This window comes from Streptomyces sp. CG 926, assembly GCF_003148825.1.
In the GTDB taxonomy this organism is placed as follows: domain Bacteria; phylum Actinomycetota; class Actinomycetes; order Streptomycetales; family Streptomycetaceae; genus Streptomyces.
Window position 1 is genome coordinate 337890 of record NZ_QGGZ01000003.1, and the last position, 54176, is coordinate 392065.

At 72.2% G+C, this 54176-nt stretch carries 58 protein-coding genes (2 of these 58 cut by a window edge); 32 read left to right on the top strand and 26 right to left on the bottom strand.

Features of this window, described 5'->3' with window-relative positions; translation table 11 throughout:
* The 3 genes from BCL76_RS10150 to BCL76_RS10160 form a co-directional block, all read right to left on the bottom strand.
* Positions 1 to 354 carry the 5' portion of a 5-carboxymethyl-2-hydroxymuconate Delta-isomerase gene (locus tag BCL76_RS10150; protein WP_109779155.1) on the bottom strand. Its footprint begins 12 nt before the window's first position, so only the first 354 of its 366 coding nucleotides appear in the window; its start codon is at positions 352 to 354; the stop codon falls past the left edge of the window.
* Positions 355 to 468: 114 nt separating this feature from the next.
* On the bottom strand, positions 469 to 948 hold the full coding sequence (locus BCL76_RS10155) for a hypothetical protein (protein WP_109779156.1): 480 nt from the start codon (positions 946 to 948) through the stop codon (positions 469 to 471).
* Positions 945 to 1499 carry an RNA polymerase sigma factor gene (locus BCL76_RS10160; protein ID WP_109779157.1) on the bottom strand — a complete coding sequence of 185 codons (555 nt, stop codon included), beginning with the start codon at positions 1497 to 1499 and terminating at the stop codon, positions 945 to 947. The genes BCL76_RS10155 and BCL76_RS10160 overlap by 4 nt, the downstream gene beginning before the upstream one ends.
* Positions 1500 to 1912: 413 nt before the next feature.
* On the opposite strand from BCL76_RS10160, the gene BCL76_RS10165 reads away from it, so the two are divergent.
* Entirely contained in the window at positions 1913 to 2116 is a 204-nt protein-coding gene (locus BCL76_RS10165) for a cold-shock protein (protein WP_030011983.1), read from the top strand.
* A 176-nt stretch (positions 2117 to 2292) separates the two neighbouring features.
* The gene (locus BCL76_RS10170; RefSeq protein WP_109779158.1) at positions 2293 to 2664 is read left to right on the top strand and encodes a hypothetical protein; all 372 of its coding nucleotides are present in this window, start codon (positions 2293 to 2295) and stop codon (positions 2662 to 2664) included.
* 118 nt (positions 2665 to 2782) lie between these two features.
* Here BCL76_RS10170 and BCL76_RS10175 read toward each other — a convergent pair whose 3' ends face one another.
* Entirely contained in the window at positions 2783 to 3823 is a 1041-nt protein-coding gene (locus tag BCL76_RS10175) for an alpha/beta hydrolase family protein (RefSeq protein ID WP_109779159.1), read from the bottom strand.
* Positions 3824 to 3994: 171 nt separating this feature from the next.
* Between BCL76_RS10175 and BCL76_RS10180 the strand changes: the two genes are divergently transcribed.
* From BCL76_RS10180 to pucL, 4 genes are all read left to right on the top strand, one after another.
* Complete coding sequence (locus tag BCL76_RS10180; RefSeq protein WP_109779160.1) at positions 3995 to 4621, top strand: GNAT family N-acetyltransferase; 627 nt, start codon at positions 3995 to 3997, stop codon at positions 4619 to 4621.
* Positions 4618 to 5445, top strand: a complete 828-nt coding sequence (locus BCL76_RS10185) for a PaaX family transcriptional regulator C-terminal domain-containing protein (RefSeq protein WP_109779161.1) — start codon at positions 4618 to 4620, stop codon at positions 5443 to 5445. Before BCL76_RS10180 ends, BCL76_RS10185 begins: the two co-directional genes overlap by 4 nt.
* A 79-nt stretch (positions 5446 to 5524) precedes the next feature.
* The gene (locus BCL76_RS10190) at positions 5525 to 6874 is read left to right on the top strand and encodes an aspartate aminotransferase family protein (RefSeq protein ID WP_109779162.1); all 1350 of its coding nucleotides are present in this window, start codon (positions 5525 to 5527) and stop codon (positions 6872 to 6874) included.
* A gap of 283 nt (positions 6875 to 7157) precedes the next feature.
* Positions 7158 to 8075 (top strand): factor-independent urate hydroxylase, encoded by a 918-nt coding sequence (gene pucL / locus BCL76_RS10195; RefSeq protein ID WP_109779163.1) that lies wholly within the window; start codon positions 7158 to 7160, stop codon positions 8073 to 8075.
* A 77-nt stretch (positions 8076 to 8152) separates the two neighbouring features.
* Here pucL and BCL76_RS10200 read toward each other — a convergent pair whose 3' ends face one another.
* Entirely contained in the window at positions 8153 to 8626 is a 474-nt protein-coding gene (locus BCL76_RS10200) for a histidine phosphatase family protein (RefSeq protein ID WP_109779164.1), read from the bottom strand.
* Between the two features lie 187 nt (positions 8627 to 8813).
* Between BCL76_RS10200 and BCL76_RS10205 the strand changes: the two genes are divergently transcribed.
* From BCL76_RS10205 to BCL76_RS10230, 6 genes are all read left to right on the top strand, one after another.
* The gene (locus BCL76_RS10205) at positions 8814 to 9029 is read left to right on the top strand and encodes a CbtB domain-containing protein (RefSeq protein ID WP_109779165.1); all 216 of its coding nucleotides are present in this window, start codon (positions 8814 to 8816) and stop codon (positions 9027 to 9029) included.
* A gap of 45 nt (positions 9030 to 9074) precedes the next feature.
* Positions 9075 to 9839, top strand: coding sequence for a CbtA family protein (locus BCL76_RS10210; protein ID WP_109779166.1), 765 nt, complete (start codon positions 9075 to 9077; stop codon positions 9837 to 9839).
* 21 nt (positions 9840 to 9860) lie between these two features.
* The gene (locus BCL76_RS10215) at positions 9861 to 10109 is read left to right on the top strand and encodes a hypothetical protein (protein WP_030714370.1); all 249 of its coding nucleotides are present in this window, start codon (positions 9861 to 9863) and stop codon (positions 10107 to 10109) included.
* A gap of 230 nt (positions 10110 to 10339) precedes the next feature.
* Positions 10340 to 10939 carry a class F sortase gene (locus BCL76_RS10220; protein WP_109779167.1) on the top strand — a complete coding sequence of 200 codons (600 nt, stop codon included), beginning with the start codon at positions 10340 to 10342 and terminating at the stop codon, positions 10937 to 10939.
* Positions 10940 to 11051: 112 nt separating this feature from the next.
* Positions 11052 to 11480, top strand: a complete 429-nt coding sequence (locus BCL76_RS10225; RefSeq protein WP_146228351.1) for a hypothetical protein — start codon at positions 11052 to 11054, stop codon at positions 11478 to 11480.
* A 58-nt stretch (positions 11481 to 11538) separates the two neighbouring features.
* A complete protein-coding gene (locus BCL76_RS10230) occupies positions 11539 to 11745 on the top strand; it encodes a hypothetical protein (protein WP_109779169.1) in 207 nt (68 codons plus the stop codon).
* Positions 11746 to 11824: 79 nt separating this feature from the next.
* On the opposite strand, the gene BCL76_RS10235 is transcribed toward BCL76_RS10230, so the two are convergent.
* The 3 genes from BCL76_RS10235 to BCL76_RS10245 all read right to left on the bottom strand — a co-directional run bounded on the left by BCL76_RS10235 (position 11825) and on the right by BCL76_RS10245 (position 13231).
* Complete coding sequence (locus tag BCL76_RS10235; RefSeq protein ID WP_109779170.1) at positions 11825 to 12229, bottom strand: hypothetical protein; 405 nt, start codon at positions 12227 to 12229, stop codon at positions 11825 to 11827.
* A 65-nt stretch (positions 12230 to 12294) separates the two neighbouring features.
* Positions 12295 to 12693, bottom strand: a complete 399-nt coding sequence (locus tag BCL76_RS10240; protein ID WP_109779171.1) for a RidA family protein — start codon at positions 12691 to 12693, stop codon at positions 12295 to 12297.
* A 64-nt stretch (positions 12694 to 12757) separates the two neighbouring features.
* Positions 12758 to 13231: an RrF2 family transcriptional regulator gene (locus BCL76_RS10245; protein ID WP_109779455.1), complete on the bottom strand. Its 474-nt coding sequence runs from the start codon at positions 13229 to 13231 to the stop codon at positions 12758 to 12760.
* 125 nt (positions 13232 to 13356) lie between these two features.
* Between BCL76_RS10245 and BCL76_RS10250 the strand changes: the two genes are divergently transcribed.
* The 4 genes from BCL76_RS10250 (at position 13357) to BCL76_RS10265 (ending at position 18327) form a co-directional block, all read left to right on the top strand.
* Positions 13357 to 14184, top strand: a complete 828-nt coding sequence (locus BCL76_RS10250) for a hypothetical protein (RefSeq protein WP_109779172.1) — start codon at positions 13357 to 13359, stop codon at positions 14182 to 14184.
* An 82-nt stretch (positions 14185 to 14266) separates the two neighbouring features.
* A complete protein-coding gene (locus tag BCL76_RS10255; RefSeq protein WP_181382499.1) occupies positions 14267 to 16264 on the top strand; it encodes an FUSC family protein in 1998 nt (665 codons plus the stop codon).
* A gap of 84 nt (positions 16265 to 16348) precedes the next feature.
* Positions 16349 to 17050 carry a hypothetical protein gene (locus BCL76_RS10260; protein WP_109779173.1) on the top strand — a complete coding sequence of 234 codons (702 nt, stop codon included), beginning with the start codon at positions 16349 to 16351 and terminating at the stop codon, positions 17048 to 17050.
* Positions 17038 to 18327 (top strand): sensor histidine kinase, encoded by a 1290-nt coding sequence (locus BCL76_RS10265; protein ID WP_109779174.1) that lies wholly within the window; start codon positions 17038 to 17040, stop codon positions 18325 to 18327. The genes BCL76_RS10260 and BCL76_RS10265 overlap by 13 nt, the downstream gene beginning before the upstream one ends.
* A gap of 81 nt (positions 18328 to 18408) precedes the next feature.
* On the opposite strand, the gene BCL76_RS10270 is transcribed toward BCL76_RS10265, so the two are convergent.
* Entirely contained in the window at positions 18409 to 20496 is a 2088-nt protein-coding gene (locus BCL76_RS10270) for a PhoX family protein (RefSeq protein ID WP_109779175.1), read from the bottom strand.
* 423 nt (positions 20497 to 20919) lie between these two features.
* On the opposite strand from BCL76_RS10270, the gene BCL76_RS38890 reads away from it, so the two are divergent.
* Complete coding sequence (locus tag BCL76_RS38890) at positions 20920 to 22317, top strand: VWA domain-containing protein (protein ID WP_309136818.1); 1398 nt, start codon at positions 20920 to 20922, stop codon at positions 22315 to 22317.
* A gap of 76 nt (positions 22318 to 22393) precedes the next feature.
* Here BCL76_RS38890 and aspS read toward each other — a convergent pair whose 3' ends face one another.
* A complete protein-coding gene (gene aspS / locus BCL76_RS10280) occupies positions 22394 to 24217 on the bottom strand; it encodes an aspartate--tRNA ligase (RefSeq protein WP_109779176.1) in 1824 nt (607 codons plus the stop codon).
* A 181-nt stretch (positions 24218 to 24398) separates the two neighbouring features.
* On the opposite strand from aspS, the gene BCL76_RS10285 reads away from it, so the two are divergent.
* A complete protein-coding gene (locus BCL76_RS10285) occupies positions 24399 to 26657 on the top strand; it encodes a SpoIIE family protein phosphatase (RefSeq protein WP_109779177.1) in 2259 nt (752 codons plus the stop codon).
* Positions 26658 to 26733: 76 nt separating this feature from the next.
* Positions 26734 to 27798, top strand: coding sequence for an AI-2E family transporter (locus tag BCL76_RS10290; RefSeq protein WP_109779178.1), 1065 nt, complete (start codon positions 26734 to 26736; stop codon positions 27796 to 27798).
* A gap of 40 nt (positions 27799 to 27838) precedes the next feature.
* On the opposite strand, the gene BCL76_RS10295 is transcribed toward BCL76_RS10290, so the two are convergent.
* The 6 genes from BCL76_RS10295 to BCL76_RS10320 all read right to left on the bottom strand — a co-directional run bounded on the left by BCL76_RS10295 (position 27839) and on the right by BCL76_RS10320 (position 32098).
* Entirely contained in the window at positions 27839 to 28834 is a 996-nt protein-coding gene (locus tag BCL76_RS10295) for a pirin family protein (protein WP_109779179.1), read from the bottom strand.
* A gap of 117 nt (positions 28835 to 28951) precedes the next feature.
* Entirely contained in the window at positions 28952 to 29329 is a 378-nt protein-coding gene (locus BCL76_RS10300; RefSeq protein WP_109779180.1) for a hypothetical protein, read from the bottom strand.
* A gap of 170 nt (positions 29330 to 29499) precedes the next feature.
* Positions 29500 to 30459, bottom strand: a complete 960-nt coding sequence (locus tag BCL76_RS10305) for an ArsR/SmtB family transcription factor (protein ID WP_146228352.1) — start codon at positions 30457 to 30459, stop codon at positions 29500 to 29502.
* A 74-nt stretch (positions 30460 to 30533) separates the two neighbouring features.
* On the bottom strand, positions 30534 to 30992 hold the full coding sequence (locus BCL76_RS10310; RefSeq protein ID WP_033215170.1) for an SseB family protein: 459 nt from the start codon (positions 30990 to 30992) through the stop codon (positions 30534 to 30536).
* Positions 30993 to 31062: 70 nt separating this feature from the next.
* Positions 31063 to 31266, bottom strand: a complete 204-nt coding sequence (locus tag BCL76_RS10315) for a DUF397 domain-containing protein (RefSeq protein ID WP_181382501.1) — start codon at positions 31264 to 31266, stop codon at positions 31063 to 31065.
* Positions 31247 to 32098 carry a helix-turn-helix domain-containing protein gene (locus BCL76_RS10320; protein ID WP_109779182.1) on the bottom strand — a complete coding sequence of 284 codons (852 nt, stop codon included), beginning with the start codon at positions 32096 to 32098 and terminating at the stop codon, positions 31247 to 31249. Before BCL76_RS10320 ends, BCL76_RS10315 begins: the two co-directional genes overlap by 20 nt.
* Before the next feature lie 116 nt (positions 32099 to 32214).
* Between BCL76_RS10320 and BCL76_RS10325 the strand changes: the two genes are divergently transcribed.
* The 5 genes from BCL76_RS10325 to BCL76_RS10345 all read left to right on the top strand — a co-directional run bounded on the left by BCL76_RS10325 (position 32215) and on the right by BCL76_RS10345 (position 37014).
* Complete coding sequence (locus BCL76_RS10325; protein ID WP_109779183.1) at positions 32215 to 32421, top strand: hypothetical protein; 207 nt, start codon at positions 32215 to 32217, stop codon at positions 32419 to 32421.
* Positions 32418 to 32795 carry an ATP-binding protein gene (locus tag BCL76_RS10330; RefSeq protein WP_109779184.1) on the top strand — a complete coding sequence of 126 codons (378 nt, stop codon included), beginning with the start codon at positions 32418 to 32420 and terminating at the stop codon, positions 32793 to 32795. The genes BCL76_RS10325 and BCL76_RS10330 overlap by 4 nt, the downstream gene beginning before the upstream one ends.
* Positions 32796 to 32912: 117 nt before the next feature.
* A complete protein-coding gene (locus BCL76_RS10335) occupies positions 32913 to 34739 on the top strand; it encodes an acyl-CoA dehydrogenase (protein ID WP_109779185.1) in 1827 nt (608 codons plus the stop codon).
* Between the two features lie 153 nt (positions 34740 to 34892).
* Positions 34893 to 35621 (top strand): hypothetical protein, encoded by a 729-nt coding sequence (locus BCL76_RS10340; protein WP_109779186.1) that lies wholly within the window; start codon positions 34893 to 34895, stop codon positions 35619 to 35621.
* Between the two features lie 100 nt (positions 35622 to 35721).
* Positions 35722 to 37014 (top strand): M18 family aminopeptidase, encoded by a 1293-nt coding sequence (locus BCL76_RS10345; RefSeq protein WP_109779187.1) that lies wholly within the window; start codon positions 35722 to 35724, stop codon positions 37012 to 37014.
* A 26-nt stretch (positions 37015 to 37040) separates the two neighbouring features.
* Here BCL76_RS10345 and BCL76_RS10350 read toward each other — a convergent pair whose 3' ends face one another.
* Positions 37041 to 38891: an NHL domain-containing thioredoxin family protein gene (locus BCL76_RS10350; protein WP_109779188.1), complete on the bottom strand. Its 1851-nt coding sequence runs from the start codon at positions 38889 to 38891 to the stop codon at positions 37041 to 37043.
* A gap of 122 nt (positions 38892 to 39013) precedes the next feature.
* On the opposite strand from BCL76_RS10350, the gene BCL76_RS10355 reads away from it, so the two are divergent.
* Entirely contained in the window at positions 39014 to 39586 is a 573-nt protein-coding gene (locus BCL76_RS10355) for a Uma2 family endonuclease (RefSeq protein WP_109779189.1), read from the top strand.
* A gap of 53 nt (positions 39587 to 39639) precedes the next feature.
* On the top strand, positions 39640 to 40263 hold the full coding sequence (locus tag BCL76_RS10360) for an MSMEG_1061 family FMN-dependent PPOX-type flavoprotein (RefSeq protein WP_109779190.1): 624 nt from the start codon (positions 39640 to 39642) through the stop codon (positions 40261 to 40263).
* On the opposite strand, the gene BCL76_RS10365 is transcribed toward BCL76_RS10360, so the two are convergent.
* Together BCL76_RS10365 and BCL76_RS10370 are read right to left on the bottom strand one after the other, a co-directional pair.
* A complete protein-coding gene (locus BCL76_RS10365) occupies positions 40254 to 40781 on the bottom strand; it encodes a DUF4240 domain-containing protein (RefSeq protein WP_109779191.1) in 528 nt (175 codons plus the stop codon). The genes BCL76_RS10360 and BCL76_RS10365 overlap by 10 nt on opposite strands.
* Positions 40782 to 40809: 28 nt before the next feature.
* Entirely contained in the window at positions 40810 to 41622 is an 813-nt protein-coding gene (locus tag BCL76_RS10370) for a hypothetical protein (RefSeq protein ID WP_109779192.1), read from the bottom strand.
* A gap of 32 nt (positions 41623 to 41654) precedes the next feature.
* On the opposite strand from BCL76_RS10370, the gene BCL76_RS10375 reads away from it, so the two are divergent.
* Positions 41655 to 42176 carry an LURP-one-related/scramblase family protein gene (locus BCL76_RS10375; RefSeq protein ID WP_109779193.1) on the top strand — a complete coding sequence of 174 codons (522 nt, stop codon included), beginning with the start codon at positions 41655 to 41657 and terminating at the stop codon, positions 42174 to 42176.
* Here BCL76_RS10375 and BCL76_RS10380 read toward each other — a convergent pair.
* Together BCL76_RS10380 and BCL76_RS10385 are read right to left on the bottom strand one after the other, a co-directional pair.
* Positions 42148 to 42459, bottom strand: a complete 312-nt coding sequence (locus BCL76_RS10380; protein ID WP_258309505.1) for a hypothetical protein — start codon at positions 42457 to 42459, stop codon at positions 42148 to 42150. The genes BCL76_RS10375 and BCL76_RS10380 overlap by 29 nt on opposite strands.
* A gap of 108 nt (positions 42460 to 42567) precedes the next feature.
* A complete protein-coding gene (locus BCL76_RS10385) occupies positions 42568 to 43347 on the bottom strand; it encodes a carbon-nitrogen family hydrolase (protein ID WP_109779194.1) in 780 nt (259 codons plus the stop codon).
* Between the two features lie 149 nt (positions 43348 to 43496).
* On the opposite strand from BCL76_RS10385, the gene BCL76_RS10390 reads away from it, so the two are divergent.
* On the top strand, positions 43497 to 44327 hold the full coding sequence (locus BCL76_RS10390; protein ID WP_109779195.1) for a maleylpyruvate isomerase family mycothiol-dependent enzyme: 831 nt from the start codon (positions 43497 to 43499) through the stop codon (positions 44325 to 44327).
* A 17-nt stretch (positions 44328 to 44344) separates the two neighbouring features.
* Here BCL76_RS10390 and BCL76_RS10395 read toward each other — a convergent pair whose 3' ends face one another.
* Together BCL76_RS10395 and BCL76_RS10400 are read right to left on the bottom strand one after the other, a co-directional pair.
* Complete coding sequence (locus tag BCL76_RS10395; protein WP_375137901.1) at positions 44345 to 45778, bottom strand: MFS transporter; 1434 nt, start codon at positions 45776 to 45778, stop codon at positions 44345 to 44347.
* The gene (locus BCL76_RS10400; protein WP_109779461.1) at positions 45775 to 46425 is read right to left on the bottom strand and encodes a GntR family transcriptional regulator; all 651 of its coding nucleotides are present in this window, start codon (positions 46423 to 46425) and stop codon (positions 45775 to 45777) included. The genes BCL76_RS10395 and BCL76_RS10400 overlap by 4 nt, the downstream gene beginning before the upstream one ends.
* A gap of 172 nt (positions 46426 to 46597) precedes the next feature.
* Here BCL76_RS10400 and BCL76_RS10405 point away from each other — a divergent pair, with 172 nt between their 5' ends.
* A complete protein-coding gene (locus BCL76_RS10405) occupies positions 46598 to 47779 on the top strand; it encodes a DUF418 domain-containing protein (protein ID WP_109779462.1) in 1182 nt (393 codons plus the stop codon).
* Here the strand turns inward: BCL76_RS10405 and BCL76_RS10410 are convergent.
* The 3 genes from BCL76_RS10410 to BCL76_RS10420 form a co-directional block, all read right to left on the bottom strand.
* Entirely contained in the window at positions 47763 to 48116 is a 354-nt protein-coding gene (locus tag BCL76_RS10410; protein WP_109779196.1) for a protease inhibitor I42 family protein, read from the bottom strand. The genes BCL76_RS10405 and BCL76_RS10410 overlap by 17 nt on opposite strands.
* A gap of 15 nt (positions 48117 to 48131) precedes the next feature.
* The gene (locus tag BCL76_RS10415) at positions 48132 to 50027 is read right to left on the bottom strand and encodes a C1 family peptidase (RefSeq protein WP_109779197.1); all 1896 of its coding nucleotides are present in this window, start codon (positions 50025 to 50027) and stop codon (positions 48132 to 48134) included.
* Between the two features lie 168 nt (positions 50028 to 50195).
* Entirely contained in the window at positions 50196 to 51305 is a 1110-nt protein-coding gene (locus tag BCL76_RS10420) for an FAD-dependent monooxygenase (protein WP_109779198.1), read from the bottom strand.
* A gap of 166 nt (positions 51306 to 51471) precedes the next feature.
* On the opposite strand from BCL76_RS10420, the gene BCL76_RS10425 reads away from it, so the two are divergent.
* From BCL76_RS10425 to BCL76_RS10435, 3 genes are all read left to right on the top strand, one after another.
* Positions 51472 to 52467: a TetR/AcrR family transcriptional regulator C-terminal domain-containing protein gene (locus BCL76_RS10425; RefSeq protein WP_109779199.1), complete on the top strand. Its 996-nt coding sequence runs from the start codon at positions 51472 to 51474 to the stop codon at positions 52465 to 52467.
* Positions 52468 to 52510: 43 nt separating this feature from the next.
* Positions 52511 to 53716 carry a DUF1266 domain-containing protein gene (locus BCL76_RS10430; RefSeq protein WP_109779200.1) on the top strand — a complete coding sequence of 402 codons (1206 nt, stop codon included), beginning with the start codon at positions 52511 to 52513 and terminating at the stop codon, positions 53714 to 53716.
* A 94-nt stretch (positions 53717 to 53810) separates the two neighbouring features.
* Positions 53811 to 54176, top strand: the 5' portion of a protein-coding gene (locus BCL76_RS10435) for a PPOX class F420-dependent oxidoreductase (RefSeq protein WP_109779201.1). 45 nt of this gene lie beyond the right edge of the window; 366 of the gene's 411 nt are visible here — the first part of the coding sequence; its start codon is at positions 53811 to 53813; its stop codon lies off the right edge, out of view.

Genomic DNA, 54176 nt, shown 5'->3' on the forward strand with positions numbered 1-54176 from the left:
CATGCTCTTGGTGTAGGCCTCGCCCAGGTCCCGTACGTCCACCGAGGCGTGGACCTCCAGGCCGGTGGCCTTAGCCGTGTGCCGCTCCACCAGCTCCAGCACCGCACGGGTCAGGCGTGACTTGGTCTGCGCCGTGCGCCCGCGCGCGATGGCCAGCTCGACGTGGACGACCACCGCCCGGGCGTCGGTGCCCTCCCCGACGACGGACTCCTCCAGCCGGTGGAAGCGGGTCTTGCAGTTGCCGACCGCGGTGTCGAGGATCTCGACCTCCAGCGCGTGCAGTTCGAGCGCGAACGCCCGCCGGTCGAAGGCACCGGTCAGCGAATCCGAGTAGTCGACGACTGCGTGGGGCACGGGGCCACTCCCTGCTCTACGGATTCGGGGCGAGGGGCCCCGGTCCCGCGCCGGTCGGCGGGTACCCGAGCGACGGTAACCGAGCCCGCCCCGCCAGGAGTGCTGTCCCGGCCATCACCCGCCCGGCCCCTCCAACTGGTCGGTGAGTCGCCCCAGCGCCCTGGCGCCCAGCGGAGCCATCAGCGGGCGCAGCACCGGTTCGGCCAGCCGGATGCCCGGCAGGCGCAGGCCGCCGAAGAAGGCGAGCCGGGTGCGCTCCCCCTCCGCCACGGCCGCCATGCCACCGACCACGAACCGGCTCTGCATCAGGCACCAGCCCGGCCGCAGCACGACGTCGAACCGCGCCCGCATGCCCAGCGGGCTGCGGGCCCTGGCTTCCAGGCGATCCCCGGCGGCTGCCGTCACGGTGAAGGAGCGGATGTCGCCGATCATGAGGGGCATCTGGTGCTCCAGGTCGCGGGCGAGCCCCCAGACCCGGTCGAAGGGGGCGTCGACCAGATGCTCCGCGAAGCTGGTGCCGGGGGTGCTGCGGGCGATCACCCGCAGCCTGCGTACGGCGTCGAGTTCGGCGACGACCGGCCAGGAGTCGTTCAACGTCCCCACGCCTTCCGGAAGTTGCGGCGGGCCCGGAAGAGTCGGGTCCGCACGGTGGGTTCGGGCACCCCGAGGAGGGCGCTGACGGAGTGCTCGTCCAGCCCTTCGAGATCGCGCAGGACCAGGACGGCCCGGTGTGCCGGGGAGAGCCGCTCCAACACGTCGCGCACATCGGCGGCGAGCTGCGGATCGTCGCGCGCCGGCACGTCGTCGAGCGGGTCCGGTACGGACCGGGCCGCCGTACGGGCGACCCGTACGGCCTCCCGTACGGCGATGACCCGCGCCCAGCCGAACAGGGCGGCCGGTTCACGGAGTCGGCCGATGCTCCGGAAGATCACGATCAGCGCCTCCTGGGTGGCGTCCGGACCGTCCTGCAGGGCGATCGGGCCGCACAGCCGCCCGACGTACGGGGTCAGCAGGTCCAGCAGCTCCTGGACGGCCAGGCCGTCGCCGCGCTGGGCCGCCCGGACGAGCGGGGCCAGGTCGGCCCGCCCCTCCGTACGCGCGACGCCCTCCGCGCCCCCCACGCCCTCCACGCCCGTCGCACTCATCGGGCCTCCTCCTTCTTGACGGGCTCTCAGGGAGGAGGAGGGCGCGGACCGCCCGAACATTCCCGTGACGTGCGCCACACCCGGGCGGGAGCCGTTCCCCCCGAAACGCCGGGGAGAAAAACACTCCGTCGCTCATATGATTTTCTGCTTCGAATTTCCGCTCCGCAGGCATGGAATCAGAAGCGTGGGCGCGCCGAAATTTCCCGGGCTGTCGACACCCGCTGTGCTACGGTGACGTTCGTTGCAGTTGTGGTTCCCAAAAACTTACAAGTGCTCTCACCGGATTTTCGGTGGGCGCACTTTTCATTTCCGGTGCATGCAGTGAAATCTACTCGTTCCGGTCGGGGCAATCATCACGGCGACACCGGTCCCGCACAGTGCGGATCCGGGCACTGCCCCAAAGGAGAATTCATATGGCATCTGGCACCGTGAAGTGGTTCAACGCGGAAAAGGGCTTCGGCTTCATCGAGCAGGAGGGTGGCGGCGCCGACGTCTTCGCCCACTACTCGAACATCGCCTCTTCCGGCTTCCGTGAGCTTCAGGAAGGCCAGAAGGTTACCTTCGACGTCACGCAGGGCCAGAAGGGCCCGCAGGCCGAGAACATCGTTCCCGCCTGACGCTCCTCGCCTGACGTCCGAGGTCCACGCCGACGCCCGCGTCGGCGCGCAGACGCGGCCGAGGCCCGCACCCTGGGGTGCGGGCCTCGGCCGTCCGCATGTCCCGGAGCGCGCCGAACAGGCCACTCCCCGGAAGCACGGCCGATGCGCGAGCGCGCTTGCTAGAGTCCGTGCCCATGTCGATCCCTGACGACCTGCTCCTCGATCTCGCCACCATGGTCGAGTCGGAGCAGACCAATCAGATGTCCCTGACCGTCGTGGTCCACGGCGCCGTCATCACAGGCCGCCTCGCCCCCGAGAGCGTGTGGCGTCAGCGGGTGGCCGAGGTCCTACGGGACTCCGACCAGCTGGCCCCGTTCGCCGAGATCTTCAGCTCTCCCGGACGCGGCGACAGACAGCAGGCCGAAGCACCCTCACACCTTCATTTCCACGTGGCACGCATCCTCCAGGGCACCCTGGGTATCCCCGAGACCGGCGGAATGTACCGGATCGCGGTCAAGGACGTCAGCGCCTGGACCGTCGGGGACTTCAGCTACTCCGACAAATAACCCACCGGCCCCACACGACGGCGGACGGCCGCCCGCACATTCACCCGCGGGCGCCGTCCAAGACGATCCGGTTCCGACGATCCGGTCCCGGACAACACCGTGGCAATACCGCCGGACCTCACCGCACAATGTCGCCGCGGCCGAGTTCTTCCAGGAAGCGCCGCTGATCGGCCAGCAGGCCGGGCGGGAAGAGGGAGCGCGGGGCGAACACCGCCGTCAGGGTCAGCCGCCAGAAGGAGCGCTCGACCTCGGTGCGCAGCAGGGCGTGGGTCGCTCCGGGATAGCGGCGGACCGTGAGGGTGCCGGGCGCGAGGATGCTCCGGTGGAGCGCCTCGGTCTCGGCGCCGTCCACGTTCAGGTCGTCGGCGCCGGAGATCAGCAGCACCGGGACGGGCGGCATCGCCCGCAGGTCCGCGGTCACGTCCGCGGTGTGGTTGCGCATGATGAACGTCCAGCGCTCCGCCGTGAGTTCCCGATCGGCGCCCGGACTCGCCCGGTACTCCTCGTACGTCGCCCCGCGCCGCAGCAGCGCCAAGGTGGCCTCCCGGGTGCGCAGGGCGGCCGCCGTCCGCTCGGCGTCGGCCCCGGCCGCGCGCAGTTCGGCGCGCAGGTTGTACTCCCCCTGGCGCTCCCAGTTCACGGCGGTGCCGACCGCGATGACGAAGCGCACCCCGGGGGCGGGGGCCCGCGCCACCACCTTGGGCATGACCCAACCGGCCTGACTGGCGCCCCACAGGCCGATGCGGGCGGGGTCGATCTCGGGTCGGGTACGGGCCGCCCAGGTGAGGGCGTCGACGTTCTCGCGGGCCCGGTCGTCCATGGTCTGGCCGAGCCAGTCGGCGGGTTTGTCGAGGGAGAGCGAGGCGTATCCGGCCCGGGCGAAAGCCTCCCAGTAGGGGCGGTAGAAGCCGTCGTGGGTGGCGTCGACCTCGCCGTCGCCGTGCACGAGGACGACGAGCGGGAAGGGGCCGGGGCCCCGGCCGGTGGGGGTGGCGAGAACGCCGGGGAGATCGTGACCGGCGGCGGGTACGGTGACGCGCTCCTCGTGGAGGCCGTAGTCGTGCTGCCACAGGACGACTCCGGTGAGCAGGAGGGCGGCGGCGAGGGCCAGGAGGAAGGCGGTCAGGAGGGCCCGGCGGAGTCTGCGGGGCCGACGCATACGGGGCCTACGAGGCGGGCGGGTCGGGCGGGTTGGGCGGGGTGCAGGGCTCTCGGTCATCTGCGGCTCCGGGTTCCTCGGCTCGTTCACTCGTCCACCCGTTCATTCGTTCATTTATTCGCTCATCTCAGAAACGATCGTATCGCCGATGAACGTATTAGGCTTGTGCGTATGACGACGGAGAGCGTGGAGGTACGGCGCGGACTGCCCGAAGGGGCCGCCGCGCGCGTCGCCGAGCTGTACTGGGAGGCCTTCGGGGGAAAGCTGGGCCTCGCGCTCGGCCCCCCGGAGGCGGGCCGCCGGTTCATCGCCGGGCACCTGCACGCGGACCGCGCGGTCACCGCACTGTCCGGCGGCGAGGACCGCGAGGGCGGCTCGGACGGCCGGGTGGTCGGCGTGGCGGGCTACCAGCTGGCCGGGCGCGGCCTGATCGGCGGCGACGCGGCCGCGGTCAGGGCCGCGTACGGGCCCGTCCGGGGCCTGTACCGGGTGTTCCTGCTGGCCCTGCTGGAGCGCACCCCGGCCCGCGGCGAGCTGGTCATGGACGGCATCGCCGTGGACCCCGCCGAGCGGAGCCGGGGCATCGGCGGGCTGCTGCTGCGGGAGGTCGAGGCGATCGCCGTCGAGCAGCGGTGCCGGCGGATCCGGCTGGACGTGGTCGCGGAGAACCCGCGGGCCCGGGAGCTGTACGAGCGGCACGGGTTCCGGGCGGTCCAGGTGCGGCGCACGCCCTGGCTTCGGGACCTGCTGGGATTCGGGGGCGTGACGACGATGCACAAGGAGGTGGCCGCGCGATGAGCGTGATCCCCACGCGGATGGTGGTGCACGCGCTGGTCCGGGAGGACGGGACGGTCGCGGGCGACGAGCTGTACGAGGTCGCCGCGCTGCTCGGGATGACCGACCAGCAGGTCCGGCTGTGCGTGAAGCGACTGGTGACCGAAGGCCGGTTCACGGTGGAGGGGCGCGGCCGGCGGGCCGTGCTGCGCCTGGCGGGCGCGGCGCCGGGGGGTGGGCCGGCGCTCGTACCGGAGGTGGAGTTCGTCCGGCACTCCTACCGGCAGGACCGGGGGCTGGAGCCGTGGGACGGGCTCTGGCACGCCTTCGCCTTCGCCGTACCGGAATCCGCTCGGGCCGCGCGGGACTCGCTGCGGGACGCGCTGACCGGGCTGGGGGCGGCGCCGGTCCAGGGCGGGCTGTACGTCACGCCGAACGCGATCGGCCCCTACGTGCAGGCGCACGCGGCGGATCTGGGCCTCTCGGAGGCACTGACCTGCCTGGCCACCCGGGACCTCACGGTGGGCGGCAGCTGCGACCCGCGGGCCCTGGCACAACGGCTCTGGCCGCTGCCGGAGATCGCGGAGCGGTACGGGGAGCTCCGCGCGCTCGCGGAGCGGCCCGTCGAGCCCGGACCGGCCGCCGGACTGGCACACGCCGTGGCCCTGGCCGCGGCCTTCTCGGCCGCGATGCTCCCCGATCCGCTGCTGCCGCCGGAGCTGCTGCCGCAGCCCTGGCCGGGCACCACGGCCCGGGCGGCGGCGTCGCAGGCCTGGGCCCGGCTGGAGGCCGCCGCACCGACCCCGGGACCCCGGCTGTTCCGGCTGTACGGCGAGGCCGTGGCCTGACCCGGCCCGGCCTGCCTCGGCACCGTGCCGTCCGGCCGACCCCCGCCCCGTCCACATCATGGACAACTACCCTCGTTTCATGAACGCAGAAGCCGCCGCCCTCGCCGCCGTGAAAGACGCTGACCGGAAGCACGTCTTCCACTCCTGGTCGGCGCAGGAGCTCATCGATCCGCTCGCCGTGGCCGGCGCGGAGGGCTCGTACTTCTGGGACTACCAGGGCAACCGCTTCCTCGACTTCTCCAGCGCCCTCGTCTACACGAACATCGGGTACCAGCACCCGAAGGTCACCGCGGCCATCCAGGAGCAGGCGGCCAAGCTCTGCACCGTCGCGCCGGGCTTCGCCGTCGACGTGCGCTCCGAGGCGGCCCGACTGATCGCCGAGCGCACCCCCGGCGACCTCGACAAGATCTTCTTCACCAACGCGGGCGCCGAGGCCGTGGAGAACGCCGTCCGCATGGCCCGGCTGCACACCGGCCGGCCCAAGGTGCTGTCCGCGTACCGCTCGTACCACGGCGCCACCTCCACCGCGATCAACCTGACGGGCGACGCGCGCCGCTTCGGCAACGACTCCGCGACCGCCGGCGTCGTGCACTTCTGGGGGCCGTTCGCCTACCGCTCGCCCTTCTACGCGGCCACCGAGGCCGAGGAGTGCGAGCGGGCCCTGCGCCACCTGGAGGACACGATCGTCTTCGAGGGGCCGCAGTCCATCGCCGCGATCATCCTGGAGACCGTCGGCGGCGCCCCGGGCGTGCTCGTCCACCCGGACGGCTACCTGGCCGGCGTCCGCGCGCTGTGCGACCGCTTCGGCATCGTCTTCGTCCTGGACGAGATCATGGTCGGCTTCGGGCGCACCGGTAAGTGGTTCGCCTCCGAGCACTGGGACGTGACCCCCGACCTGATCTGCTTCGCCAAGGGCGTGACCAGCGGATACCTCCCGCTCGGCGGGGTCGCCATCTCGGCCGCCATCGCCGAGACCTTCGCCCGCAAGCCCTACCCGGGCGGGCTGACGTACTCCGGGCACGTGCTGGCCTGCGCGGCCGCCGTGGCGACGATCGGCGTCATGGAGGAGGAGGGCATCGTCGAGCAGTCCGCCCGCACCGGCGCCGAGCTGCTGGGCCCCGGCCTGCGCGCGCTCGCCGAGCGGCACCCCTCGGTCGGCGAGGTCCGCGGGCTCGGCACCTTCTGGGCCCTGGAACTCGTACGGAGCAAGGAGACCCGCGAACCGCTGGTCCCGTACAACGCCTCCGGTGCGGAGAACGCCCCGATGGCCGAGTTCGCGGCCGCCTGCAAGAAGGGCGGGCTCTGGCCGCTCGTCGCCGGCAACCGCATCCACATCGCGCCGCCGTGCAACATCTCGCCCGCGGACGTGGCCAAGGGGCTGGAGATTCTCGACGAGGCCCTCTCGGTGGCGGATGCGCACACCGCCTGACCTGCGGTTCTGTGGGGTCGCCCAAGGCGTGGGTGCTGGTGTTCGGAGGATTTGTACGGGGATCAACCCCCCGTACACATGCTGCAATCCGTGCAGGCCGTTAAGACACACAACAGGCCAAGCACCTACGAACCGGGATGCACGTCAGGCCCGGGGCGGTCCCTCGGTGAGGGGCCGAACGGCGGGGAGCGGGACGTCCTTGACTCGGGCGGGCGCTGGACGCCGGGCGTACGGGATCCAGACGACCGGACTCCGTGTTCCCGAGTACCCGAAGGAAGACAGCATGAGCAAGCACGTCCTGGCCCAGAACCAGTACGGCAAGGCCGAGAACCGCATCGTGAAGGTCACCCGCAAGGGCGGCGACGGTTCCTGGCACGAGATCCGCGACCTCAACGTCTCGGTCGCGCTCCGTGGTGAATTCCGCGATGTCCACCTCACCGGCGACAACGCCAACTGCCTGCCGACCGACACCACCAAGAACACGGTGTACGCCTTCGGCAAGGAGCACGGCATCGACTCCCCCGAGGCCTTCGGCATCCTCCTCGCCAAGCACTTCGTCTCCTCGCAGCAGCCGATCCGCGAGGCCCAGATCCGCATCGAGGAATACGTGTGGGACCGCATCCCGGTCCCCACGCGCAAGGAGCAGCACTCCTTCGTCCGCAAGGGCCAGGAGGTGCGCACCGCGCAGATCACCTACAGCGAGACGACCGGCCTGCAGGTCATCTCGGGGCTGAAGGACCTGACGGTGATGAACTCGACCAACTCCGAGTTCCACGGCTACATCAAGGACAAGTACACGACCCTGCAGGAGGCGTACGACCGCATCCTGGCGACCAAGGTCACCGCGCGCTGGGCGCACTCGGCGCTGGCCGCCGACGACGCCGGGTACGACTGGGACCAGGCGTACAAGAAGGTCCGCAAGAACATGCTGGAAGCCTTCGCGGAGACGTACTCGTACTCGCTGCAGCAGACCCTGAACCAGATGGCCGAGCGCGTGCTCGACACCTGCCCCAAGGTCAACGAGGTGCGCCTCAACCTCCCCAACAAGCACCACTTCCTCGTCGACCTGGAGCCCTTCGGCCTCAAGAACGACAACGAGGTCTACTTCGCCGCGGACCGGCCGTACGGCCTGATCGAGGGCACGATCCACCGCGACGGCGTGCAGCCGGTGATCTCGACGTCCGACTGGATCGTCGCGTAACGCACCTGTCGACTTCCGTTCGGCCCGGACCGCGTCGCGGGGTCCGGGCCGAATCGTTTCACCTACGGCTGCTCGACCTACGACGGCTCGACCTGCGGATGCTCGTCCTGCGGCTGCCCCACCAGGAGGTTCCAGCGCCCCGCCCGCCCGGTGAGGGTGGTCACCGACTCCGGCCGGACGTCGAGCCGCCAGAACGCCACCGCGGGCAGCTCCAGGGCGTGCACCACGGCCGCCCGTACGACGGCCTGCTCGACCACCATCCGGTGCGTGCCCTCGGCCAGGCCCGCCAGCTCCGCCCCGACGCGGGCGATCAGCGTGTCCACGGACTCCCCGCCCGGCGGCGCGTACGCCGGATCCGTCAGCCACGCGCGCACGGCCGCCGGATCCCGGCCCGCCACCTCGTCCAGCGTCAGCCCGGCCCACTCACCCGTGGCCGCGCCGCGCAGCCCCTCGTGCCCCGGGCACGGCCGCGCGTGACCGAAGCGGCCCTGACGGGCGGCCGCGTCCAGCGGGAAACTGACCAGTCGAACTCGTACCAACGGGGTGCTCATAAGGCGAGCGTAAGCGCGGTACGGTCACAAATGGTTCAATTGACCTACGACGGAACGACGGAAGCCCGGTGAGAATCCGGCACGGTCGCGCCACTGTGAAACCTCCTCCAGGGGAGGAAAGTCAGACCCGCCACCGTCGTAGCGAGCACCACTGACCGGGACGCGTGTTCCCTCTGGAGGTTCTGCCATGGCCCACTCCGCCGTGCCCACGACGAACTCACCCGTCATCGCCCCCCTCTCACTCTCCGCGCTGGCCCCCTGGGCCGTGTTCGTCGGCATCCTCATGCTCGTCCTGCTGTACTTCGTCGGCGCCGAGCAGGGCGCCACCTCGGTCTTCGAGGGGGAGACCATCCACGAATGGCTGCACGACGGCCGCCACCTGCTCGGCTTCCCCTGCCACTGATTCCCCTGCCATCGAACGACGTCTCAGCAAGGGAACCGACGCACCATGACGTCCACTTCTCCGGGTGGGGTCTCCCCCCGCACCCTGCTCGTCCGCGGCATGCTCGCCGGCCTCCTGGCCGGCGTGGCCGCTTTCCTCGTCGCCTACCTCCTCGGTGAGTCCGAGGTGGACGCGGCGATCGCCATCGAAGAAGCCGCCGCCGGTCACGACCACGGCGAGGACGCGCCGGTCGGCCGGGCCCTCCAGGCCACCGCCGGCCTCGGCACCGGCGTCCTGCTCTACGCGGTCGCGCTCGGCGGCATCGCCGCGCTGGTCTACTGCTTCGCCCTCGGCCGCATCGGCCGCTTCGGCCCGCGCGCCACGGCCGCCCTGGTCACCGGGGCCCTGTACGTCACCGTGACACTGGTGCCGTTCTTCAAGTACCCCGCCAATCCCCCCGCCGTGGGCGATCCCGGGACCGTCGCCCGACGGACCGCCCTCTACCTCCTGATGATCGCGCTGAGCGTGCTGCTGGCGGCCGGCGCGCTGATCCTCGGCCGGCGGCTCGCGCCGAGGCTCGGCAACGGGAACGCGTCGATCGTCGCCGGCGCGGCCTTCGTCCTGCTCATCGGCCTCTCGTACGCCCTGCTGCCCGGCATCGACGAGGTGCCGGCGGCCTTCCCGGCCACGCTGATCTGGGAGTTCCGCCTGGCGTCCCTGGCCATCCAGACGGCACTGTGGACGACTTTCGGCCTGGCTTTCGGTTTTCTAGCCGAACGGGCCCTTGTGCCCGCCTCCGCACCCAAGGAGGCTGTGCAGCCGACCAGTTGAGCACGAGGGGGCCGGTAGTACATGGCGACGGCGATCAGGGAATGGCGGGGCTGGACGGGCGCCGCCCCGTTCTGGCTCAACTCGTTCCTGCTGCTCCTGGCCCCCTGCTGCGCCGTCACGCTCTTCGGTCAGATCGGGATCATCGCCGCGCTGGCCGCGCTCGGCGGCCTGGCCCGCCACCTCTGGTACGGCGACTACGGCCACCCGGCCATGCACCTGGCCGGCGCGCTGATGGGGGCGGGCACGGCCGCCGTCGTCATGTGCGGCTAGCAGGCCGGGGCGGGCCGGGAACGTCCGGACCTCACCCGTTCGGGCGCATGGGCGCCACCCCGGGGATCGGGCGGGTGGACCCTTCGCGAACTGCGAAGACTCACCGATCGGGCGACGACACGCCCGTGACGTGATGTCAGTCCACCGTGTTGCACGGGGTGCCGATGGGCAGAGGAAGTGTCCACTGCTCACATGACCCCGGCCGCCCGAGCCGGACAGGAGGGAATCCCATGCCCCGCGCCAAGTGGGCCGTCGCCGCGCTGACGGTGGTTGTGTTGTCCACCGGTATCGCGGTGTTGCAACGGACCGAGGGGGCCCGGCCGGCGGCCGTGACCACCGACGACGCGCTGCCCTCGCGGGCGTTGGGCCTGTCCGGCCACCGCCGGCTGGTACGGGAGCTGGAACAGTCCGGCGAGCACACCCCCGGCACGGGAGCCCGGTCCCCGCGGACCGCCCCCGGGCCGCTGCGGGAGGTCACCGGGCCGCTGCGGGCCGCGCGGCCGCTGCGGTTGCGGATCCCCAGCCTGGGCGTGGACGTACCGCTGAACGGCGACCGGGAGCAGTTCGCGTGGGACACCGGGGGACCGGCACCCGGTGCGGCCGGGACCGCGGTGGTGACCGTGGAAGGGCTTCGCCTCGGCGAGTTGCGGCGGGGTCGGACCATCGAGATCCCCCGCGCGGACAGCCGTACGGCCGTGTTCACCGTCGTACGGACCTCACCCGGCAGGAGCTCCGGCCACGAAGGCCCGCCCGGCCGGGCCCAACTGCGGCTGGTCGGCGGCGAGACCGCCGTGCTGGCCCGGCTGACCGGGCAGCGCCGTACCCGCTGAGCCCCCCGGTCCGGGGTGTTCTGTCAGCCGTGAGGGGTGTCTTCGTCCCCCGGTCGGGGGCTTCTCGGTGTCCGTCCGGGAGTCCCCCGGCGTGGCGGGGCACACCCCTGCCATGAGCGGGAGGCACCACGCGCGTTCGGCACCGGCCAGGGCTCTGACCGTGGTCTGTGTCGTGCTGCTGTGCGTCTTCGGCGCCGGACCCGCCGGCGCCGCGGCCGCCGAGTTCCGCCCCGCCTCCACCGCTCCCGCCGCGCCCGCCGCGCCCGGTGTGCCGGTCGCGCCCACCGCGCCTGCCGCGCCGGGCGCCCCCGCCGAGTCCCCCGAGCCCGGCGAGGGCCCCTCCGATCCGGCCCCGGCCCCCGATCCCGAGGCCCGGGCGGCCGTACGGACGATCACGCGTGGGCTGCTCGGCGTACGGCGGGCACCGCCGGCGGTGTTTCACGTGGAACCGCTCGCCGCTCCGGCGTGCGGGCCTGTCCGGGACGCGGCCGAACCGGCCCTTTCCCGGCGGACGGTGCGGAGTGTGGTGCTGCGCTGCTGAGCGGACCGAGGTCCGGACGCAGCCCCCACACCCCCCTGAGCACCCGTGAGGTTCCGCCATGCCCATCGACCCGTACGCCGCACTGAACGCCATGCTCCGCGCCGAGGTCACCCGGTTCTCCCCGCCGGTCCGGCAGACCGAGCCGGCCGCGTCCGCGAAGACCGTGGCCACCGCCACCGCCACCGCCGCGGCCCCAGCGACGGCCACGACCGTCGAGGCGGAGAGCGAACCGCAGCGGACCGCCCCCGCGGATTCGGCCGCGTAGGAACCGCGCGCGGGCGCGCGGCGGAGCGCCGGTCGCCCTGGCCCCTCGGCCCGGGAACCGGCGCTCGCCGCCCGTCCGCTCAGTCCTCGTGCGTGTAGTAGCGGTAGAACGCCGCCAGACCGACGCCCGCCGCGACGGCGAGGCCCACCACGACGGCCTTGAGGATCGACTGGTCGGTGAGGCTGTGCAGATAGCCCGCCGCGATGCCGCCGAAGGCGCCGTAGGCGGCGGCGTGGACCTCACGCATCATCCGGGGACCGACCCTGGCCAGGCCGAACATGACCGCTGCGAAGATCACGCCGCACAGGATCCCGTAGAAGACGTTGCCCGCGGTCACCGGCCCCGCCTGGCGCTCGATGAAGGCGGCCCAGAATCCGTACACGAGTCCGAGGAGCACGGGGCCCACGAACGCGCTCTTGTGCAGGTGGGCCGTGTTCGCCGTCTGCCGGTGCCGCCCGAAGGCGGAAGGTGCCGCATGTGCCATGACGGGCTCCTCTCTCCATCATCCAGGGCACACCCGCGACCCCCGACCGGCAAGTGGATCAGCGGTCAGGGCGTGCGCACGGCCACCGCGTCGATCTCGAAGAGCATGTCGGGCAGGGCGAGCGCGGCGACGCCGATCAGGGTCTGGGCGGGCAGTTCGGTCCCCCAGGTGGCGTGCAGCTGCCCCAGGAGGATCTCCAGCTTCCGCTGGTCGTGGCCGACGATGTAGGTGCCGATCCGGACCACGTCACCGGGACCGAGGCCGACGGCGGCGAGGGCCGTACGGAGGTTGGCGAAGGCTCGCTCGACCTGGTCGGCGAAGTCCTCGGAGACGACGTGGCCGTGCTCGTCGGAGCCGTACTGGCCGGCTATGAACACCTGCTCGCCGGGTGCGCAGACGATGTGGCTGTAGCCGTAGTCGGTCGGGGTGTGGAGTCCTGCCGGGTTGATGATGCTGCGCGTCATACCGAGCTCCCTTTGGTCCGTGTCCGTGTCCGTGTCCGTGTCCGTATCCGTGGGCGCGGTGCGGCTACCGCGTGGCGAGCCAGGCGCGGAGCCGCTCGGGGGCCTCGGGGGCCTGCCGTTCGGCCTGCTGCCGGATCTCGTCGAGGTTCTGGGCCGCCAGTGCCCTACGCCAGGCCAGTTCGGCCCGGGTCATGGCGTGCGCGATGGCGCAGTCGGCCGGGTAGCCGGACGCGGCGCCGGCGCCGGGACCCTGCTGCCGGATCTCCGTGCACCGGAAGGCGTCCTCGGCCCCCTCCACGGCGACGACCACGTCCATGAGCGAGATGGCGTCGAGCGGGCGGGCCAGCCGGAACCCGCCCCGGGGGCCGGGGGTGGAGGTGACGATGCCCGCCCGGGCCAGCGCCTGGAGCTGCTTGTTGAGGTAGGCCGCCGGCAGGTCGTGCCACGCGGCGAGCCGCGCCGCCGACACGGCCCGGTCCGGACCGCTCCAGGCCAGGTTGACGCAGCTGTGCAGCGCCCACTCGACGCCCTCGCTCATCTTCATAATCTGGATATTAGATGTCCAGGATTATCGGCGCAAGGATGCCACGCCGACCGAAGGCCCACCACCCGCCCGCAGCAACACCGCTCGCGCGCGGCCCCGCGTCCGCATTCCCTGGTGACGTGCGCACCATCCTGTCGACGGTACTCATCGTGCTCGTGGCCCTTCTGGTGCCCGCGAGCGCCGTCGCGTACTGGGCCGACCGCGAGCTGGGCGACGCCGACCGGTACACCGCCGCCATGTCCCCCCTCGCCGAGAACCCCAAGGTGCAGGAGGTCGTCGTCACACAGGTCTCACGCGCCCTCGCCGGGCAGATCGACGCGGGCCCCTTCCAGATCGGCCTGGACACCCTGCTCGGCGAGGCCCTGCACTCCTTCGCCGGCACCTCCGCCTACCGGACCGCCTGGGACGCGGCCAACCGCGCCGCCCACGCCGCGTTCCTCGACGCCCTCACCACCGGCCGCGGCGACGCCCTCACCATCGACCTCGCTCCCGTCATCGCCCAGGTCAGGGGCGACCTCGTCGCCGACGAGGTGCCCTTCGCCGACCGCATCCCGGTGACCCACCTGACCGTGAAGGTCATGGAGTACGACAACCTCGCCGATCTCCGGAAGGGCTTGCACATGCTCGAAGTCGCGGGCGTCTGGCTCCCCGTACTGACCCTGCTCCTGGCCGCGGCGGCCATCGCCGTCGCCGTCCACCGGCGGCGCGCCGTCCTGGCCACCGGAGCGGGACTGGCCGTCGGGGCCGGGCTGCTGTGGCTCGCGGTGGAGGTGTGCCGCCGGCTCACCCTCGACGATCTGCCCGCCGACATCGACCGACCCGCCGCCGGGGCGGTGTACGACGCGCTCACCGCGTACCTGCGCACCACCGCCTGGGTGGTGCTGGTGATCGGGCTCGCCGCCGCGCTCGCCGCCTGGGTGATGGGCCGACTACGCCCCACCCCATAAGCTCGGAAGGTACCAACACACACAGAACCATGCAGAAGATCCCAGAAGAACCGAATCGCGAGCGGCGGGCACGGAAGCGGGAATGAGCACCGAACGCACCGAACACATATCGTCGCGGAGAGCCCGGCACCTTCCGCTGGCTCCGCCCGCCTGGCTGCTGGGCGGTCTGAAGCCCAGTACCGCACCGATCCCGTGGGCCGCCGTGGCCCGGGCCTCAGTCGCGATGTCCGTCCCGCTCGCGGTCGGTTTCGCCCTCGACGAGCCCGAATACGGCGCGCTCGCCTCCATGGGCGCCCTCGCCGGAGTCCTCGGCGACACCGCCGACGCCTACCGGATGCGCGTCCTGACCATCGCCGTCCCCCAGCTCGTCGGCGCCGTCGGAGTGGCGCTGGGCACCCTGGTCTACGGGCACGGCTGGCTGGCCGTAGCAGCGCTCACCCTCATCGCCCTCGTCTCCGGGATGATCTCCTCCATCGGCACGGTCGCCTCCGTGTCCGGACTGCTGCTCCTGCTCAACGCCGTGATCGGCGCCGGGCTGCCGCTGCCCGAGCCCTGGTGGACGGCCCCGCTGCTGCTGACCGCGGGCGGGCTGTTCGTCCTCGCGCTGACCCTGCTGGGCTGGCCGCTGCGCCGACGGCAGCCGGAGCGCACCGCCGTGGCCGACACCTACCGGGCCTTGGCCGACGCCCTGGAGGCCGCCGGCGGCCCCGGCGCCCGCTACGACGAACGCCGTCAGGAGGTCACCCAGGCCATCAACCACGCCTACGACCTCGTGCTCGGCCGCCGGGCCCGGGTGCACGGGCGCAGCCCCTCCCTGGTGCGCCTGCTGGCCCAGCTCAACGTGGTGATCCCGCTGGTGGAGGCCGCGCCCGCCGCGCACCTGCGCGGCCGGCCGCTGCCCCCCGAGATCCCGGCGGCCGTACGGGAACTGGCCGACGCCGTCGAGGAGGGCCGCACCACGGCCCCCGAACTGGAACTGCCCGCCGCGCACACCCCGGCCGAGCGGGCCGTCGACGCGGCCCTGCGGCACGCGGCGAAGATCGTGCACATCGCCGAACCCGACCTGCACAACGTGGACGACCGGCTCGGCCGGCCCGCCGCGCTGCGAGTGCGGGCCCGGCGCGCGGTCCGCGACATGATGCTGTCCCGGGCCTCCTGGCGGTACGGGCTGCGGCTCGCGCTGTGCATCGGGATCGCGCAGTCCCTCGTATCGGTGATCGAGGTCGAGCGCTCCTACTGGATCGCGCTGACCGTCACCTTCGTCCTCAAGCCCGACTTCGGCTCGGTCTTCTCCCGGGCCGTGCTGCGCGCGCTCGGCACCGCGGGTGGGCTGGTCGTCGCGGCCGCAGTGCTCTCCGAGGTGCCGCGCGGCTGGTGGGACGTCCCGGTGATGGTGGTGCTCGCCGGGCTGATCCCCGCCTTCTCCGCCAAGGGGTACGCCTTCCAGACCGCCGCGATCACCCCGGTGATCCTGCTCCTCTCGGACCTGCTCAACCACCAGGGCTTCGACCTGATCCGGCCCCGGCTGGTGGACAGCCTGATCGGCTGCGCCATCACCCTCGTCTTCGGGTACCTGCTGTGGCCCGAGAGCTGGCACACCCGGATCGGCGACCGGCTCGCCGACACCGTGGACGACGCCGCCCGCTACGTGGAACGGGCCTTCGCGCCGGTCGCCGACGAGGCCGCGTTCGCCGTGGCCCGCACCGCCCGCCTCCAGGCCCGGCGGCGCATCTACCGGGACCTGTCGGGCGTACGCAGCGAGTTCCAGCGGGCGCTGACCGAGCCGCCGCCGACCGGGCCGCGGGCCGCCGCCTGGTGGCCGCTGGTGGTCGCCGTCGAGCGGATCGTGGACGCGACCACCGCCGCGCGTGTCCGCGTCAACCACGGCGCGACCCCGCCCCCCGCCGGTGAGGTCGAGTCGATCGCGCGCCGGCTGCACGACCTGGCCGACCGGGTGCGCAGCAGCACCGTCCCGGTACGCGTCGAGAACGCGGAGCCGGAGGGCGCGGGAACGAGCGTGCTGGCCCCCGTCCACCAGGAGATCGCGGCGGCCCTGGCCATCGCCCGGCCGGAGTCCTGACCGCCGCGGGCCCACCCGGGCCCGGCGTCCCCCGAATGGGTCGCCTCCCGGGCCGGACGGGGGCGCAGGGGGCAGCATCGGAGCATGCGCCGCGCCCCCGCCGTGATGGTCCTCGCCGTACTCCTGGCGGGGTGCGCCGATGTGGAGGGACTGCAGAGCGACGGCGATCTCGGCACGGTGCACGCCCCCAAGAGCCTGTGGAAGGACATCCGCCCCGAGCCGCCCGCCCCGGATCAGAAGCCGGGCACGGCCGCCGTGGTCCCCGGGCTTCCGAAGGTGACGGATCTGAGCATGCGCGGGGTGGACGCGCTGTCCGTCGTACGCGCCGACGTCACCTCCGCCGCCGAGCAGGACGGCGGTACCGGCCGGCTCGTCGACCCACGCGCCGGCCGGCGACTCGCCCTCTGCACACAGGCTGTGGACGGCGGCCCCGACTGCCCGGTGCGCCCCGCGGTCCTGCACGACCTGACGGGCAACGGCCGGGAGGAGCTCATCACCGCCCTGGACATCGACGACCGGGTCAGCGAGCTGCGCGTCTACACCGTCCAGGACGACGGGAGCATCGCCCGGATCCTGTCCCGGCGCGGGGTGCTGGAGGGCGTCGAGGTGGCCGCCGAGCACCTGGCGGTCCGCGAGCCCACGACGAATCCCGCCTACGTGTCCGTCTCCGACTACGTCTGGGACCCGAAGGCCGGGATCATGAACCTGTCCCAGCTCACCCTCGACGACTGCCCGGCACTGACGCAGAACCCGGTGGGCGAGGCGGGGTCGCGATGCGCGCGCTGAGCAGCCTGCGCTGGAAGATCGCGCTGACCACCACCATGGTGTGCTGCATGGTCGCCGCCGCGCTCGGCATCCTCGTGCACAACGTGGTCGCGCGGCAGATGGTCGGCGAGGTCCGCAAGGCCGCCGCCACCGAGCTGGCCCACGCCCTGGGCCACTACGAGTACGGCACCGCGCACGGCGACGTGAACGCCGTGCTCGACCCGCCCGACCTTCCCCGGCGGCTGCGCGAGCTCGTCGCGAGCGGCCAGACCGGCAGCATCGTCGGAGTGCAGGGGGGAAAGCCCGTCATGTGGGCGGCCGGGCCCGCGGACGGCCAGGCTCTCGCGGTCTGGCTGCCCTTCGGGAGCACCCGCGAGCGGCTGCGGGACATGGACACCGCCATCCTCGCCTCCGCGGCCCTCGCGGCCGGGCTGGTGGCACTGGCGGGCCTGTTCCTCGCCGACCGGATCAGCCGGCGGCTGGCGACCACGGCCGCCGTGGCCCGCCGGATCACCGCCGGGGACCTGGACGCCCGGGTGAACTTCCCGCACGAGGGGGACGATCAGGGCCCGCGCGGCTCCCGCGACGAGGTACGGGACGTGGCGCACGCGCTGGACTCGATGGCCAGCTCCCTCCAGGGCCGGTTGGAGGCGGAGAAGCGCTTCACGGCGGACGTCGCGCACGAGCTGCGGACCCCGCTCACCGGTTCGCTGGCCGCCGCGGCGCTGCTGCCCGAGGGCCGACCCAAGGAGATGATCAACAACCGGTTGAGGGCCCTGCACCTGCTGACGGAGGACCTGCTGGAGATCTCCCGGCTGGACTCGGGCGTCGAGCGGGCCGACCTCGCCCGGGTGGAGCTCGGCCGGGCGGTGGAGCGGGCCGTCGCCGCGGCCGCCGCGGGGAGCGGGGCCGCCCCGGAAGGCGGGCCGGCCGTGTCGGTACGGGTGGTGCGGGACACCGTGGTGGTCACCGACCGGCGGCGCCTCGACCGGATCCTGGCCAACCTGCTGGTCAACGCCGGCAAACACGGCAGCCCGCCGGTCGAGGTGACGGTGGAGGGCCCGATGGTGGTGGTCCGCGACCACGGACCCGGCTACCCGCCCGAGCTGATCGAGCGGGGTCCCCAGCGCTTCCGTACCGGGGACCCGGGCCGCGGCCGCGGTCACGGACTGGGGCTCACCATCGTGATGGGGCAGGCGGCCGTGCTGGAGATCGTGGTGGGCTTCGCCAACGCCCCCGACGGAGGCGCCGTGACGACGCTCCACCTCCCCGTCGGCAGGACGCCGGAAGGGAATTGAGCGCATTGCACGGTTTGAGCGGCTTGGATGCCCGAGGGGCGTGTTTCACGTGAAACACGCCCCTCGGGTCAACTGGTCCGGTCAGACGCCGATGTTGCGGCCGTCCTTGCGCCACACGGACACGACCGCCGGGCGGACGATCTTGCCGGGACCGTCGGGCCACACCGACTGCGGCTTCTCGACGGACGCGCCGTCGATCTCACCCGGGTGCTGGACGGAGACCAGGACGCGCTTGTCCTGGATGAGCGGGCCGCAGGTCTCGGCGCCGCGCGGAACGGTCAGGAACTGCTTGAGCTCACCGCGGCGCTCACCGGCCGTCGCGACACCGAACAGGCCGTCGTGGGAGCCGAGCTGGTTGCCGTCCGTGGAGATCCACAGGTTGCCGTGCGGGTCGAAGGCCACGTTGTCCGGGCAGGAGATCGGGCTGACCTTGTCCTTCGGGAAGCCCGCGAAGTAGGTGGCCGGGTCGTTCGGGTCACCGGCGACCAGGAAGAGCCGCCAGGCGAACCCGTCGCCCGCCGGGTCGTCGAAGTTCTCGGCGAGCTCCAGGATCTGGCCGTGCTTGTTCAGGTTGCGCGGGTTCGCCTCGGTGGCGCCTTCCTTGCCCGGCTTACCCCGGTCGGTGTTGTTGGTCAGCGCGATGTAGACGCGACCGGTGCGCGGGGAGGGCTCGACGTCCTCGGGGCGGTCCATCTTGGTGGCGCCCACCTTGTCGGCGGCCAGGCGCGTGAAGACGTACACCTCCTCGGCGGTCATGCCCTCGACGTGCGAGACGTTGCCGGTGGCCAGCTTGATCCACACGCCGGAACCGTCGAACTCACCGTCGGTGGGGAGCTTGCCGGTGCCGTCGAGCTCGGCGGCCGGGGAGTCACCGGTGAGCTTGGCGACGTAGAGGGTGCCCTCGTCGAGCAGCGTGAGGTTGTGCTCCTTCGCGGCGCGCGAATTGCCCTTCTTCATCTGCTTCGACGAGACGAACTTGTAGAAGTAGTCGAAGCGCTCGTCGTCGCCCATGTAGACGACCGGACGGCCGTCCTCGGTCAGACGGGGCTGCGCGGCCTCGTGCTTGAAGCGGCCGAGCGCGGTGCGCTTGCGCGGGACCGAGTTCGGGTCGTACGGGTCCAGCTCGACGACCCAGCCGAAGCGGTGCGACTCGTTGGGCTCCTGCGCCACGTCGAAGCGCTTGTCGAACCGCTCCCACTTGCGCTCGGTGGCGCCGGTGGTCATGCCGTAGCGCTTCAGGCGGGCGGCCTGGGCGGGGTCGGTGACCTGGCCGGCGTTGGCGAAGTACTGGTTGAAGTTCTCCTCGCCGTGCAGGGTGGTGCCCCACGGGGTGGTGCCACCGGCGCAGTTGTTGAGCGTGCCGAGCACCTTGGTGCCGGTGGGGTCGACGGAGGTCTTCAGGAGCGCGCTACCGGCGGCGGGGCCGGTCAGGCGGAACTCGCTCGTGGTGTGCAGGCGCCGGTTGAGCTGGTGGCGGCTGATCGCGGTCAGCTTGCCGCTGCGGTGGTCCTCCTGGACGGCGACCACGGACAGGCCGTGCGCGGCCCAGGCGATCTCGACCTGCTCGCGGGTCGGGTTGTTCGCGTCGTACGCCTTGAACATGAGGTTCTCGTCCGTGTACTCGTGGTTGGCCACGAGCAGCTGCTGGCGCTCGTAGTCGCCGCCGAGCGGGAGGAGGCTCAGGAAGTCGTTGTTGTAGCCGAACTGACCGGCCTGCGCGGCGGCCGTCTGCTTGTCGGGGTTGAAGCCCGGGGCGCCCTTGACGATCGGGTCGCCCCAGCGGATCACCAGGTTCTGGTCGTGGCCCTCGGGGACGGTGACCTTGTCGTCGGTGTTCGGCGCGACGGCCTTGAAGCGCAGACCACGGGCGGCCTCGCCGCCCTTGCCCGCGCCGGCCGCGGCGGCATCGGCGGAGGGGGTGGCGTTGGCGGTCTGCCCCGAGCCGCCGAACGCGACGGCGGACCCGGCGGCGGTGGCGACCGTCACGACGGCGGCGGAACGCAGCATCGCGCGGCGGGAGTAGGCGCGGGCTATGACATCGCCGACGTACTCGTTGTCGCTGGTGTTCGGCACCTCGTGGAAGCAGGCGTCGCCACAGCGGTAACGACAGGTGAGAGCGGACCGGCCGCTCCCATGCGGGTTGCCGATGAACGGCAGAAGCTTGCGCACGAGTGTCCTCCGAGTAGCTGCGTGGGCGCCGACAACCTGTCGGTACGATCCAGCCGAGACGGTAGGCCCGGGTTGCGCCGAAGCGGCGGCGCGGGGATGAACGGTCGGTGAACCCGGCACGTCGGAGCGGCAGTTCACTCAGCGTGTACGGGTGATTGGGAGCCGGACGCCACGAAAGGCGCCCCTGCCGAAGATCCAGCCGGGCGGCCGATAACCTTACGTGTCCACTCTGGGCAGGGATCATCCGCGCAGCACGGACAAATGACGCACGCACACATGCGAAAGGCCTGGCCCATGGGTATTCGGAGCTTGTTGCGCAAGGTATTCGGACGGTCCGCGGACTCCGTTCCGGAAACTACGGACACCCCTTCGGCCGCTGTCCCGAACCAGGCGGAACGGACCCCTCTGGACGTCGCCGCCGAAATGGTGGCGGCGTCCTTCGACAACCCGACGGTTCCGCCGCAGTCCAGCCCGCGTGACCGCGAACCGGGCACGGTCCTCACGGCCCCCGCCACGGCGGCGGACCCGACGGTGCCGGAAGCCCGCCGTGCGCCTGCGGCGAAGCCCGGCGGAGAAACCCCCGCACCCCCGGCGGAGCCCACGCCGGCTGCCGAACCGGCCGCCGAACCGGCTGCCGAGCCGGTCGCCGCCGAGGCCGAGGCCGCCCCTGAGGCGGAGCCGGTCGCCGTCGAGGCGCAGGACGCTCCCGCCGCGGAGCCGGCTGAGGCCGAGGCTCCGCAGGCACAGGACGAGGTCGAGGCTCCGGCTGCCGCCGAGGTGGAGGCCGAGCCGGTCGCAGCCGAAGCCGCCGCCCCCGAGGCGGAGCCGGCCGAGGTCGAGGCCGAGACCGCCCCTGAGGCGGAGCCGGTCGCCGCCGAGGTCGAAGCCGAGCCGGTCGCCGCCGAGGTGGAGGCCGAGCCGGCTGCCGCCGAGGTCGAAGCCGAGCCCGTCGCCGCCGAGGTGGAGGCCGAGCCGGTCGCCGCCGAGGTCGAAGCCGAGCCCGTCGCCGCCGAGGTGGAGGCCGAGCCGGTCGCCGCCGAGGTCGAAGCCGAGCCGGTCGCCGCCGCGCCGGAGCCGGCCGAGGTCGTCGCCGAAGCAGAGCAGCCCGAGGTCGAAGCCGAGCCCGTCGCCGTCGAGGTCGAGCCGGTTGCCGGGGCGGAGGCGCCGGCCAACGGGGCCGCCGTCGTGCGGCGGCGGGCGCCCGAGGTCGCGGGGGCGTACAAGGCCGCCGGGCAGGTGCTGCGGAGCAAGGGGAAGGCCGGGGCGCGGGCCAAGGTCTACCTCGTGCTGGACCGTTCCGGGTCGATGCGCGGGTTCTACAAGGACGGCAGCGCCCAGTACCTCGCCGACCACGCCCTGGCCCTCGCCGCGCACCTGGACGACGCGGCGACCGTGCACACCGTGTTCTTCTCCACGGAGGTGGACGGCACCGCCGACCTGGCCCTCGACGGCTATGACGCCGCCTGGGTCGAGGCCCGCCACGCCGAGCTCGGCCGGATGGGCCGCACCAGCTACCACGTGGCCGTCGAGGCCGTCCTGGAGCGCTACCAGAAGGACGGCGGCGAGGGCCCGGCCCTGGTCGTCTTCCAGACCGACGGCGCCCCCGACAACCGTCAGCCCGCCCGGCAGGCCCTGGCCGACGCCGCCACCGCCGCCCCCGGCGTGCACTGGCAGTTCGTCGCCTTCGGCGACCACGACGCCAAGGCCTTCGACTTCCTGCGCAAGCTGGACGCCGAGAACGCCGGCTTCTTCCACGCCGGCCCGGCCCCCACCGAACTCACCTCCGCCGCCCTGGTCAAGGGCATCCTGGAGCAGTTCTAGTACCGATACGACGAAGGCGGCGCCCCCCTCCGGCAAGGAGGGGGGCGCCGCCTTCGTCTTATCGGTGGGCCGGACGTCAGCCCCGCGGGGACCCGGCGTCCGGGGTGACCGCGTCGGAGACCGGCCGCTCCGCCGCCTTCGTCTCGACCGGCTTGCGCAGCGCGATGTTCAGCTCACGCAGACGGGCCTCCTCCAGCACCGTCGGCGCGCCCATCATCAGGTCCTGCGCGTTGCCGTTCAGCGGGAAGGCGATGGTCTCGCGGATGTTCGGCTCGTCGGCCAGCAGCATCACGATGCGGTCCACGCCCGGGGCGATGCCACCGTGCGGCGGGGCGCCCAGGCGGAACGCGCGCAGCATGCCCGCGAACTCGCGCTCGACGGTCTCGGCCTCGTAACCGGCGATCTCGAAGGCCTTCAGCATGACCTCGGGCTCGTGGTTGCGGATGGCGCCGGAGGACAGCTCGATGCCGTTGCAGACGATGTCGTACTGCCAGGCCAGGATGTCCAGCGGGTCCTTCTCCTCCAGGTCCTTCATCCCGCCCTGCGGCATGGAGAAGGGGTTGTGGGAGAAGTCGATCTTGCCGGTCTCCTCGTCCTTCTCGTACATCGGGAAGTCGACGATCCAGCAGAACCGGAAGACGTTCTCCTCGAAGTGGCCGGCGCGCTTGGCCGCCTCGACGCGGACGCCGGACATGATCTTGGAGACCTCGTCGAACTCGCCCGCTCCGAAGAACACGGCGTGGCCGGGGACCAGGCCCAGGCGCTCGGTGAGGACCTTGACGTTCTCCTCGGTGAGGAACTTGGCGATCGGGCCGGTCAGGGCACCGTCCTCGCCCACCCGCACCCAGGCCAGGCCCTTGGCGCCCAGCGAGATCGCGTACTCGCCGAGGCCGTCGAAGAACTTGCGCGGCTGCGCGGCGGTGTCCGGAACGGCCAGGGCACGCACGTGCTTGCCGGCGAACGCCTTGAACTCCGAGCCCTCGAACACGTCGGTGATGTCGACGAGCTCCAGCTTGGCGCGCAGGTCGGGCTTGTCGTTGCCGTACTTCAGCATCGACTCGCGGAACGGGATCCGCGGGAACGGCGAGGTGACCTCGCGGCCGCCTCCGAACTCGGTGAAGAGCTCGGTCATCAGGCGCTCGATCGGCTGGAAGACGTCCTCCTGCTCGACGAAGGACATCTCCACGTCGAGCTGGTAGAACTCGCCCGGCGAACGGTCGGCGCGGGCGTCCTCGTCGCGGAAGCACGGCGCGATCTGGAAGTACCGGTCGAAGCCGGAGATCATCAGCAGCTGCTTGAACTGCTGCGGCGCCTGCGGCAGGGCGTAGAACTTGCCCGGGTTCAGGCGGGACGGCACGACGAAGTCACGGGCGCCCTCGGGGGAGGTCGCGGTGAGGATCGGCGTCGCCATCTCGTTGAAGCCGAGGGCCACCATCTTCGAGCGGATCGACGCGATGACGGCCGAGCGCAGCATGATGTTGCGGTGCATGCGCTCGCGGCGCAGGTCGAGGAAGCGGTACTCCAGGCGCCGCTCCTCGTTCACCCCGTCGTCGGTGTTGATCGTGAACGGCAGCGGGGCGGCCGCGCCGAGGACCTCGACCGCGGAGACCTCGATCTCGATCTCGCCGGTCGGCAGCTCCGGGTTGACGTTGTCGGCGCCACGGGAGACGACCTTGCCGTCGATGCGGACGACGGTCTCCTTGGTGACGCTGCTCAGCGCCTCGTTCGCCGCGGTGCCGGGCCGGGCGACCAGCTGCGTGATGCCGTAGTGGTCGCGCAGATCGATGAAGAGGATGCCGCCCAGGTCTCGACGGTTGTGCAGCCAGCCGCTCAGTCGGACGTCGGCGGCGACGTCAGAGGCGCGGAGCTCGCCGCAGGTGTGGGACCTGTACCGATGCATCAGTCATCCAGTTCTACGCGATACCAGGGTGGATTCAACCGTCCCAAGGTTACCGTCCGGGAAGGAGGCGGGTCGGGCACTCCCTCCAGCCTGCGCAAACACGTCCGTGGGCCACGGGCGGACGCGTCCCGGTACGTGGGCGAACAGGCACGTACCGGATATGACCTGTAAAGATGGCCGAGTGCGCACCGAGGACGTTCTGGCCGCCATCGCGACCGGCCTGTGGCGATGGGACAACGCCTCCGGGACGGTCACCCTCGACGGCGAGGCCGCCCGGCTCCTCGGGCTGCCCGCCGAACCGGTGGTGCTGCCGGAGGTCGCCGTACGGTCCCGCTTCCACCCGGTGGACTGGAACGAGATCAACGGGATCGTGAACCTGGCGGTCGCCGAGGGCACCCTCGCGGAGGCCCGGCTGCGGATCATGGACGTGGACGGCCGGGTGCTGCGGACCGTACGCAGCCGCTCCAAACCCGTGGAGAACCGGGCGGCCGACGGGACCACGGACTACGAGCTGATCGGCACCATCCAGGAGATCGCCGAGCCGCAGCCCGGCACCACGGCCGCCCACACGCCCATCACGGGCGACTGGCGGCGTTCCCGCGAGGCCTTCCTGCTGGACGCGGGGCGCGCGCTGGCGGAGGCGCGGTCCACGGCCGAGGTACTGCGCGTCGCCGCCTCGCTCTCCATGCCCGGTTTCAGCCCGGACGGGCTGGCCGTCTTCGGCGTGGCCGGGGACCGGCTGTCGATCATCGGGCACCACGGGCACGACCCGGGGGACGAGGGCCCGTTCTCCGACATGCCGCTGGAGACGAACTACCCGGCCGCGGAGGTCGTCCGTACCGGCCGGGCGATCTATCTGCCCACCCCCGAGGACTACAAGCGGCGCTTCCCGGCCGCCTGGCCGCTCGCCCAGCGCTTCGACCGGTACTCCTGGGCCTTCCTGCCGCTGATCGTGGCCGGGCGGACCATGGGCGCCTGGATGGCCGCGTTCAAGCACCCGGCGTCCTTCTCGCCCGACGAACGGTCCGTCCTGACGACGGTGGCCCGGATGCTGGCCCAGGCACTCCAGCGCGCCGTGGTGGCCGAGTCCGAGCGCGAGCTCACCACCGGCCTGCAGCGGTCGATGATGCCGCAGCTGGGCCCGGAGATCCCCGGCATGCGGATCGCGGCCCGCTACGTGCCGACGGGTGGCGGGCTCCAGGTCGGCGGCGACTGGTACGACATGATCCCGCTGCCGTCGGGCAGGTTCGCGCTGGTCATCGGCGACGTCCAGGGCCACGACGTGCGGGCGGCCGGCCTGATGGGTCAGCTGCGGATCGCCGTACGGGCGTACGCGTCCGAGGGCCACCGGCCGGACGCGGTGCTCTCGCGCGCCTCCCGCTTCCTGGCCGGACTGTGCTCCTCGCCCGAGTCCGACCCGTACGCGGACGACGGCGGCCAGGGCTCCGACTCCGACGCCTACTTCCAGAGCCCGCGGTTCGCGACATGCCTGTACGTGGAGTGCGATCCGCGGACCGGCATGCTGGAGGTGGCCCGGGCCGGCCATCCCGATCCCGCGATCCGGATGGCCGACGGCACCGTCCTGATGCGCCCCACCGCGGGCGGGCTGCCGCTGGGCATCGACCCCGAATCCGACTACCCGACCACCCGGTTCACCCTGGAGCCCGGCGAGACGATGATGCTCTGCACCGACGGACTCATCGAGACCGGCGGGCACGACCTGGACACCGGCTGGGCGCGGCTCCGGGCGGTCCTGGAGTCCGACGCGCACGAGAACCCGTACGAGCCCGCCTACGACGCGCGGGTGGCGGGAGCGGGAGCGGGCGCCGACGCGGTCGGGCATCTCGCGCCCCCGCACCTCGAACGGCTGGCCGACCTGCTGGTCCAGGCCGTGCACGGGCCGTCCTCGCACCACACCACCGGCCCGCTCGCCGACCGCCGCGAGGACGACATAGCGGTGGTGCTGCTGTGCCGCGAGAGCGCGGAGCGCCCCTCGGGCACCTCGCTGCCGCACCCGGCCCGTCCCGTGCGCCGCACCGTGCTGACCGTGGCCCAGGTGGAGCCCGAACGGATCGCGGGCGTGCGGCAGCAGATCCGCGAGCTGCTGCACGACTGGGCCGACCCCGACCAGGTCGACTCGGCGGTGCTGATGGTCTCCGAGATGGTGACGAACGTGCTGACGCACACCGACGGCGACGCCCTGCTGGTCGCGGAGGCGATGGGCGAGCTGGGCGCGCGCCGGCTGCGCGTCGAGGTCGCGGACGGCAGCGACGAACTCCCGCACAAGCGGCAGCCGGGGGAGATGTCCTCCAGCGGGCGCGGGGTGCTGCTGATGGAGATGCTGGCCGACGCGTGGGGCGTGGACCCGCGGGGCGAGGGCAAGTCGATCTGGTTCGAGCTGCACGAGCAGTCCAAGACGGACGCCGACCCGGTGTTCTGACCCGGCGACAGGGCACGACCGGGCCACGGTGCGACGCGGCTCGGCGGGGCGCGGCGGGGTGTGATGGGATGCAGCGGTGTCCGATCCCCTTCTGCCCGCGCCCGTACGGCGGCTCGCCGCCTGGTGCGGCGTCGTCCTGCTCGTCACCGCGGTCCTCGCCGTCGGCGTATGGCTGTGCACGGTCTTCGAGGCCGCCGTGACGCCCGTACTGCTGGCCGTGCTCGGTACGGCCCTGCTCGGGCCGATGCACCGGCGCCTGGTGCGCATGGGGATGAACCGTTCCCTGGCCGCGGCCCTGACCTGCCTCGCCGTGGTCGCGGTGGTCGGCGGGGCCGCGTACGTCGTCGTCCTCGCGCTCATCGAGACCGGCGGCGAGATCATCGACTCGCTGCGGCGGGCCGGCGAGATGGTCTCCGAGCACTTCGGGGCGGTGGGCACCTCGTTGGAGGACATCGCGGCGAACTCCAAGGACCTGCTCGCGAAGTTCGGCGGCACGGCCGCCTCCGGTGTGGTCTCGGGGCTCAGCGTGGTGGGCTCGATGATCGCGATGGTGCTGCTCGCGCTGGTGCTGATCTTCTTCTTCCTGCGCGACTCCGACGGGGCCGTGGGAACGCTGCGTTCCATCGTCCCGAGCCGTTCGGGCGACCTGATGGAGGCCATGGGACGGCGCGCCTTCGAGGCGGTCGAGGGCTTCATGCGCGGGACCACGTTCGTGGCCCTGGTGGACGCCGTACTGATCGGTGCGGGCCTGCTGATCCTGGATGTGCCGGGTGCGCTGGGGCTGGCCGCCCTGGTCTTCGTGACGGCCTACATCCCCTACCTCGGGGCGATCCTGTCGGGCGCCGTGGCCGTGCTCGTGGCCTTCGCCGACCGGGGCTGGATCATCGGCCTGTGGGCGCTGGGCCTGGTGCTGCTGGTCCAGATGATCGAGGGCTACGTACTGCAGCCGGTGGTGCAGAGCCGCACGGTGCAGATGCACCCGGCGGTGGTGATGCTGGCCATCACCGCGGGCGCGAGCGTCGCCGGGATCCTGGGGATGCTGCTGGCCGTGCCGCTGACCGCCGCCGTCTTCGGGGTGATCTCGGAACTGCGGGCCCGGTACGCCGCCGAAGCGGCGCCCGAGCCCGTGGATCCGTCCTAGCCGGCCTCACCCGCAGGCCCGGCCCGGCCTGGCCTGCGGATCAGTCCTGGTCCGCCGTGCCCGTGCCGCGGTGGCCGAGGCCGGTGCGCGCGGTGGTGGGGATACGGCCCAGCCGACCCGCCTGGAAGTCGTCGAAGGCCTGCTGCAGCTCGTGCTGGCTGTTCATCACGAACGGTCCGTAGTGCGCCATCGGCTCCCGGATGGGACGTCCGCCGAGGAGCACGATCTCCAGGTCCGGGGCGTTGGAGTCCTGGGACGCGTCCGCCCGCACGGTGAGCGAGCCGCCCTCGCCGAACACGGCCGTCTGCCCGGTCTGTACGGGCCTACGGTCCTCGCCGACGGACCCGCGCCCGGCCATGACGTACGCCAGGGCGTTGAAGTCCTCGCACCACGGCAGGGTGATCTGCGCGCCCGGCGAGACGGTCGCGTGGATCATCGTGATCGGGGTGTGGGTGATGCCCGGGCCCTGGTGACCGTCCAGCTCACCGGCGATGACGCGGAGCAGGGAGCCGCCGTCCGGGGTGGTCAGCAGCTGGACCTGGCCGCCGCCGATGTCCTGGTAGCGCGGGGGCATCATCTTGTCGGAGGCCGGGAGGTTCACCCACAGCTGGAGGCCGTGGAACAGCCCGCCGGACACGACGAGAGACTCCGGCGGGGCCTCGATGTGCAGCAGGCCCGAACCGGCGGTCATCCACTGGGTGTCACCGCCGTTGATGATCCCGCCGCCGCCGTTGCTGTCCTGGTGGACGAAGGTTCCGTCGATCAGGTACGTGACGGTCTCGAAACCGCGGTGCGGGTGCCAGGGGGTGCCCTTCGGCTCACCCGGCGCGTACTCCACCTCGCCCATCTGGTCCATCATGATGAACGGGTCGAGGTACTGGTAGTTGATCCCGGCGAACGCGCGGCGCACCGGAAATCCCTCGCCCTCGAACCCACCGGGGGCGGAGACGACGGCCAGCACCTTGCGCGGAACGGCGGCCTGCGGCTCGGCCACACGCGGAAGGGTCAACGGGTTCTCAACAGTCACTGCGGGCATGGTCAGGACCTCCTTCTGCGTCGAGTTTAGTTGAAACTCGAACTTTCTGCCACACCCGCACAACAGAGGGACCCCGGAGGAAATTTCCTCCGGGGTCCGGGCGATCCTGACCTGCGGTTACGGCGAGACGATGACCGAGTTGATCGGCGAGAGGTTCACCGCCACCCACGTGTCGACGGGCACGTCGGTGCAGACCCCCGTGCCGTTGTAGCCGGTGCACAGCCTGAACTTCCAGTTGGAGGTCTGGTTGTTCAGGACCCAGTGCCAGTTCTCCTGGTTGCTGAGGTTGTAGGTCCCCGCGTTCCGGAACCGCAGCGACGGCTGGACGCCCGCCGCCGGCGAGCCCTCCGGCCAGATGCACGCCTCGCCCGAGCGGCACCCCTCGACGGTGTTGTACGAGGCCTGGGCCGGGCCGGCGGCCAGCACCCCCGTGCCCAGCGCCAGCGTCGCGGCGGCCACCGCGGCGAGCGTCGTGCGGATCGTCGTACGGGCCATCTCTGCCTCCTCATGGATGGGGCGGGGGGTCCCCCGTGGATCCCCCCGCGGCACCGATACTCCGGGCGGACCGGGCCGGCCCGCGATCCTTTCGGGCAGGGCCGAAAGGTGGGTCGGCCCGACCCTTGGGCCGCCGAGCGCCCGCCGGTCGGCTGCGCGACGCCCGCCGGTCAGCCGCCGCTGTGCAGCAGGTCCACGCCCAGGCCCGTCACCGAGTGCAGGACCGCCTTGCCGTCGCGCTCCGTGGTGATCAGGCCGGCCGCGCGCAGGGTGCGGGTGTGCTCGGACGCCGAGGGGAGGCTGATGTCGAGATCCCGGGCCAGCTCGCTGGTCGTACGCCGCTCGATCAGCGACTGGAGCACCGCCGCCCGGGTCCGGCCCAGCAGCGCGTCCAACGCCCCCTGCGCCGGGCCCGGACCGATCAGGGGCAGCGGCGTCAGCGCCGGGTAGAGCAGCACCCGCCTGCCGTCCGGCCCGTCCGGGCCCTCGGCGAGCAGCGGCCGGCCCGTCCAGAACGACGAGGGCATCAGCAGCAGGCCGCGCCCGCCCAGGCGGGCCTCGTAGTGCGGCGGCCCGTCCACCTCCAGCACCGTGCCCGACCAGGCGGCCCGCGGATGCGTGCTCGCCAGGCACGTTCTGATCCCGTGGGCGGCCAACAGCCGGCCACGCCAGGCCACGTCCGCCTGGAAGGACTGCCGGATCCGCGGCCAGTGCGGGGCGACGACCACCTCGTAGGCGGACCGGAGCGCGCCGCCGAGCTGCTCCCACGCCTCGCGGTCCTGGGCCCACAGGGCGCGCAGCCAGGACGGGGAGCCGGGGGCCCGGGCGGCGACGCGGCGCAGCTCGCAGGGGGTCAGGAGGGCGCCGGCGTCCCGTACGACGGCCAGCCCCTCCGCCAGGGTGCGCGTGTACGGCTCGACGAACTGGGGGTTGTCGCCGTCGGGACGCAGAAGGTCCAGGAGTGGGCGGGCGCGGCCCGGTAACTCCCGGCCGACACGGCCGCGCCAGCGGCCGAAAACCGCCTGCTCGTCGGTGCGCTGCCAGGCGGCCATGGCCATGCCCAACTCCACCAGCGGCAGCGGCTCGCTCGCGAAGGCGATGTCGAGCAGGTCCTCCGCCGTGAAATGCACGCGCAGCACGGTCCCCGCCCCCCCGTCAGGCCACGGCTGCGGTCAGCCGTCTGCGCGGCTGCGCAGCAACGGCGTCAGCCGTACATCCGGCGCATCGCGAAGTCGACCATCTGCTCGACCGCCTTCGCGTCGAAGACCATCCGGTGGTCGCCCTCCATGTCGAGGACGAAGCCGTACCCGGTGGGCAGCAGGTCGATCACCTCGGCGCCGGTGATCACGAAGTACTTGGACTCCTTGCCGGCGTACCGGCGCAGTTCCTTGAGCGTGGTGAACATGGGGATCACCGGGTGCTGCGTGTTGTGCAGCGCCAGGAACCCGGGGGTGTCGCCGCGCGGGCAGTAGACCTTCGAGGTGGCGAAGATCTGCTGGAAGTCCTCGGCGGAGAGCGACCCCGTGGTGAAGGCCCGCACCGCGTCCGTGAGGGAGGGCGGGGACGGCTCCGGGTACAGCGGCGGCGCCTGCTGCGCGTAGCCCTGCGGGGGCTGCTGCGCATACTGCTGCTGCGCGCCCGGGTTCTGGTCGTAGCCGTACATGGGCCGAAGCCTACCGAGCGGCCGCGACAGTACCGGCCGGTACCGGCCACCGATCCCCTGCGGGGTGCGGTCAGAAGGCCTTGAGGCCGGCCACGAAGGACCCCCAGGCCGCCGCGCTCACCACGGCCGTGCCGCCGTCGGGCCGCTTGGAATCCCGCACGGGCACGAGCCCGGTGAGGCCGTCCGCCACCTCGACGCAGTCGCCGCCCGTGCCGTTGCTGTAGCTGCTCTTGCGCCAGGTCGCGGCGCTCAGGTCAATTCCGCTGCTTGCCATTTCGGTAGCCCTCTGCCGCGGCGTCGAGGAGGGCCAGGGACGCCCCCGGCGGCAAGGCGGCGGCCCTCAACAGATCGTAAGACCTGCGGTACTCCTTCACGAGGGCCGGAAAGTCGATGAGTTGGCCGCTGTGCAGGCTCTCCACGTAGACCACGGGCGGAGCGTCCGGGAAGGTCATCAATTTCGCCATGCCCATCATGAGCGCGTGCGCGGCGGTCGTTTCCGGGACGACTTGCAGAATGGCCCTGGTCCGGCGGACCACGGCCGCGATGTGCTCCAGCAGCTCCGCCATCTGCGGCGCCGACAAGGCCGGGCGGCGGAGCACCGACTCGTCGAGCACCACCCAGAGGTCGGGCGGGCACTCCCTGTCGAAGAGTCTCGCCCGGCCCATCCGGGCCGCCACCAGCGTCTCGATCGTCTCGTCGGTCGCCCGGGGCATGGCGGCACGGCTGATCGCCCGCGCGTACGCGGGGGTCTGGAGCAGCCCCGGCACGAGCATCGGGGCCCACTCCTCGATGGTCTCGGCGAACGGCTCCATCTCCGCGACGTCCGCGAAGTATTCGGCGTACCCCGACTGCCTCGCGCGGCGCGCGTCTTCACAGCGGCGCTCGAAAAAGCCGTCCGTGCCCAGCCTCGCGTCCACGTGCCGGGCCAGGTCCAGCGGCATGCGCCGCTCGCCGCGCTCGATCTGGCTCAGGAACGGCACGCCTCGGAAGCTGCCCTCCGCCAGCTGGTCGAGCGTGAGCCCGGCCGCCTCCCGCTTGTAGCGGAGTTCCGCGCCGTAGAAGGACGGCACGTTCGCCGACGCATCCGGGTCCTTGCGAGCAGGCACAACCCACCACCGCCATTTGCCACTTGTCCAGCGCAACCGGAAACCCTTCCCACGGTACGCAGCACGACATCAGTCTGTGAGGGCTTCGTCACACTCCGGACAGGAACGGAACGCTCATGGGCGACCACCCCCACGACCGCGAGGCCACCGCGGCCCTCGACGCGCTGCGCGCCGCGCTCACCGCGCACGGAATCACCCTCCCCTCGCTCGACCTGCACCTCCTCTCCTATGCCGGTCGGTACGACTCGCCGCCCCTCATCACCCTCGGCAACTGCAACGCCGCCACCGCGCAGCGGATCGCCGCCGCGCTGACGAAGCCGTGAACGAGCTCGTGATCCGGCTGCCCGCCACCGCTCGGGCGGCCCGCCTCCTGCGTCACGCCGTGCGCGAGCACCTCGGGCCGGACGGCCACCCCGACGCGGAGCTGTGCGTGACCGAGCTGCTGAGCAACGTGATCACCCACCTCGGCGCCGGCACCCCTGTCACCCTGCGCGTCAGCGGGGGCCGGAGCGGGAGCGGAAGGGCAGCCCGTACGCGGGTCGAGCTCACCGACCCCGATCCGCGCGCGCGGCCCGTACGGCGAGAGGCGACCGGTACCGACGAGTCCGGGCGTGGCCTCGCCCTACTGGAGGCCGTGGCGCTGCGATGGGGGGTCACCGAGGGGTATCGGACCAGGACGGTCTGGTGCGAGCTTTGACCCTGGTCACAGTCCACGCGGAAGGGTTGCCGTTATTACCGACGGGTAGCATCATGTTGTTACCGATTGGTATGTACGAGGAACCCTGTCTCCCCGAGCCTTAACGGAGCCGTCGCCATGGGGCACTACAAGTCGAATCTCCGCGACATCGAGTTCAACCTCTTCGAGGTGCTCGGCCGCGACAAGCAGTACGGCACCGGTCCGTTCGAGGAGATGGACACCGAGACCGCCAAGAGCGTCCTGTCCGAGCTCGCCCGCCTCGCCGAGAACGAGCTGGCCGCCTCCTTCGAGGACGCCGACCGCAACCCGCCGGTCTTCGACCCGGCCACCAACACCGCGCCCGTCCCGGCCTCCTTCAAGAAGAGCTACGAAGCCTTCATGGAGTCGGAGTACTGGCGTCTGGGCCTGCCCGAGGAGATCGGCGGCACCACCTCGCCCCGCTCCCTCATCTGGGCCTACGCGGAACTGCTGCTCGGCTCGAACCCGGCCATCTGGATGTACTCCTCCGGCCCGGCGTTCGCCGGCATCCTCTTCGAAGAGGGCAACGAGGCGCAGAAGAAGGTCGCGCAGATAGCCGTCGAGAAGCGCTGGGGCTCCACCATGGTCCTCACCGAGCCGGACGCCGGCTCGGACGTGGGCGCCGGCCGCACCAAGGCGATCCAGCAGGCCGACGGCTCCTGGCACATCGAGGGCGTAAAGCGCTTCATCACCTCCGGTGAGCACGACATGGAGGAGAACATCCTCCACTACGTCCTCGCGCGCCCCGAGGGCCACGGCCCCGGCACCAAGGGCCTGTCCCTCTTCCTCGTCCCGAAGTTCCACTTCGACTGGGAGACCGGCGAGCTGGGCGAGCGCAACGGCGTCTACGCCACCAACGTCGAGCACAAGATGGGCCTCAAGGCCTCCAACACGTGCGAGATGACCTTCGGCGACCAGCACCCCGCCAAGGGCTGGCTGATCGGCGACAAGCACGACGGCATCCGCCAGATGTTCATGATCATCGAGTTCGCGCGCATGATGGTCGGCACGAAGGCCATCGCCACCCTCTCCACCGGCTACCTGAACGCGCTGGAGTACGCCAAGGAGCGCGTGCAGGGCCCGGACCTGGCGAACTTCATGGACAAGACCGCGCCCAAGGTCACCATCACGCACCACCCTGACGTGCGCCGCTCGCTCATGACGCAGAAGGCCTACGCCGAGGGCATGCGCGCCCTCGTCCTCTACACGGCCTCCGTGCAGGACGAGATCCAGGTCAAGCAGGCCGCCGGCGAGGACGCCTCCGCCGAGATCGGTCTGAACGACCTGCTCCTGCCGATCGTCAAGGGCTACGGCTCGGAGAAGTCCTACGAGCAGCTCGCCCAGTCCCTGCAGACCTTCGGTGGCTCCGGCTACCTGCAGGAGTACCCGATCGAGCAGTACATCCGCGACGCCAAGATCGACACCCTCTACGAGGGCACCACGGCCATCCAGGGCCAGGACTTCTTCTTCCGGAAGATCGTCCGCGACCAGGGCGCCTCGCTGAACATCCTCAGCGAGACGATGAAGAAGTTCCTGGCCGAGGCCGTCGGCGGCGAGGAGCTGGCCGGCGCCCGCGACGCGCTCGCCAAGGCCGCCGTCGACCTGGAGGCCATCGTCGGCCAGATGATCGTCGACCTCACCGCCACCGGCGAGGACGTCAAGAACATCTACAAGGTCGGCCAGAACACCACCCGCCTGCTGATGGCCTCGGGTGACGTGGTCGTCGGTTACCTGCTGCTCAAGGGCGCCGCCGTGGCCGCCGAGAAGCTGGCGACCGCCGCCCCGAAGGACGTCCCCTTCTACACCGGCAAGATCGCCGCCGCGAAGTTCTTCGCGTCGCAGGTCCTGCCGAACGTCTCGGTCCAGCGCCAGCTGGCCGAGGTCGTCGACAACTCCCTCATGGAGCTCGACGAGGCCGCCTTCTAGGCACCTCGCGCCACCGCCGCACCCACGCGCCAGCGGCCGGGCCCCCCGCACAGGGGCCCGGCCGCTGCCGTGTACCCGGCCCTCGGCACGGCGCCCCAGGCCCCTGTCCTGCGGCTTTCCCCTATGTCAGTCGTTCATGGGACGCTCGTACACATGAGTCCACAGGATCAGCACGGCAGCAGGGGGTACTCCGTCCCCACCGGGCGGCCGTACGCCCTCAAGGAGCTGCAGGCGAGCCTGGGCAGCCTCGGCGACCACCTGCGCGAGCTCTACGACGGAGCCCACCCCGCCGAATACGACACCATCGCCGACGCGCTGTACGTGGCCTTCCAGACGGCCACCGGACTCGCCCCCGCCAAGAGCTACACCGGCTGCCCGGAGCACCCCAACGGCGCCCTGGACCCCGAAGCGCCCGAAGGCTGGGGCCGCTGCCTCATCTGCAACGACCGACGTCGCCTCGGACAGCGCCGGCACGGCGGCCCGCCCGCCGCCCCCGCCGGAGAGCAGCGCCGTCTCGGCTACCCCGTACCGGACCCCCCGTACACGCTGGAGCGGCTGCGCACCCACGTGCGCGCCGTCGAGGAGCAGCGGTTCCATCTGGGCCTGTCCTCACCCGCGGAGGACTTCGTCCGCATCGCCGACGACCTGCACCGCGCCTTCATCGTCGCCCGTGAACTCTCCCGGCCGCGCAACGCCTCGGGATGCTCCGAACATCCCGGCGCGCCGATCGACCCCGACGCTCCTCCCGGCGAGGCCTGTATCTTCTGCGCCGGACGCAAGAGACGCGCGCAGCGCTCCCCGCAGACCCCGGAGATGCTCCCACGCATCCGCCGGGGCGAGCGCAGGCAGCTGCAACGCCGCTTCGAGCGCCCGCCGGGCTGAAACCGACGGGACCGCAGATCACCCACCCTGCGGACCCCGACCTCCGGCCATCCCTCGCAGTCCGGCCACGGCGAACACGACCGTCATTAAGGTGAACCACATGAGCTCTCCCGCCCGCTTCGACCGCGGCCACACCGACGATCTGATGACCTTCCTGACGGCCAGTCCGTCGCCGTACCACGCCGTGGCCAACGCGGCGGAGCGGCTGGAGAAGGCGGGCTTCAGGCAGTTGTCGGAAACGGACGCCTGGGATGCGGGCACCGGAGGCAAGTTCGTGCTCCGCGGCGGCGCGCTCATCGCCTGGTTCGTTCCCGAAGGCGCGGCCGCGCACACCCCGTTCAGGATCGTCGGCGCGCACACCGACTCCCCGAACCTGCGGGTCAAGCCGCTGCCGGACACCGGTTCCCAGGGCTGGCGGCAGATCGCCGTCGAGATCTACGGCGGCACCCTGCTCAACACCTGGCTGGACCGCGACCTGGGCCTGGCCGGGCGGCTGACGCTGCGCGACGGCACCGAGCGCCTGGTGAACGTGGACCGCGCACTGCTGCGCGTGCCCCAACTCGCCGTGCACCTGGACCGGTCGGTGAACAGCGACGGCCTCAAGCTCGACAAGCAGCGGCACATGCAGCCGATCTGGGGTCTGGGCGAGGTGCAGGAGGGCGACCTGATCTCCTTCCTGGAGGAGGAAGAGAGCCTGGAGCAGGGGTCGGTGGCCGGCTGGGACCTGATGGTCCACTCCATCGAGCCGCCCTCCTACCTGGGCCGTGACCGCGAGCTGGTGGCCGGCCCGCGCATGGACAACCTGCTGTCGGTGCACGCGGGTGTCGCGGCGCTGGCCGCGGTCTCCACCTCCGACAAGCTCGACCACATCCCGGTGCTGGCCGCCTTCGACCACGAGGAGAACGGCTCGCAGTCCGACACGGGCGCGGACGGCCCGCTGCTGGGCAACGTGCTGGAACGTTCAGTCTTCGCCCGCGGCGGCTCGTACGAGGACCGCGCGCGGGCCTTCGCGGGCACCATCTGCCTGTCCTCGGACACCGGGCACGCCGTGCACCCCAACTACGGTGAGCGGCACGACCCGACGCACCACCCGCGCGCCAACGGCGGACCGATCCTGAAGGTCAACGTCAACCAGCGGTACGCCACCGACGGCAGCGGGCGCGCGGTGTTCGCCGCCGCCTGCGAGCGGGCCGGTATCCCGTGGCAGACCTTCGTCTCCAACAACTCGATGCCGTGCGGCACCACGATCGGCCCGATCACCGCCGCCCGCCACGGCATTCAGACGGTGGACATCGGCGTCGCGATCCTCTCGATGCACAGCGCCCGCGAACTGTGCGGCGCGGACGACCCGTACCTGCTGGCGAACGCCCTGGTGGCCTTCCTGGAGGGCTGAGCCCCCCAGGAAGGCCGGTGCGCCGGCTACCCCTCGGCGTCCATCCCCGCGAGGACGAGGGGCAGCCGGGAGGTGCCGTCGGCGGTGACGCGGACGGGCACGCCCCAGTCCTGCTGGTGGACGTGGCAGGCCGGGTACTCGTTGGCGGGGTCGTCGTCGCAGGACGCGGCCATCGCCGAGACGTGCAGGACGCCCTCGGTGACGTCCGGGTTCAGCGCCAGCTCCCGGAAGAGATCGCTCCCGGCGCCGTCGCCTGCCGCCAGCAGCTCGGGCGGGGTCGAGGAGACCAGCAGCCGGGTGGAGGGCCCGTAGCGGGTGTCGAGCTTCTGCCCGCTCGGCGCCTGGAAGACGATGTCGAGACGGAGCGTGCCGGGGGCCACCTCGGTGGCGGCCCGCTGCGTGCGGTGGGCGACCGCGTCCACGCGGACGGCCTCCTCCGGCAGGCGCAGGCGGGTCAGCCGGTGCCGGGCGGACTCGACGACCACGATGTCCTCGCCGACCAGCACGGCGTCGCTGGGCTCGCGCAGGTCGGTGGCCAACGTCGAGACCTGACCGGTGGCGGGGTCGAATCGGCGCAGCGCGTGGTTGTACGTGTCGCACACCGCGACCGAGCCGTCGGGCAGGGCGGTCACGCCGAGCGGGTGCTGGAGCAGGGCCTGGGCGGCGTCCCCGTCGCGGTGGCCGAAGTCGAACAGCCCCGTGCCGACGGCGGACTTGACGACGTACCCGTCGTGGCCGTCATCGGCCGCCTCCACGTACCGCAGGGCGCTGGTCTCGGAGTCGGCGATCCACAGCCGGTCCCCGGCGGCCGCGAGCCCCGAGGGCTGGGCGAACCAGGCCTCGGCGGCCGGCCCGTCGAGCAGCCCCTCGTTGGTCGTACCGGCCGCGACCTCGACCGTCCCGGCCTCCGGGTCCCAGGTCCACAGCTGGTGCACACCCGCCATGGCGATCCAGACCCGGCCCTGCCACCAGGCCACGTCCCACGGCGAGGACAGGTCCACCTCCAGCGCCGGCCCGGAGGTCGGCGACCCCTGCCACCACTGCCTGCCCGTCCCCGCGACGGTCTCCACGTGCCCGGTGGCCGGGTCGTAGAGGCGCAGGGCGTGGTTGACGGTGTCGGCGACGACGACCTTGCCGTCGGGCAGCAGCGCGAGGCCCTGGGGCTCGCTGAAGCTGTCCCCGGCGAAGCCGCGCTCGCCACTGCCGATGCGGCGTACGACGCTCTCGCCGTCGGCGGCCAGCTCCACGAGCTGGTGCCGGGTGGAGTCGGAGACGAGCAGGTTCCCGGACGGCAGCAGCAGCGCCTTCCCGGGGAACCGCAGGGCGCCGGCCACCGGCTCGGGCGCCACGTACGGCCCGTCGCCGCGCCGCAGCGTGCCCTTGGCCTCGTGCTCGGCCTCCAGCTCCTCGACGAGGCGGGCGATGGCGTGCGCGTGCCCCTCACCGGCGTGCTGGGCGACGATGTACCCCTCGGGGTCGATCACGACGAGCGTGGGCCAGGCGCGTACGGCGTACTGCTTCCAGGTCGCGAGCTCGGGATCGTCCAGCACGGGGTGGTGCACCTGGTACCGCTCGACGGCGTCGACGACGGCGGCGTGCTCGGCCTCGTGCACGAACTTCGGGGAGTGCACGCCGATGATCACGACGGTGTCGCGGTGCTTCTCCTCCAGCTCGCGCAGCTCGTCCAGGACATGCAGGCAGTTGATGCAGCAGAAGGTCCAAAAATCGAGGATCGCAATGCGTCCCCGCAGGTCGGCGAGGCTCAGGTCCTTCCCACCGGTGTTCAGCCAGCCGCCCTTGCCGATCAGCTCGGGGGCACGGACACGGGCACGGCGGGGCGCGGGCGCGGGGGTGGGCGCCGGGGCAGCATCGTTCATCCTTCAAGCTTGCCATCCGGGTATGAACACCGGATCACGGGTCGAGCTGCACCCACAGGGGTGACGACGGCGGGACGGTCCACGTGGGAGCCTGAGGGCCGGCAGCGAAGGAGGTGTCCGGCATGACCACCGCGCACGACTACAGCGAGGGCATCGACCCCGAGCGGGCCCTGAAGTACGCCGTCCAGCACCACAACGGGGACCGCACCGAAATCGTCGAAGGGGTCATCACCAACGTGACGCCGAGCTGGGACCACGAGCGGGCCGCGAAGATCGTGCGCCGTCAGATCGAAGACCGTGTGGACGAGCTCGACTGCGTGGAAGGCTCGGGAAACCTGGATCTGCCAGGATCGTCGAACTGGTACGTGCCGGACATCGCGGTCGTACCCGAGCAGCTCGCACTCCGCGGTGGGGCGCTGGTACCCGACCAGACATTGCTCGTCGTCGACGTCACGTCCGAGTCGAACGCCGAGACCGACCGCGTCGTCAAGCGCAAGCGGTACGCCGAGTACGGAGCGCCCCTGTACCTCCTGGTCGACCGGGTGGAGGAGACCGTCACCGTGTTCGCCGAGCCCGGGCGGCTCGGGTACACGAAGGTGGACGGGCCGCATCCCTTCGGGACGCCGGTGCGACTGCCCGAGCCGTTCGGGATCGATCTCGACACCAGCGGTCTCCGACCGGGGGCCGCCCGGTAGCGTGCGCAGGCGTGACAGCCACTGTGCCGCCCGGCGGGCGGATATTCGATGCCATGAGCGCCACTGCCGTCCGGAGCGTCGAAGGACTGCGGGAGCTCTACGAACATCCCGGTGAGATGGCCCGTCGCAAGGCCGTGGACCGGATCCACGAGGCCGCGCGGGCCGTCATCGGGCGGTCGTCGTTGGTGTTCATCGCCAGTGCCGGGGCCGACGGGAGCTGTGATGTGACGCCGCGGGGCGGGCCGCCCGGATTCGTGGCCGTGCTGGACGAATTCACGCTCGCGCTGCCCGACGCCACCGGGAACAAGCGGCTCGACACCGCGCACAACATCGTGGAGACGGGTCGGGCCGGGCTGATCTTCGTCATTCCCGGGCGCGCCACCACCCTGCGGGTGAACGGGCGGGCCTGCGTGTCCGCCGATCCGTGGTTGCTGGATCGGTTGACCGCCGTCGGCAAGCCGCCGCGGAGCGCGATCGTGGTGGAGGTCGAGGAGGCCTACCAGCACTGCCCGAAGGCGTTCCTGCGTGGCAACGCGTGGAAGCCGGAGCAGTGGCTCGCGGAGGACGCCGTGCCGAGTTCCGCCGAGATCACCCTCTCCCACGTGGATCTCCCCGGTCTGACGATCGAGGAGATCCGGCGGCAGGAGCGCGAGAGCCTGCTCCACCGCTACGCGTAGGCGAACAGGGCGCTCAGGCGGGGCAGTCGGGCCGCTATCTCCTCGCCGTCGTCGAAGTCGAAGTCCCAGGCGGGGTCCAGGGCCGGGTAGCTGATCGTGAAGGAGTCCGCGGGCAGTTCGCGGCCGGTGCCGGCCTCGTAGGCGGTCCAGGCGATCGAGAGGGCGCTCTCGTCCTCCAGGTCCAGGCCCTCGGCCGCGGCCTCGGCCACCGCCGGGTGCTCGGCCAGGGAGTCGGGGTCGGTCAGGGCCGCCTCGAAGGTCTCCCGGCCCTGGGTGAGGAGCCAGCCGCGGAAGTAGTCGAAGCCGTCGTCGGAGCAGCCGCCGTTGATCACGTAGGCCGCGGCCCAGAGCGGCGCCCGGTAGGACTCCGCCAGCAGGTCCCACAGCACCTGCTGGGCCGCAGCCATCTCCGACTCCGGCCGGCTCGCGAGGAGTTCGGCCGCGCGGGCGGACACCTCCTGCGGGTCCGCTTCCGCGCGGGCCGTCTCGATCAGCTTCCAGAACGTCTGCTTGTCCATGGGGAAAGCCTGGCAGCCGGGTCTGACATCAGGCGGTGGTGCTGAGGAAGGTGTGGAGGGATCTTGTGAGCGCCGTGACGAACGCGTCCTGCACCGGCGCCGGAACGAGGTCCAGGGAGAGGTACGGATTCAGGTCCTCCAGCTCGACGAGCAGCAGCTCACCGGACGGCGCCCGGCAGGCGTCGACCCGCTGGATGCCGTGGTCGAGGGTGTTCCAGTCGACGAAGGAGCGGGCGAAGGCCAGGTCCGCCTCGGTCGGGGAGTAGAGCTCCAGCTCCCAGCGGCGGGCCGGGTCGGGGGCGTACAGCGCGTACTGGAAGGCGTCGTCGACGAAGTAGAAGGACACCTCGTACGTGAAGTCGATGCGCGGCTGGATCAGCACGGCTCCGGCCTGCCCGTCCGGTGTCGCGGTGAAGGTGAGGCCGATGGAGTCGGCGCCCTGCTTCGGCTTGACGGCGTAGGTGGGGACCTGCGGCAGCTCCGCGAGCCGGGCCGGGTCGTCGATCGTCGGGATGACCGGGTGGCCGGAGGCCGTCAGGTCGAGGAGGTACTGCTTGCCCGCCATGTCGCCGCGGCCGGTGAGCGGGTTGTAGACGCGTGCCCCGGCGGCGAGGGCGGCCGCGCGGAAGGAGTCGTAGGCCTCCTGGTAGTGCAGGACCGGGCCGCTGTTGCGGACGATCACCGCGTCGAAGCCCAGCGGCAGCATGGCCTCCGCGTCCGCGGGATGGCACAGGGCCAGGTCGAATGCGGCGCGCAGTCGGGACGTGAGGAATATGTCCTCGTCGCAGTAGCGGCGGCCGCGTGCGGGGTACGCCAGGTCGGTCACGTAGAGCAGGGGCATGAGGGCAACCTATCGCGGGCACTGATCAGCGCATGAAATACCTCGTTCGGGACAAAATGCTGGCCATCGGGGACGACTACCGGATCGAGGACGAGGACGGCCGGCACGCCTTCCTCGTCGACGGGAAGGCGCTGCGCTTCCGGGACACGCTGGAGCTGAAGGATCCGGACGGGCAGATCCTGATCACCCTGCGGGAGAAGTTGTTCACCCTGCGGGACGCGATGACTCTGGAGCGGGACGAGCGGCGGCTCGCGGTGATCCGTCGCAAGCGGCTCTCGCTGCTCCGCAACCACTTCCGTGTGACCCTCGCCGAGGGCACCGAGCTCGATGTGAGCGGGCGGATCCTGGATCGCGAGTTCAAGGTCGAGTACGACGACGAGCTGCTCGCGCTGATCTCGCGGCAGTGGTACCGGGTACGCGAGACGTACGCGGTGGACGTGGTCCGGGAGGACGCGGACGCGGCGCTGCTGGTCGCGGTCGCGGTGTGCGTGATCCGGATGGCGGAGAAGGAGCGGGAGGACGGGGTCAGTCCCGATGGTGCTCCCGGGCCGTGAGCTGGCCCTGGACGTAGGCGTCGGTCTCCGGTGCGTACGGACCGCCGTGGTCGAACAGCAGGTCGCTGATGCGCTGCCATTCGGCGGCCTCGGCGCGGACGGAGGCGTCGGCGGCCTCCAGGTCGCCGGCGTCCGCCAGCACCGCCTCCAGGGTGGCCTGCGCCTCGTGGTGGGTCAGGCCGGTGGCCCGCTCCCGGACCTTCTCCCGGGCCGCGATCTCCGCGTCGGCGGGTTCGTGCGGCTCCAGGGCGGCTTCCAGCACGGCCTCTGCGTCTTTCGTCACCGCGTACCCGCCTGTTCCTCGTGGCTTCGGCGGCCGGCGCCGCCCGTCGTGCTCGTCTGCCCGCGAACCCCGGCGCCAACCGGGGTTCGCGAGGGCTCCGGGAGTCCGTCAGCGGCCCAGGCGTCGGTCCTTCAGCGCCGGGAACCGCTCGCGGGTGTCGGCGACCTCGGCCGGGTCCAGGTCCACGGTGAGGACCTCCTCGCCGGGGCCCGCCTCCGCCAGGACCTCGCCCCACGGGTCCACCACCAGGCTGTGTCCGGCCTGCTCCACGCCCGCGTGGGTGCCGGCGAGCCCGCAGGCCAGGACGTAGGACTGGTCCTCCACGGCGCGCGCCCGGCTCAGCAGGGTCCAGTGCGAGCGGCGGCGGGCGGGCCAGCCCGCCGCGACGACCATGGTGGTGGCTCCGGCGTCGACCAGGCCCCGGAACAGTTCCGGGAAGCGCAGGTCGTAGCAGGTGGCGATGCCGAGGGTCTGCTCGGGCAGGGGCACCGTGGTGAGGGAGTCGCCGGCCGACATGAGCACGGCCTCGCCCTGGTCGAAGCCGAAGCGGTGGATCTTCCGGTAGGTGGCGGCCAGCTCGCCCGTCGGGGAGAGGACGAGGGCGGTGTTGTAGAGGGAGCCGTCGCCCGCGCGCTCCACGATCGAGCCCGCGTGCAGCCAGACGCCGGCGTCGCGCGCCGCCTTGGACATGGCCTCGTAGGTCGGGCCGTCCAGCGGTTCGGCCTCGGTCTCGAACTGTTCGTAGGCGAACGCGCCGACCGGCCACAGCTCCGGCAGGACGACGAGATCGGAGCCCTCCTGCTCCCGTACGAGTTCGGCCACGCGGGCACGTCGGGAAGACACCGACTCGCCCTCGTTCACTGCGATTTGGATCAGCGAGGCGCGCACACTACCACCGTCCTGGCGTTCAAGCCGTCAACTCGGGCCTACGATCGTCACACGAAAGCACTGCCGGGGTGCTCACCGGCAGCGTAGTTTTGGAAACTGAGTCCACTGCTTCCGAAACGCGCCATTGAACAGCACCGCGAGGGGTCCCGTTGACCGTCCAGCCGCATCCCGCCCTCCAGCCCTATGCCGACGCGTGGACACACTCCATCGAGGCGATATCCGAGTTGGTCCTCCCGCTGCCGGAGGGGGAGTGGAACCGGGCGACGCCGTGTCCGGGCTGGTCGGTCCGTGATGTCGTGTCACACATCATCGGCATCGAGTGCGAGCAGCTCGGGGACCCGCGGCCGATCCACACGGTGGCGCGGGACCTGCGGCACGTGGTGGACGAGTTCAGTCGGTACATGGAGGTACAGGTCGACGTACGGCGTCACCACACGGCGCCGGAGATGACCTCGGAGCTGGAGTACACCGTGATCCGGCGCTCCCGGCAGCTGCGCAACGAGAAGCGGGATCCGGCCACGATGGTGCGCGGGCCGCTCGGTGACCAGGTGACGCTGGAGCAGGCGCTGCGGCTGCGGGCGTTCGACGTGTGGATCCACGAGCAGGACCTGCGGACGGCGCTGGGTGTGCCGGGGAACTGGGACTCGCCGGGCGCGTACGTGGCCCGGGACCTCCTGCTGGCCGGGCTGCCGAAGGTGGTGGCCAAGCGGGCGGGCGCGCCGGCGAACTCGGCGGTGGTGATCGACGTGCACGGCCCGCTGGAGTTCATGCGGACGGTACGGGTGGACGCGGACGGCCGCGGGACCGTGGACAAGTCGCCGTCGCTGGGCCCCGCGGTGACCCTGACGATGGACTGGGAGACCTATGTCCGCCTGGCGGCGGGCCGGGTGCGGGCGCACACCGTCGCCGACCGGGTGAAGGTGGAGGGTGACACGGAACTGGCGGACGCCATCCTCACGCAGTTCGCCGTGACCCCGTAGCGGCGCGTCCCGACGCCCTACGAGGCCTCGCGCCCCGCCGCCTCCGGGAGCGCACCCGCTCGGGACACCGGTTGCGACGCCTGCGCGGGAACGGCGGCGCGGCCCCGGGCGGCCTCTCGGGCCAGGGCCTGGGGGCGCAGGCGCAGGATGTTCAGGACGCCCACCGCCTCCAGTACGAAGACCGTCGAGAAGGCGATGCGGTAGTTGTCGCCGGTGGCGTCGAGCAGGATGCCCACCGTCAGCAGGGTGGTCATGGACGCGATGAAGCCGCCCATGTTCGTGATGCCGGAGGCGGTGCCCTGGCGCTCCGCCGGGTTGGCCGGGCGGGCGAAGTCGAAGCCGATCATCGATGCCGGTCCGCAGCCGCCGAGCACCAGGCACAGGGTGACCAGCAGCCACATCGGTGCCCGGTCCCCGGGGTACGCGAGGACCGCCGCCCACAGCAGGGCGGTGAGGCCGACCGTGCCCAGGGCGAGCGGGATCCGCGCGGACTGGCGGCGTCCGACGATCTGGCCGTAGACCAGCCCGAGTGCCATGTTCGAGGCGACGACCAGCGTCAGCAGGCCACCCGCCGTGGTCCGCGACAGCCCCTGCGCCTCGACCAGGAACGGCATGCCCCACAGCAGCAGGAACACCATCGCGGGGAACTGCGTGGTGAAGTGCACCCACAGGCCGAGCCGGGTGCCGGGTTCGGCCCAGGACTCGCGGATCTGCCGGCGTACGAAGCCCCCCGAAGGCCCTGCGGGTCCTGAGGCCCCTGAGGGTCCTGAGGCTCCCGAGGGCCCCGCGGCGCCCGCGGCACCGGCGGTGCGCGGCGCGGGCCCGTGGCCCTCCGGGTGGTCCCGCAGGAACAGCACGAGCGGCACCAGGACCACCAGCCCCGCCACCGCGCTGCCCGCGAACGCGGCCGTCCAGCCGACCCCGTGCAGGACCGGGGCGAGGACGAGGGTGGAGACGAGGTTGCCCGCCATGCCCACCAGCCCGGCCAGCTGCGCCATCAACGGCCCGCGCCGGGCCGGGAACCACCGGGTGCCCAGCCGCAGCACCGAGATGAAGGTCATCGCGTCGCCGCAGCCCAGCAGCGCCCGCGCCGCGAGCGCCATCCCGTAGGAGGGGGACAGCGCGAAGCCGAGCTGGCCGACGGTGAACAGCACCGCGCCCAGGGTCAGGACCTTCTTGGTGCCGAGCCGGTCGACCATCAGGCCCACCGGGATCTGCATGCCCGCGTAGACGAGCAGTTGGAGGAGCGAGAAGGTGGCCAGCGCCGAGGCGTTGACGTGGAAGCGGTCCGCGGCGTCCAGGCCGGCCACGCCCAGACTGGTACGGAAGATCACCGCCACGAAGTAGACGGCGACACCGATGCCCCACACGGCGACGGCCCTGCGGCCGCCCGGCGGGTCGGCGGGTATGCCGGGCAAGGCGTTCGCCGGGGCGTTCACGGGGGCGTTCACCGGCCCGGCCCCCGTACCAGGGCCTCGACCCGGCCGATGTGCCCGCGGACCGCCTCGGTCGCCGCCTCGGCGTCCCCGGCGCGCAACGCGTCCAGGATCTCGGCGTGCTCGGCGAGGGTGCGGTCCAGCCGTTCGGGGTGGGCGTGCAGGAGGGCCACGCCCATCCGCAGCTGCCGGTCGCGGAGTTGGTCGTAGAGCCGGCACAGGATCTGGTTCCCGGCGCTGCGCACGATCTCGGCGTGGAAGCCCCGGTCCGCGGCCATCATCGCGCCGAGGTCGCCCGCGGCGGCGTGCCGACGCTGTTCGTCGAGCAGGGCGGCGAGCCGGTCCAGCAGGCCCGGTGGCGCCGGTACGGCTCGGCGTACGGTGAACTCCTCGACCAGCATCCGGGTTTCGAGGACGTCGGTGATCTCCTGCGCCGAGACCTGGAGGACCAGGGCGCCCTTCTTCGGGTACAGCTTGAGCAGCCCCTCGGTCTCCAGCCGCAGCAGCGCCTCGCGGACAGGCGTACGGGAGACCCCGACGGCCGCGGCCAGTTCGCCCTCGGTCAGGAGGGTGCCACCTTCGTAGCGACGGTCGAGCACCTCTTGCTTGACGTGCTGGTAGACGCGGTCGGCGGCGGTCACGGCGGGTGCTGGGGCAGGCATGCGCACAGGATAGATACAACAGAGGTGCAAGCCGTGCCGGGTCCAGGATGTGGACCGGGGGCCGCGGGGACACAGGGTGGGGACCGTGGCTCCCCCGCTGCATCGAAGGATGTACCGCGCCTTCGTCCGGCCGCAGGACGTACGGGGCCCCGCCCCCCGCGACGCTGAAGTCATGACCGAAACCCTGCTCGCCCCGGCGGCGGAGAAGACCACCAGGCTCCCGCTCCTGGACGTCCTGCGCGGCGCCGCCATCCTCGGCACGCTCATGACCAACGTCTGGATCTTCACCTCGCCCGGCTCGGAGTGGGGGGTGCTTCAGGGCGCCCTGAAGCCGCCGGACCCGATCGCCGACCCCTCCGCCGCCCACCTCGCCGAGAGCGTCTTCCGCTTCCTCGCCGACGGCAAGTTCCTGGCCCTGCTGACGGTGCTGTTCGGGGTGGGCCTGGCCATCCAGTTCGACTCCGCCGCCCGCCGCGGCGACCCCTGGCCCGGCCGCTACCCGCGCCGCGCCGCGTTCCTCTTCGTCGAGGGCACCGTCCACTTCGTGCTCGTCTTCGCCTGGGACGTGCTCATGGGGTACGCCGTCACCGCCCTCGTCGTCGCCTGGCTGCCGGCCCGCTCCGAGAAGGTGCGCGGGTGGGCCATGTGGACGGCCGGCGGCCTGCACCTGGCGCTGATCTCCCTGCTGACCCTCGACTCGCTGAGCCGGCCCCCCGGGGCCCCCAAGAGCCCGGACCCGGCCGCCGTAGAGCTGTACGCCCACGGCGGCTACCCCGCCCAGGTCGCCTTCCGGCTGGAACACTTCCTCGCCCTGCGCATCGAGCCGATCATCTGCTTCGGACTGCTCGTGTTCCTCTTCCTCCTCGGGGTGCGGCTGCACCGCGCGGGCGCCTTCACGGCCACCGCCGAGGGCCACCGCATCCGGACCCGGCTGGCCGTCTGGGGCCTGGGCCTGGGTCTGCCGCTGAACGCCGCGACCACGCTCGGCGGCTCCGACCTCTACCTCCTGGGCCGCTACGGCGCCGCCCCGCTGCTCGCCCTCGGCTACATCGGCCTGATCGGCGTCGCCCTCGACCGGAGCTGGATCCCGGCCTTCGCGCGGACCGCCCTCGGCTCCGTCGGCCGCACCGCCCTGTCCTGCTACGTCGCCCAGAACCTGCTCTGCATGCTGCTCTGCTACGGCATCGGGCTGGGCCTGGCCGAGCGGCTCGGCGGCAGCGGCCCCTGGTGGGTCATGGGGCTGTGGGCCGGCGTGAGCCTGATCCTGGCCGCCGGGTCGTGGCTGTGGCTGCGCCGCTTCGACCACGGCCCCCTGGAAGCCGTGCAGCGCACGGTCCTCAGGCCCCGCCGCTGACCGCCACCACCTCCACGTCCAGCACGAACTCGTCGTACGGGGCCTCGTCCGGGTAGGGCGGCCGGACCTGCGCGAAGCGGATCCGGGCCCGGCCCCCGCCCGGGGGCCGGGCCCGGATCACATAGATCCGCTCCACCGGGGCCCCCGGCGGCGGGACCGCCGCCCCGGGGGCGGGCTGGGCCTGGGGGACGGGCGGGGCCTGGGGGGCCTCCGCCACCGTCACCACGTCCGTGTCCCCGGTGACCTGCCAGGTCCATACGTACCCGCGCGCCCCGCGCCCGGTGAGCCGCAACTCGTACGGCTCGTCCGGGCCCAGCACGATGCTCCGTACCTCCACGCCCGACCGGTCCTCTCAGACGGGGCCGATCACCGACCCCTCGTGCCAGCCCGCGCCGTCGCGCCAGTAGTGCTGGAGGCGGCGGTCGGTGCGCAGGACGATGACTTCCAGGTTGAACCCGAAGCTGCCCTGGAGCATCCCGGTGACCGAGGCGACGTCGTGCCCGAAGACCGCGCCGCGCCGCCACGGCGAGCCGCCCGCGTTGCCGCGCCACCAGTGCTCGACCTGCCCGCCGGCGACGGCCACGCACAGCTCGTAGTTCCCGGCGGTGTCCTCGTCGGCGGCCCCGAACTGCCCCTCGATCAGGCAGGGCGCGGAGACGGCCGGCGTGCCGCTGCCGAAGATCTCCCCGGCCCGCCAGGTGAAGCCGTTCGGATCGTCGCGCCACCACAGCTGCATGCGGCCGTCGGTGAGGGTGGCGACGAGGTCGAGGTGGCGGGCGCGGGTCTGGACGAGGGCGGGCCCGTGGTGGGCGATGCCGGAGCCGAACCGGCCGCCGTCGTTCCAGGTCCAGGGGGCGCCGTTGATCCGCCACCAGTGATTGAGGCGGCCGTCGGCGGTCCGGACGACCACCTCGAAGTTGCCCGGCTTGCCGTAGTCGCTCTGGATGAACGCCGGGGTCGAGCCGACCGCCGCGTCGCCCGGCCCGAAGACGCCGCCGTCGCGCCAGACGGCCGCGGACTGCTCGTAGTACCAGTGGCGCAGCCGGCCGCCGGTGGTCACGTGCAGGGACTCCATGTTGCGGTTGTAGGTGGTGCCGGTGAAGGCGGGCTGACCGGAGGCGTCGGTGGCGAAGGTGCCGGCGCGGGCCCAGGCGAACGGGGAGTCGCCCTCGCGCCACCAGTGCTGGAGGCGGCCGCCGGGGGCGGTGGCGAGGAGCTCGAAGTTGCGGTGGGCGCGGCCGTTGCCGCTCTCGTAGACGTTGCCGGTGTGCAAGCGACGCTTGGTCCACGGGTCGGGGTTGGTGCCGCGCAGGCCGCACTTGGCCCAGTGGTCGATGGCGACCTCGCCGTAGGCGATCCGGCCGTAACCGCCGACGTGGTAGCCGGTCCCCCAGGAGTTCTTGAACAACCAGCAGCCGGCCGCGTCGTCGTAGCCGACGACCAACACGCAGTGGCCGCCCGCAAGACGGTCGCTCGTCCGGTGGTACACGCCGGAGCCGAGCGCGAAGAAGTCGTCGTAGACGTCGAAGCAGGCGGTGAGCGGGCCGACCGTGTCCAGCCAGACCTTCTGCTGCTCCACGTCGCCGAGCCGGACGTAGTCGGTGATCCGGACGGTCCGGCCGGACCGGTCCCAGCTCGGCGTGTACTCGGCGCGCCAGGCGTCGCGGCGGGCGGCCGGCAGCCCGGCGGGCGGGGTGCTGTACGGCCAGCAGTCCGGGTCGGCGAGCCCGCCGTTCGCCTTGATCCAGTCCAGGGCGGTCTCCGGGTTGCTGCCCTGGCCGCAGCTGAAGCGCAGGCCGTCGTGGACGTCCCCCTCGGAGCGCCGCGCCCAGACGTCGTGCTCGATCCGGGCCATGGACTCCACCAGGCCGGTGGCGCCGAAGGCCCAACAGGAACCGCACGGGTTCTGGTCCTTGACCTTGGTGATCCACGGCCGGCCCCAGCGGTCGCGCCAGTCCACGGCGGCGGGCCGGGCCCCGACCGACGGCCCCCGGACCCCGGGCAGCAGCCCGTGGGCGGCCCGGCGCCGGGTCAGATGCGGATTGCCGCTCGGGTGGCCGATGGTCCCCGGGAGATCGATCGCCCCCGCCTCCTCGGCGGTGGTCAGGTTCGCCCCGGGCTCCAGACCGAGCGAGGGCCGCGGCAGGGGCTCCTCGTCGGCGAGATGCTCCATGACCGACCAACGCGCCCCCTGTGCGACGAGCCGCGCGCGCAACTCCCCCACCGATCGGACAGATTCCTCCGGCATGGCGGCCCCCCAGCTGCAACCGTTCGGATCCAAGACCCGGGAGCGTCTCCCCGGCGCTCGGGGGCGTCAAGGGGGTCCGCACGGTCGCGCGGTGGCACGAGGGGGCGTGCCGCGCCACGGGCCGGGCGGACGCGGCCGGAACGGGCGGGACCGGCCCTTCACCGGGGTTCAGCCGTCCAGCGAGATCGCGTTCTTGGCGCGCGTCACGGATTCCTCGGAGGCGGGTCCGCCCGGGTTCTCCGTCGCCAACGCCTGGTTGAGGTCGACGAAGGGCCGCATCCGCTCCTCGTAGCGGGCGTACGCGGCAAGGTGGTCGCCGCGGGCGTGCGCGAGGGAGTCGGCCAGCACGTGGGCGCCCACCAGGGCCAGGCCGGTGCCCTGCCCCGAGAGGGGTGAGGGGCAGTAGCCGGCGTCCCCGAGCAGGGTGACCCGGCCGTGCGACCACCGGTCCATGCGGATCTGGGCCATGGCGTCGCAGTAGAAGTCGGGGGCCTGGCGGGCGGCCTCGGCCAGGCGGGGCCCTTCCCACCGCAGCGACTCCAGCCGGTCGACGACGGTCCGCCGCAGGGCCTCGGGGGTGCGCAGTTCCGGGGCGAGGGGGGCGGACTCGAAGCCGAAGGCGACGCGCAGTTCGGTGTTGTCGCGCACGGGCATGATGCCGAAGCCCATGTCCGCGTCCCGCAGCCACATCTGCCAGTCCTCCAGGCCGAGGAAGTTGTCCGTCCCGAACACCGACAGGTAGCTGCCCAGGTGGTGGACGTAGGGCTGCTCGGGGCCGAAGGCCAGGCGCCGCACGGTGGAGTGCAGGCCGTCCGCCCCGACGACGAGGTCGAAGGTGCGCGGAGCCGTGCGCGCGAACTCCACCCGCACCCCGTCCTCGCGCTCCTGGAGCCCGGTGACGGTGTCACCGAAGAGGTACTCGACGTCCGCGCGGGTGTGTTCGTGGACCATCCGCACCAGGTCCTCGCGCAGCACCTCGATGTCCGCGCCGTCGAGCCGGCCGCTGCTGTAGGTCGCCTCGGTGGAGCGGCCGACCTCGGTGCCGTCGGGGCCGAGGATCGACATGCCGCGCATCCGGGTGCGTACGCGGCTCGCCCGCTCCAGCAGGCCCATGCGCTCCACCACGTCGAGGGCGACGCCACGGATGTCCACGGCCTGCCCGCCGCCGCGCACGCCCGGGGCGCGTTCGACGACGGTGGGCTCGAAGCCGTGGCCGTGCAGGAGGTGGGCGAGGGCGGGACCCGCGATGCCGCCGCCGGAGATGAGTACGGTCCGCATGAGAAGCTCCTTCAGTGGTTCGTACGCTGTACGCGTTCTGAATGTACGACGTACACACAGGGCTCTCAACAGGCAAAATATTGATCCTGTACTAGTTCAGAACCGCCCCGACGGCCATCGCCGCTGCTACCCTCTGCACTAGTACAGGGGCGAAGGGCGGCAGAACGTGACGCAGACCACAGGCACGGGAGGCTCGGGGGGCGCGGCAGGCGATCCGCCCTACCTGCGCATCGTCGCGGCGATCCGGCGGCGCATCGCGGACGGGGAGCTCGCGCCCGGGGACCGGGTGCCCTCCACCCGGCAGATCGCCACGCAATGGGGCGTCGCGCTCGCCACCGCCACCAAGGCCCTGACCACCCTGCGACTGGAGGGCCTGGTCGAGGCGCGCCCCCGGATCGGCACGGTCGTCGCCGGGAGCACCCCCGCCGCACCGGCCCGCCGACGCCCCTCGCCCGCCCCGGACACCGAGCCGGAGCTGACCCTCGACCGGATCGTCCGCGCCGCCGTCGAGATCGCCGACGCGGAAGGACTCGCGGCGCTCTCCATGCGCGGCGTCGCGGCCCGCCTCGGCGTCGCGCCGATGTCGACCTACCGGTACGTCACCGGCAAGGAGGACCTGGTCCTCCTCATGGCCGACGCCGCCTTCGGCGAGGAGTCCCCCGCGGCCGACGCCGCCGACGCCACAGCCACCGCCGCCGCCCCCGAGGACTGGCGGGCGCGCGTCGAGGTGGGCGCCCGGACCCTGTGGCGGCTCTACCGCAAGCACCCGTGGCTGGCCCGGGTCGGCTCCCTCACCCGCCCCCTGCTGCTGCCCAACCTGCTGGTCCACGGCGAGTGGATGCTGGGCGCCCTCGACGGCCACGGTCTCGACCCGACCACGCTCTTCGACATCCACGTCCTGCTCTACAGCCATGTGCACGGCCTGGCGGTGCACCTGGAGTTGGAGGCCGACGCCGAAGCCGCCACGGGCCGGTCGCAGGACCAGTGGATGGACAGCCGCGCCCCCGTCCTCCAGGGCCTGGTGGACTCCGGCCGCTTCCCGACCTTCGCCAAGGTGGTCGGATCCTTCGAGGACGGCTACGACCTGCGGCTCGACGCGCTGTTCGAGCTCGGTCTGCGGGCCCTCCTCGACGGCCTGACCCCTGTCGTCGAGGGCCGATGACGCTCCCGCGGCCCGGCCCGGGGCCCGTATAGGCTCGGGCCGTATGGGGACGTGGATCGCGCCGAGCGCCATCGAGAGAGAGCTGTACGCGGCCAAGACCGCCGGCGACTGGGCCGCGTACTTCGACGTACTGGCCCGGACCCCGCTGTACGTGGCGCAGTCCCGCAAGCGGTCCGACGCGCATCCCGACTCGGTGTTCTTCCACGCCACCCCGGACCGGACGCTCGTCGTCCACACCGCCGGCATGCTGCCCGCCCCCACCCCCGAGACGGTCTACGAGTCCCGCAGCCTGCGCTGGTTCGCCGAGGTCTGGGCCGCCGACGACCCCGCCTTCCTCGCCGTGAACCCGCGCTCCCCCGTCGAGGCCTACCTCACCACCGCCCCCGCCGACCTGGCCCGCTGGCGGGCCCACGCGGAGGCCGCCCCGCACTACGGCCTGCCCGAGGGCAAGGTCCACGCCCTGTTCACCGGCGGCCCGCTGCACGGGCCCGTCGCCCACGGTCTGGCCGTCGGCGGCCATCTCGCCGTGACGAACGGCGAGTTCTGGAACTCCCTCGCCTACCACGGCAGCGGCTACCAGTACGAGCGCCGGCGCGTCGCGAAGAGCTGGAGCATCACCGACCGACCCGACTGGCTCGCCACCCTGGACACCCTGCTGGACCGCGGGATGGTCAGCCCCGTCTGGGAGTACGCGCTCCGCGTCCGGCGCGCCCTCGCCTCCGACTTCGCCGGACCGGTGGACATCGAGCACTGGCGGCACGCCGCCGAGGCGAGCCTGCGCCGCAACGCCGAACGCGCCGCCGAACCGCAGCTCACCCCCGACGGGGTCACGGTCGCCCGGCCGCGCCCGGCCGCCGAGGTCGAGGGGGAGATAGCCGGCGTCAAACGCCTCATCGGCCGGATCACCCGCTACGAGCAGCGCTTCCGGGCCGACGGGCTGCTCCCCGAGGACGGCTGGGTCCGCTCGGTGGAGGGCTGGGACATCGGCAGGGCCTCCCAGATGGCCCGCTGGGGCGTCGGTTGCCGCTACGGGACCCTCGCCGAGGCGGAGAAGGCCGTCCTGCGCGCCGGGGAGGCCGCACGCGAGACCTACCGCTCGTGGGCGGAGTTCTCCGCCGGGTACGTCCTCGGCCGGTGCCTGCACTTCGACGAGGAGGAGTTCGGCACCTGGTACACGACCGCCCTCGCCGCCCACCTCGCCCTGACGACCGACCCGGCCAGCCCCTGGCTCAACATCCCCTGGAACTAGGCCGTCTGTCGCTACGGCGCCCGACCTCGGGTAGTCGGTGGCCCCGCCCGCAAAGGAGCGGCGGGCCCGCGGACCCCCGACTAGCCTCGCCGCCATGACTGTTGAGCTGAACGAGACCGTGCGAGGGCTGCTCGACGCGCCGCACCCCGCCGTCCTGTCGACCATCAACCCCGACGGAAGTCCGCAGAGTTCGGTGATCTGGGTGACCCGCGACGGCGGCGATCTGCTCGTCTCCACCGAGCAGGGCCGCCGCAAGGAGCGCAACATCGTCCGGGACGGGCGGGTCGGCCTGACCGTCTTCGATCCGGCCAACCCCTTCCGCTACGTGGAGATCCGCGGCACGGCCACCGTGACCGAGGACATCGGCCGTGCGGTGGCCGTGCGCATCGCCGAGGAGTACATGGGCCCGGGCGCCGGCAAGGAGTACGCGGACGCCCCGGCGGAAGCCGTCCGGGTGGTC

Excerpts from the sequence above, each read along its gene's own strand:
- BCL76_RS10230 (WP_109779169.1), top strand. The coding sequence starts at position 11,539 with ATGCCCATCGACCCGTACGCCGCACTGAACGCCATGCTCCGCGCCGAG.
- BCL76_RS10205 (WP_109779165.1), top strand. The coding sequence starts at position 8,814 with ATGGCCCACTCCGCCGTGCCCACGACGAACTCACCCGTCATCGCCCCC.
- BCL76_RS10400 (WP_109779461.1), bottom strand. The coding sequence starts at position 46,425 with ATGCCTGCCCCAGCACCCGCCGTGACCGCCGCCGACCGCGTCTACCAG.
- BCL76_RS10160 (WP_109779157.1), bottom strand. The coding sequence starts at position 1,499 with ATGAGTGCGACGGGCGTGGAGGGCGTGGGGGGCGCGGAGGGCGTCGCG.
- BCL76_RS10375 (WP_109779193.1), top strand. The coding sequence starts at position 41,655 with ATGAAATACCTCGTTCGGGACAAAATGCTGGCCATCGGGGACGACTAC.
- BCL76_RS10340 (WP_109779186.1), top strand. The coding sequence starts at position 34,893 with ATGAGTCCACAGGATCAGCACGGCAGCAGGGGGTACTCCGTCCCCACC.
- BCL76_RS10185 (WP_109779161.1), top strand. The coding sequence starts at position 4,618 with ATGAGCGTGATCCCCACGCGGATGGTGGTGCACGCGCTGGTCCGGGAG.
- BCL76_RS10260 (WP_109779173.1), top strand. The coding sequence starts at position 16,349 with ATGCGCCGCGCCCCCGCCGTGATGGTCCTCGCCGTACTCCTGGCGGGG.
- BCL76_RS10240 (WP_109779171.1), bottom strand. The coding sequence starts at position 12,693 with ATGACGCGCAGCATCATCAACCCGGCAGGACTCCACACCCCGACCGAC.
- BCL76_RS10310 (WP_033215170.1), bottom strand. The coding sequence starts at position 30,992 with ATGTACGGCTACGACCAGAACCCGGGCGCGCAGCAGCAGTATGCGCAG.
- BCL76_RS10175 (WP_109779159.1), bottom strand. The coding sequence starts at position 3,823 with ATGCGTCGGCCCCGCAGACTCCGCCGGGCCCTCCTGACCGCCTTCCTC.
- BCL76_RS10415 (WP_109779197.1), bottom strand. The coding sequence starts at position 50,027 with ATGCCGGAGGAATCTGTCCGATCGGTGGGGGAGTTGCGCGCGCGGCTC.
- BCL76_RS10300 (WP_109779180.1), bottom strand. The coding sequence starts at position 29,329 with ATGGCCCGTACGACGATCCGCACGACGCTCGCCGCGGTGGCCGCCGCG.
- BCL76_RS10350 (WP_109779188.1), bottom strand. The coding sequence starts at position 38,891 with ATGAACGATGCTGCCCCGGCGCCCACCCCCGCGCCCGCGCCCCGCCGT.
- BCL76_RS10170 (WP_109779158.1), top strand. The coding sequence starts at position 2,293 with ATGTCGATCCCTGACGACCTGCTCCTCGATCTCGCCACCATGGTCGAG.
- BCL76_RS10255 (WP_181382499.1), top strand. The coding sequence starts at position 14,267 with ATGAGCACCGAACGCACCGAACACATATCGTCGCGGAGAGCCCGGCAC.
- BCL76_RS10165 (WP_030011983.1), top strand. The coding sequence starts at position 1,913 with ATGGCATCTGGCACCGTGAAGTGGTTCAACGCGGAAAAGGGCTTCGGC.
- BCL76_RS10225 (WP_146228351.1), top strand. The coding sequence starts at position 11,052 with ATGAGCGGGAGGCACCACGCGCGTTCGGCACCGGCCAGGGCTCTGACC.
- BCL76_RS10235 (WP_109779170.1), bottom strand. The coding sequence starts at position 12,229 with ATGGCACATGCGGCACCTTCCGCCTTCGGGCGGCACCGGCAGACGGCG.
- BCL76_RS10335 (WP_109779185.1), top strand. The coding sequence starts at position 32,913 with ATGGGGCACTACAAGTCGAATCTCCGCGACATCGAGTTCAACCTCTTC.
- BCL76_RS10370 (WP_109779192.1), bottom strand. The coding sequence starts at position 41,622 with ATGCCCCTGCTCTACGTGACCGACCTGGCGTACCCCGCACGCGGCCGC.
- BCL76_RS10345 (WP_109779187.1), top strand. The coding sequence starts at position 35,722 with ATGAGCTCTCCCGCCCGCTTCGACCGCGGCCACACCGACGATCTGATG.
- BCL76_RS10180 (WP_109779160.1), top strand. The coding sequence starts at position 3,995 with ATGACGACGGAGAGCGTGGAGGTACGGCGCGGACTGCCCGAAGGGGCC.
- aspS (WP_109779176.1), bottom strand. The coding sequence starts at position 24,217 with ATGCATCGGTACAGGTCCCACACCTGCGGCGAGCTCCGCGCCTCTGAC.
- BCL76_RS10245 (WP_109779455.1), bottom strand. The coding sequence starts at position 13,231 with ATGAGCGAGGGCGTCGAGTGGGCGCTGCACAGCTGCGTCAACCTGGCC.
- BCL76_RS10355 (WP_109779189.1), top strand. The coding sequence starts at position 39,014 with ATGACCACCGCGCACGACTACAGCGAGGGCATCGACCCCGAGCGGGCC.
- BCL76_RS10420 (WP_109779198.1), bottom strand. The coding sequence starts at position 51,305 with ATGCGGACCGTACTCATCTCCGGCGGCGGCATCGCGGGTCCCGCCCTC.
- BCL76_RS10315 (WP_181382501.1), bottom strand. The coding sequence starts at position 31,266 with ATGGCAAGCAGCGGAATTGACCTGAGCGCCGCGACCTGGCGCAAGAGC.
- BCL76_RS10265 (WP_109779174.1), top strand. The coding sequence starts at position 17,038 with ATGCGCGCGCTGAGCAGCCTGCGCTGGAAGATCGCGCTGACCACCACC.
- BCL76_RS10325 (WP_109779183.1), top strand. The coding sequence starts at position 32,215 with ATGGGCGACCACCCCCACGACCGCGAGGCCACCGCGGCCCTCGACGCG.
- BCL76_RS10430 (WP_109779200.1), top strand. The coding sequence starts at position 52,511 with ATGGGGACGTGGATCGCGCCGAGCGCCATCGAGAGAGAGCTGTACGCG.
- BCL76_RS10200 (WP_109779164.1), bottom strand. The coding sequence starts at position 8,626 with ATGAGCACCCCGTTGGTACGAGTTCGACTGGTCAGTTTCCCGCTGGAC.
- pucL (WP_109779163.1), top strand. The coding sequence starts at position 7,158 with ATGAGCAAGCACGTCCTGGCCCAGAACCAGTACGGCAAGGCCGAGAAC.
- BCL76_RS10210 (WP_109779166.1), top strand. The coding sequence starts at position 9,075 with ATGACGTCCACTTCTCCGGGTGGGGTCTCCCCCCGCACCCTGCTCGTC.
- BCL76_RS10190 (WP_109779162.1), top strand. The coding sequence starts at position 5,525 with ATGAACGCAGAAGCCGCCGCCCTCGCCGCCGTGAAAGACGCTGACCGG.
- BCL76_RS10365 (WP_109779191.1), bottom strand. The coding sequence starts at position 40,781 with ATGGACAAGCAGACGTTCTGGAAGCTGATCGAGACGGCCCGCGCGGAA.
- BCL76_RS38890 (WP_309136818.1), top strand. The coding sequence starts at position 20,920 with ATGGTGGCGGCGTCCTTCGACAACCCGACGGTTCCGCCGCAGTCCAGC.
- BCL76_RS10215 (WP_030714370.1), top strand. The coding sequence starts at position 9,861 with ATGGCGACGGCGATCAGGGAATGGCGGGGCTGGACGGGCGCCGCCCCG.
- BCL76_RS10295 (WP_109779179.1), bottom strand. The coding sequence starts at position 28,834 with ATGCCCGCAGTGACTGTTGAGAACCCGTTGACCCTTCCGCGTGTGGCC.
- BCL76_RS10220 (WP_109779167.1), top strand. The coding sequence starts at position 10,340 with ATGCCCCGCGCCAAGTGGGCCGTCGCCGCGCTGACGGTGGTTGTGTTG.
- BCL76_RS10405 (WP_109779462.1), top strand. The coding sequence starts at position 46,598 with ATGACCGAAACCCTGCTCGCCCCGGCGGCGGAGAAGACCACCAGGCTC.
- BCL76_RS10360 (WP_109779190.1), top strand. The coding sequence starts at position 39,640 with ATGAGCGCCACTGCCGTCCGGAGCGTCGAAGGACTGCGGGAGCTCTAC.